The organism is Variovorax paradoxus (assembly GCF_040544635.1).
Taxonomy (GTDB): Bacteria; Pseudomonadota; Gammaproteobacteria; order Burkholderiales; family Burkholderiaceae_C; genus Variovorax; species Variovorax paradoxus_R.
In genome coordinates this window covers 57,672-112,578 of sequence record NZ_JBEPKJ010000002.1, presented here as the reverse complement: position 1 = coordinate 112,578, position 54,907 = coordinate 57,672, and the positions used below count along the sequence as shown (strand labels likewise).

Annotated in this window: 54 protein-coding genes and 1 riboswitch (2 of these 55 only partly in view); of the genes, 16 read left to right on the top strand and 38 right to left on the bottom strand. The window is 67.1% G+C overall.

All coding sequences use genetic code 11. The annotated features are described in order from the left end of the window. A protein-coding gene (locus ABIC94_RS04245; RefSeq protein WP_354371551.1) for a sensor histidine kinase crosses the window boundary here: on the top strand, window positions 1-423 show its end. The gene continues 987 nt to the left of window position 1, outside the view; 423 of the gene's 1,410 nt are visible here — the last part of the coding sequence; the start codon falls outside the window, past its left edge; it ends in the stop codon at window positions 421-423. A 17-nt stretch (window positions 424-440) separates the two neighbouring features. Here the strand turns inward: ABIC94_RS04245 and ispF are convergent, their stop codons facing one another. Both ispF and ispD read right to left on the bottom strand, forming a co-directional pair. Beyond that, a complete protein-coding gene (gene ispF, locus ABIC94_RS04240) occupies window positions 441-929 on the bottom strand; it encodes a 2-C-methyl-D-erythritol 2,4-cyclodiphosphate synthase (protein WP_354371549.1) in 489 nt (162 codons plus the stop codon). Continuing rightward, complete coding sequence (gene ispD / locus ABIC94_RS04235) at window positions 926-1,639, bottom strand: 2-C-methyl-D-erythritol 4-phosphate cytidylyltransferase (protein ID WP_354371548.1); 714 nt, start codon at window positions 1,637-1,639, stop codon at window positions 926-928. Before ispD ends, ispF begins: the two co-directional genes overlap by 4 nt. A gap of 381 nt (window positions 1,640-2,020) precedes the next feature. Here ispD and mfd point away from each other — a divergent pair, with 381 nt between their 5' ends. Genes mfd through ABIC94_RS04220 form a run of 3 tightly spaced genes read left to right on the top strand, consistent with a single transcriptional unit; the run spans window position 2,021 to window position 7,274 of the window. Next, entirely contained in the window at window positions 2,021-5,503 is a 3,483-nt protein-coding gene (mfd, locus tag ABIC94_RS04230) for a transcription-repair coupling factor (RefSeq protein ID WP_354371547.1), read from the top strand. Then, on the top strand, window positions 5,500-6,210 hold the full coding sequence (serB, locus tag ABIC94_RS04225) for a phosphoserine phosphatase SerB (protein WP_354371546.1): 711 nt from the start codon (window positions 5,500-5,502) through the stop codon (window positions 6,208-6,210). Before mfd ends, serB begins: the two co-directional genes overlap by 4 nt. Next, window positions 6,207-7,274 (top strand): Ldh family oxidoreductase, encoded by a 1,068-nt coding sequence (locus ABIC94_RS04220; RefSeq protein ID WP_354371544.1) that lies wholly within the window; start codon window positions 6,207-6,209, stop codon window positions 7,272-7,274. Before serB ends, ABIC94_RS04220 begins: the two co-directional genes overlap by 4 nt. A gap of 329 nt (window positions 7,275-7,603) precedes the next feature. On the opposite strand, the gene ABIC94_RS04215 is transcribed toward ABIC94_RS04220, so the two are convergent. Continuing rightward, window positions 7,604-7,927 (bottom strand): DUF6172 family protein, encoded by a 324-nt coding sequence (locus ABIC94_RS04215; RefSeq protein ID WP_354371542.1) that lies wholly within the window; start codon window positions 7,925-7,927, stop codon window positions 7,604-7,606. Between the two features lie 86 nt (window positions 7,928-8,013). On the opposite strand from ABIC94_RS04215, the gene ABIC94_RS04210 reads away from it, so the two are divergent. Continuing rightward, on the top strand, window positions 8,014-8,241 hold the full coding sequence (locus ABIC94_RS04210) for a hypothetical protein (RefSeq protein WP_354371541.1): 228 nt from the start codon (window positions 8,014-8,016) through the stop codon (window positions 8,239-8,241). A gap of 4 nt (window positions 8,242-8,245) precedes the next feature. On the opposite strand, the gene ABIC94_RS04205 is transcribed toward ABIC94_RS04210, so the two are convergent. Further along, a complete protein-coding gene (locus ABIC94_RS04205; RefSeq protein ID WP_354371539.1) occupies window positions 8,246-9,433 on the bottom strand; it encodes a PLP-dependent aminotransferase family protein in 1,188 nt (395 codons plus the stop codon). A 141-nt stretch (window positions 9,434-9,574) separates the two neighbouring features. On the opposite strand from ABIC94_RS04205, the gene nth reads away from it, so the two are divergent. Continuing rightward, complete coding sequence (gene nth, locus ABIC94_RS04200; protein ID WP_354371538.1) at window positions 9,575-10,216, top strand: endonuclease III; 642 nt, start codon at window positions 9,575-9,577, stop codon at window positions 10,214-10,216. 24 nt (window positions 10,217-10,240) lie between these two features. Here nth and ABIC94_RS04195 read toward each other — a convergent pair whose 3' ends face one another. From ABIC94_RS04195 to ABIC94_RS04150, 10 genes are all read right to left on the bottom strand, one after another. Then, window positions 10,241-11,137: an SDR family NAD(P)-dependent oxidoreductase gene (locus ABIC94_RS04195; RefSeq protein ID WP_354371537.1), complete on the bottom strand. Its 897-nt coding sequence runs from the start codon at window positions 11,135-11,137 to the stop codon at window positions 10,241-10,243. Window positions 11,138-11,183: 46 nt separating this feature from the next. Next, window positions 11,184-12,068: a helix-turn-helix domain-containing protein gene (locus ABIC94_RS04190; RefSeq protein WP_354371536.1), complete on the bottom strand. Its 885-nt coding sequence runs from the start codon at window positions 12,066-12,068 to the stop codon at window positions 11,184-11,186. Between the two features lie 42 nt (window positions 12,069-12,110). Further along, window positions 12,111-12,662 carry a histidine phosphatase family protein gene (locus tag ABIC94_RS04185; RefSeq protein ID WP_354371535.1) on the bottom strand — a complete coding sequence of 184 codons (552 nt, stop codon included), beginning with the start codon at window positions 12,660-12,662 and terminating at the stop codon, window positions 12,111-12,113. Beyond that, on the bottom strand, window positions 12,659-13,453 hold the full coding sequence (locus tag ABIC94_RS04180) for an adenosylcobinamide-GDP ribazoletransferase (RefSeq protein WP_354371533.1): 795 nt from the start codon (window positions 13,451-13,453) through the stop codon (window positions 12,659-12,661). The genes ABIC94_RS04185 and ABIC94_RS04180 overlap by 4 nt, the downstream gene beginning before the upstream one ends. Before the next feature lie 5 nt (window positions 13,454-13,458). Continuing rightward, complete coding sequence (gene cobT / locus ABIC94_RS04175) at window positions 13,459-14,505, bottom strand: nicotinate-nucleotide--dimethylbenzimidazole phosphoribosyltransferase (RefSeq protein WP_354371531.1); 1,047 nt, start codon at window positions 14,503-14,505, stop codon at window positions 13,459-13,461. Then, the gene (locus ABIC94_RS04170) at window positions 14,502-15,941 is read right to left on the bottom strand and encodes a cobyric acid synthase (protein WP_354371529.1); all 1,440 of its coding nucleotides are present in this window, start codon (window positions 15,939-15,941) and stop codon (window positions 14,502-14,504) included. Before ABIC94_RS04170 ends, cobT begins: the two co-directional genes overlap by 4 nt. 80 nt (window positions 15,942-16,021) lie before the next feature. Beyond that, window positions 16,022-17,512, bottom strand: a complete 1,491-nt coding sequence (locus ABIC94_RS04165) for an efflux transporter outer membrane subunit (protein WP_354371528.1) — start codon at window positions 17,510-17,512, stop codon at window positions 16,022-16,024. Between the two features lie 30 nt (window positions 17,513-17,542). Beyond that, window positions 17,543-20,815, bottom strand: a complete 3,273-nt coding sequence (locus tag ABIC94_RS04160) for an efflux RND transporter permease subunit (RefSeq protein ID WP_354371527.1) — start codon at window positions 20,813-20,815, stop codon at window positions 17,543-17,545. Between the two features lie 40 nt (window positions 20,816-20,855). Continuing rightward, window positions 20,856-22,106 carry an efflux RND transporter periplasmic adaptor subunit gene (locus ABIC94_RS04155; protein WP_354371526.1) on the bottom strand — a complete coding sequence of 417 codons (1,251 nt, stop codon included), beginning with the start codon at window positions 22,104-22,106 and terminating at the stop codon, window positions 20,856-20,858. Window positions 22,107-22,258: 152 nt separating this feature from the next. Next, entirely contained in the window at window positions 22,259-23,140 is an 882-nt protein-coding gene (locus ABIC94_RS04150) for an alpha/beta hydrolase (protein ID WP_354371524.1), read from the bottom strand. Window positions 23,141-23,322: 182 nt separating this feature from the next. Between ABIC94_RS04150 and ABIC94_RS04145 the strand changes: the two genes are divergently transcribed. Continuing rightward, window positions 23,323-24,237: a LysR family transcriptional regulator gene (locus tag ABIC94_RS04145; RefSeq protein WP_354371522.1), complete on the top strand. Its 915-nt coding sequence runs from the start codon at window positions 23,323-23,325 to the stop codon at window positions 24,235-24,237. Between the two features lie 19 nt (window positions 24,238-24,256). Here ABIC94_RS04145 and ABIC94_RS04140 read toward each other — a convergent pair whose 3' ends face one another. The 11 genes from ABIC94_RS04140 to ABIC94_RS04090 are packed head-to-tail and all read right to left on the bottom strand — an operon-like array spanning window position 24,257 to window position 33,685. Continuing rightward, window positions 24,257-24,733, bottom strand: coding sequence for an OsmC family protein (locus ABIC94_RS04140; RefSeq protein ID WP_354371521.1), 477 nt, complete (start codon window positions 24,731-24,733; stop codon window positions 24,257-24,259). 38 nt (window positions 24,734-24,771) lie between these two features. Beyond that, entirely contained in the window at window positions 24,772-25,503 is a 732-nt protein-coding gene (locus ABIC94_RS04135; RefSeq protein ID WP_354371519.1) for an LrgB family protein, read from the bottom strand. After that, on the bottom strand, window positions 25,500-25,853 hold the full coding sequence (locus tag ABIC94_RS04130; RefSeq protein ID WP_354371518.1) for a CidA/LrgA family protein: 354 nt from the start codon (window positions 25,851-25,853) through the stop codon (window positions 25,500-25,502). The genes ABIC94_RS04135 and ABIC94_RS04130 overlap by 4 nt, the downstream gene beginning before the upstream one ends. Window positions 25,854-25,881: 28 nt before the next feature. After that, on the bottom strand, window positions 25,882-26,907 hold the full coding sequence (locus ABIC94_RS04125) for an aminotransferase class I/II-fold pyridoxal phosphate-dependent enzyme (RefSeq protein WP_354371516.1): 1,026 nt from the start codon (window positions 26,905-26,907) through the stop codon (window positions 25,882-25,884). A 2-nt stretch (window positions 26,908-26,909) separates the two neighbouring features. Then, complete coding sequence (gene cbiB, locus ABIC94_RS04120; RefSeq protein WP_354371514.1) at window positions 26,910-27,845, bottom strand: adenosylcobinamide-phosphate synthase CbiB; 936 nt, start codon at window positions 27,843-27,845, stop codon at window positions 26,910-26,912. 4 nt (window positions 27,846-27,849) lie between these two features. Then, entirely contained in the window at window positions 27,850-28,419 is a 570-nt protein-coding gene (gene cobO, locus ABIC94_RS04115) for a cob(I)yrinic acid a,c-diamide adenosyltransferase (protein WP_354371513.1), read from the bottom strand. 24 nt (window positions 28,420-28,443) lie between these two features. Further along, complete coding sequence (locus ABIC94_RS04110) at window positions 28,444-29,226, bottom strand: ABC transporter ATP-binding protein (RefSeq protein ID WP_354371511.1); 783 nt, start codon at window positions 29,224-29,226, stop codon at window positions 28,444-28,446. Beyond that, window positions 29,223-30,233, bottom strand: coding sequence for a FecCD family ABC transporter permease (locus ABIC94_RS04105; RefSeq protein WP_354371509.1), 1,011 nt, complete (start codon window positions 30,231-30,233; stop codon window positions 29,223-29,225). The genes ABIC94_RS04110 and ABIC94_RS04105 overlap by 4 nt, the downstream gene beginning before the upstream one ends. A gap of 20 nt (window positions 30,234-30,253) precedes the next feature. Beyond that, window positions 30,254-31,123: an ABC transporter substrate-binding protein gene (locus ABIC94_RS04100; protein ID WP_354371507.1), complete on the bottom strand. Its 870-nt coding sequence runs from the start codon at window positions 31,121-31,123 to the stop codon at window positions 30,254-30,256. Beyond that, window positions 31,120-31,698, bottom strand: coding sequence for a bifunctional adenosylcobinamide kinase/adenosylcobinamide-phosphate guanylyltransferase (locus tag ABIC94_RS04095; RefSeq protein WP_354372021.1), 579 nt, complete (start codon window positions 31,696-31,698; stop codon window positions 31,120-31,122). Before ABIC94_RS04095 ends, ABIC94_RS04100 begins: the two co-directional genes overlap by 4 nt. Window positions 31,699-31,741: 43 nt before the next feature. Then, complete coding sequence (locus tag ABIC94_RS04090) at window positions 31,742-33,685, bottom strand: TonB-dependent receptor domain-containing protein (protein WP_354371506.1); 1,944 nt, start codon at window positions 33,683-33,685, stop codon at window positions 31,742-31,744. A 93-nt stretch (window positions 33,686-33,778) separates the two neighbouring features. Further along, window positions 33,779-34,025: riboswitch (cobalamin riboswitch) on the bottom strand. 161 nt (window positions 34,026-34,186) lie between these two features. On the opposite strand from ABIC94_RS04090, the gene ABIC94_RS04085 reads away from it, so the two are divergent. From ABIC94_RS04085 to ABIC94_RS04070, 4 genes are all read left to right on the top strand, one after another. Next, on the top strand, window positions 34,187-34,411 hold the full coding sequence (locus ABIC94_RS04085; protein WP_093023459.1) for a DUF904 domain-containing protein: 225 nt from the start codon (window positions 34,187-34,189) through the stop codon (window positions 34,409-34,411). Next, a complete protein-coding gene (locus ABIC94_RS04080) occupies window positions 34,408-34,755 on the top strand; it encodes a cell division protein ZapA (RefSeq protein ID WP_354371504.1) in 348 nt (115 codons plus the stop codon). Before ABIC94_RS04085 ends, ABIC94_RS04080 begins: the two co-directional genes overlap by 4 nt. Window positions 34,756-35,037: 282 nt before the next feature. Next, on the top strand, window positions 35,038-35,859 hold the full coding sequence (locus tag ABIC94_RS04075) for a sulfite exporter TauE/SafE family protein (protein ID WP_354371502.1): 822 nt from the start codon (window positions 35,038-35,040) through the stop codon (window positions 35,857-35,859). A gap of 104 nt (window positions 35,860-35,963) precedes the next feature. Beyond that, window positions 35,964-36,389, top strand: a complete 426-nt coding sequence (locus ABIC94_RS04070; RefSeq protein ID WP_354371501.1) for a universal stress protein — start codon at window positions 35,964-35,966, stop codon at window positions 36,387-36,389. A gap of 32 nt (window positions 36,390-36,421) precedes the next feature. Here the strand turns inward: ABIC94_RS04070 and ABIC94_RS04065 are convergent, their stop codons facing one another. After that, window positions 36,422-37,384, bottom strand: a complete 963-nt coding sequence (locus ABIC94_RS04065) for a helix-turn-helix domain-containing protein (RefSeq protein WP_354371500.1) — start codon at window positions 37,382-37,384, stop codon at window positions 36,422-36,424. 182 nt (window positions 37,385-37,566) lie between these two features. Here ABIC94_RS04065 and ABIC94_RS04060 point away from each other — a divergent pair, with 182 nt between their 5' ends. From ABIC94_RS04060 to ABIC94_RS04050, 3 genes are all read left to right on the top strand, one after another. Continuing rightward, on the top strand, window positions 37,567-38,616 hold the full coding sequence (locus ABIC94_RS04060) for a carbon-nitrogen hydrolase family protein (RefSeq protein ID WP_354371499.1): 1,050 nt from the start codon (window positions 37,567-37,569) through the stop codon (window positions 38,614-38,616). Between the two features lie 17 nt (window positions 38,617-38,633). After that, a complete protein-coding gene (locus ABIC94_RS04055) occupies window positions 38,634-39,695 on the top strand; it encodes a phenylacetaldoxime dehydratase family protein (protein WP_354371498.1) in 1,062 nt (353 codons plus the stop codon). Window positions 39,696-39,760: 65 nt separating this feature from the next. Then, on the top strand, window positions 39,761-41,473 hold the full coding sequence (locus ABIC94_RS04050) for a serine hydrolase (protein WP_354371496.1): 1,713 nt from the start codon (window positions 39,761-39,763) through the stop codon (window positions 41,471-41,473). Here ABIC94_RS04050 and ABIC94_RS04045 read toward each other — a convergent pair. The 8 genes from ABIC94_RS04045 to ABIC94_RS04010 all read right to left on the bottom strand — a co-directional run bounded on the left by ABIC94_RS04045 (window position 41,470) and on the right by ABIC94_RS04010 (window position 49,885). Then, window positions 41,470-43,005 carry a malonate--CoA ligase gene (locus ABIC94_RS04045; RefSeq protein ID WP_354371494.1) on the bottom strand — a complete coding sequence of 512 codons (1,536 nt, stop codon included), beginning with the start codon at window positions 43,003-43,005 and terminating at the stop codon, window positions 41,470-41,472. The two genes, ABIC94_RS04050 and ABIC94_RS04045, sit on opposite strands and share 4 nt — an antisense overlap. 11 nt (window positions 43,006-43,016) lie before the next feature. Then, entirely contained in the window at window positions 43,017-43,796 is a 780-nt protein-coding gene (locus ABIC94_RS04040) for an enoyl-CoA hydratase/isomerase family protein (protein WP_354371493.1), read from the bottom strand. Further along, window positions 43,796-44,785: a Bug family tripartite tricarboxylate transporter substrate binding protein gene (locus ABIC94_RS04035; protein WP_354371491.1), complete on the bottom strand. Its 990-nt coding sequence runs from the start codon at window positions 44,783-44,785 to the stop codon at window positions 43,796-43,798. Before ABIC94_RS04035 ends, ABIC94_RS04040 begins: the two co-directional genes overlap by 1 nt. A gap of 74 nt (window positions 44,786-44,859) precedes the next feature. Further along, entirely contained in the window at window positions 44,860-46,332 is a 1,473-nt protein-coding gene (locus tag ABIC94_RS04030) for a malonyl-CoA decarboxylase (protein ID WP_354371489.1), read from the bottom strand. 49 nt (window positions 46,333-46,381) lie between these two features. Continuing rightward, on the bottom strand, window positions 46,382-47,050 hold the full coding sequence (locus tag ABIC94_RS04025) for a GntR family transcriptional regulator (protein ID WP_354371487.1): 669 nt from the start codon (window positions 47,048-47,050) through the stop codon (window positions 46,382-46,384). 134 nt (window positions 47,051-47,184) lie between these two features. Further along, on the bottom strand, window positions 47,185-48,006 hold the full coding sequence (gene lgt / locus ABIC94_RS04020) for a prolipoprotein diacylglyceryl transferase (protein ID WP_354371485.1): 822 nt from the start codon (window positions 48,004-48,006) through the stop codon (window positions 47,185-47,187). Window positions 48,007-48,093: 87 nt separating this feature from the next. Continuing rightward, a complete protein-coding gene (gene lgt, locus ABIC94_RS04015; RefSeq protein ID WP_354371484.1) occupies window positions 48,094-48,918 on the bottom strand; it encodes a prolipoprotein diacylglyceryl transferase in 825 nt (274 codons plus the stop codon). Between the two features lie 28 nt (window positions 48,919-48,946). Next, window positions 48,947-49,885, bottom strand: a complete 939-nt coding sequence (locus ABIC94_RS04010) for a LysR family transcriptional regulator (RefSeq protein ID WP_354371483.1) — start codon at window positions 49,883-49,885, stop codon at window positions 48,947-48,949. Between the two features lie 107 nt (window positions 49,886-49,992). Between ABIC94_RS04010 and ilvD the strand changes: the two genes are divergently transcribed. Next, complete coding sequence (gene ilvD / locus ABIC94_RS04005) at window positions 49,993-51,687, top strand: dihydroxy-acid dehydratase (RefSeq protein ID WP_354371481.1); 1,695 nt, start codon at window positions 49,993-49,995, stop codon at window positions 51,685-51,687. Between the two features lie 7 nt (window positions 51,688-51,694). Here the strand turns inward: ilvD and ABIC94_RS04000 are convergent, their stop codons facing one another. Together ABIC94_RS04000 and ABIC94_RS03995 are read right to left on the bottom strand one after the other, a co-directional pair. Next, window positions 51,695-52,525, bottom strand: coding sequence for a DUF3592 domain-containing protein (locus ABIC94_RS04000; RefSeq protein ID WP_354371480.1), 831 nt, complete (start codon window positions 52,523-52,525; stop codon window positions 51,695-51,697). A 48-nt stretch (window positions 52,526-52,573) separates the two neighbouring features. Continuing rightward, entirely contained in the window at window positions 52,574-52,822 is a 249-nt protein-coding gene (locus ABIC94_RS03995; RefSeq protein WP_354371479.1) for a TIGR04438 family Trp-rich protein, read from the bottom strand. Window positions 52,823-52,928: 106 nt separating this feature from the next. On the opposite strand from ABIC94_RS03995, the gene ABIC94_RS03990 reads away from it, so the two are divergent. Further along, window positions 52,929-53,234 (top strand): c-type cytochrome, encoded by a 306-nt coding sequence (locus tag ABIC94_RS03990; protein WP_354371478.1) that lies wholly within the window; start codon window positions 52,929-52,931, stop codon window positions 53,232-53,234. A 55-nt stretch (window positions 53,235-53,289) separates the two neighbouring features. On the opposite strand, the gene ABIC94_RS03985 is transcribed toward ABIC94_RS03990, so the two are convergent. Both ABIC94_RS03985 and acs read right to left on the bottom strand, forming a co-directional pair. Then, window positions 53,290-53,790, bottom strand: a complete 501-nt coding sequence (locus ABIC94_RS03985; RefSeq protein ID WP_354371477.1) for a LapA family protein — start codon at window positions 53,788-53,790, stop codon at window positions 53,290-53,292. 141 nt (window positions 53,791-53,931) lie between these two features. After that, window positions 53,932-54,907 carry the 3' end of an acetate--CoA ligase gene (gene acs, locus ABIC94_RS03980; RefSeq protein WP_354371476.1) on the bottom strand. The gene runs 1,025 nt beyond the window's last position, so 976 of the gene's 2,001 nt are visible here — the last part of the coding sequence; its start codon lies off the right edge, out of view; the stop codon is at window positions 53,932-53,934.

Here is a 54,907-nt window from a genome sequence, read left to right as displayed (position 1 = left end):
CGGGTCGACGTGCCAACCGACCTGCGCGTGTTGGGCGACGAGGTCGAGCTCACGCGCGTCATTTCCAACCTGGTGGAGAACGCGCGCCGCTACGGCAAGACGCCTTCCACCGGGGTGGCCGACGTGGTGATCCAGGCCCAAGCGAACAACGACGCAGTGCTGATCAAGGTGCGGGACCACGGCGCGGGCGTCGAGCCCGCCCTGCTCTCGCAATTGACCAAGCCGTTCTTCCGTGGCGACGTGGCGCGTACCTCGGCGGCCGGCGCCGGCCTCGGCCTGTCGATCGTGGCCAAGAACATCGAGCGCATGGGCGGCACCTTTGCGCTCACCAGCACGCCGGGACGCGGTCTTGCGGCGCACATCCGCATGCCGCGCGCCATGCCGGTGCCAAAACCTGCGGAAGCGCCCGGTCGACGGGCGTGATTCACCAGCGCAGCGGTTCAGCGGTGAAGTAGCACCACCGCTCGGGCTTCCATCGCCCGGCCCTCGCCGACCGGGCCGAGCTTTTCGGCCGTCTTGGCCTTCACGTTGACCTGATCGGGCACGAGCCCCAGCGTCTCTGCAATACGTTGGCACATCGCCGGAATATGCGGCGCCAGCTTGGGCGCCTGCGCAATCACCGTGCTGTCGACATTGCCGATCTCCCAGCCCGCGGCGCGCACACGCCGTGCCGCTTCGCCCAGCAGCACGGCGGAATCCGCGCCGCGAAACTGCGCGTCGGTATCGGGGAAATGCCGGCCGATATCGCCCAGGCCCGCCGCGCCGAGCAACGCATCGGTAATGGCATGCAGCAGCACGTCGGCATCCGAATGCCCCAGCAGGCCGGTGGTGTGCGGCACCTCGACGCCGCCCAGAATCAGCTTGCGTCCCGCCACGAGCTGGTGAACATCCCAACCCTCGCCGACGCGAATATTGAACGGCGCTGTCATGCCGCGGCCTTCTTACGGCCGAGCAGAACCGCTTCGGCCAATGCAAAGTCTTCGGGAAAAGTCACCTTGAAATTCTGCGCGCTGCCCGGCACCAGCAGCGGCGAAAGGCCGACGGCCTCGATGGCGCCGGCTTCGTCCGTCACCGCATCGCCCGCGCGCTCCAGCGCATCGAGCAGCATGCCGATGCGAAACATTTGGGGCGTCTGGGCCAGCCACTTGTCGGCGCGCGGCAGCGTTTGCGAGACCCGGCTGTCGCCCGAAGATACTTTCAGCGTGTCTGCCAGCCGGTGCGCCAGCAGCCCGCCGACGGCATCGTGTTCGCAGGCTGCAATCAGCGCCTCGATCTGGCTCGACGTGACCAGGCAGCGCGCCGCATCGTGCACCAGCACCCAGTCGTGCGCCCCGGCGCCCCTCTGCCGCAGCGCCGCGAGACCATTGCGCACCGTGGCCGCGCGCGTCACGCCACCCACCTGCAGCAGGAATTCGCCCGTTGCCGGAAAGCGCGGCAGCGCCGCCTGCACGTCGCGGTCGTCCGGCGACACCACCACCGCCAGGCCGGCAAAGCGGCTCGCCAGTGCCCGGAAAGCCTCCACCGTGTGGGCCACCATCGATGTCCCCGCCAGCCGCTGGTATTGCTTGGGCTGCGCGCCACCCGCACGGTGGCCGAACCCGGCACAAGGAATCAGCACAAAAAGTCGGGAGGAAGACATGGGGTCCGGCAGCGGCCAGCGGCCGACGAGCGAATAAGGGGCCGCCATTCTAGAATCGACCGCTTCACACCCCTCGCCGCCCGGCGCGGGGTGTCGTGCATTTTTCAAGGGTCTGTTCACACTATGCAAGGGGTCGCGAAGCTCGCCACAGCCTGCCCATCAAGGCGCGTGACGCCGTGCGTGCGTCCGCACGCGCAAGGAGCGCAACGCCGAGGGGCGGGCTGTGGCGAGCTTCCCTCCGGGTTGCTCCGCCAAGGGGCCGTCTGCGGCGTTGCCCGCGCTTGCAAGGCGCGAGCCTTGCTGCGCCCGGGCGCCTTGCATCCAGCCCCTTGGCGAAGCAACGCGACCCCTTGCATAGTGTGAACAGACCCTAGGCGTTCCATGGACCTCCCCCACCTCACGGCGGGCAAGCGATTCACGCTGCCGCGTCCTCCTTTGTCGGCCGACGCCCTCCTGCTGGCGCAACTGGGCATGCGCGAGAAGGCCGCGGGCCGCGCCACCGCGGTGTTCACGGCAGACGCCAACGACGCCCAGCGCCTGATCGACGAGATGGCGTTCTTCGCGCCGGACCTGCGCTGCGCCCTCTTCCCCGATTGGGAAACGCTGCCCTACGACAGCTTTTCCCCGCACCAGGACCTGATCAGCGAGCGGCTCGCCACGCTCTGGCGCATCAGCCAGAAAGAGGCCGACGTGGTGCTGGTGCCCGCCACCACCGCGCTCTACCGGCTGGCGCCGCCCGGCTTCCTGGCCGGCTACACCTTTCACTTCAAGGCCAAGCAGAAGCTCGAGGAATCGAAGCTCAAGGCCCAGCTCACGCTGGCTGGCTACAGCCACGTGACGCAGGTGGTGAGCCCCGGCGAGTACGCGGTGCGCGGTGGCCTCATCGACCTGTTTCCCATGGGCTCGCCGGTGCCGTACCGCGTCGACCTGTTCGACGACGAAATCGATTCGATCCGCACCTTCGACCCCGACACCCAGCGCAGCCTCTACCCCGTGCCCGAGGTACGGCTGCTGCCGGGCCGCGAGTTCCCGATGGACGACGACGCCCGCGCGCGCTTTCGCAGCCGCTGGCGCGAACTGCTCGAGGGCGACCCGACCAAGAGCCGCATCTACAAGGACATGGGCAACGGCGTGGCCACCGCCGGCATCGAGTACTACCTGCCGCTGTTCTTCGACGAGACGGCCACGGTGTTCGATTACTTCGGTCCCGACGCCACCGTGGTGCTGCACGGCGATCTCGAACCCGCGTTCCAGCATTTCTGGCAAGACACCAATGAGCGCTTTCGCCTGGTGCGCGGCGACCCCGAGCGGCCGGCGCTGCCGCCCGAGGCGCTGTTCCTCAATGCCGAGCAGTTCTACCAGCGCGCCAAGCCGCATGCGCAGCTCGCCATTCGTGGCGACGTGGCCACCGAAACGCCTTACGCCGAGTTCGACAGGCTCCCGCCGTTCGCGGTGGTGCGCGGCGCCGAAGACCCGCTGGTCGGCCTCAAGGCCCACATCAAGGCAACCCCGCACCGGGTGCTGCTGATTGCCGAAAGCGAAGGCCGGCGCGAAAGCCTGCTCGACTTCCTGCGCGCCAGCGGCGTGAGCCCGCCGGCTTTCGACTCGCTGGCCGAGTTCGAAGCCTCGCCCGACGAAAAAATCGGCATCGCCACCGCCGCGCTGGCCTCGGGCTTTGCATGGCGCGAACAGGGCATCGACCTCGTCACCGAAACCGAGCTCTTCGCCACCGCGCCCACCACGCGCCGCCGCAACAAGAAGCAGGAACAGGTCAGCGACGTCGAAGCGCTGATCAAGGACCTTTCCGAGCTCAACGTGGGCGACCCGGTGGTCCACACCGCCCACGGCATCGGCCGCTACCGCGGCCTGATCCACATGGACCTGGGCCAGGGCGTCGATGCCGAAGGCAAGCCGCTGCTGCAGGAAATGCTGCACCTGGAGTACGCCGACAAGGCCACGCTCTACGTGCCCGTTTCGCAGTTGCACCAGATCAGCCGCTACACCGGCGTCAGCGCCGACGAGGCTCCGCTGCACAGGCTGGGCTCCGGCCAATGGGAAAAGGCCAAGCGCAAGGCCGCCGAACAGGTGCGCGACTCTGCCGCCGAACTGCTCAACATCTACGCGCGCCGCGCCGCAAGGCAGGGCCATGCGTTCCGCTATTCGGCCGCCGACTACGAGGTGTTCGCCAACGACTTCGGCTTCCAGGAAACGGCCGACCAGAAGGCCGCGATCCACGCCGTGGTGCAAGACATGATCTCGCCGCAGCCGATGGACCGGCTGGTCTGCGGCGACGTGGGTTTCGGCAAGACCGAAGTCGCCCTGCGCGCCGCGTTCATCGCGATCACCGGCGGCAAGCAGGTGGCGTTTCTCGCGCCCACCACGCTGCTGGCCGAGCAGCACTACCAGACGCTGGTCGACCGCTTCGCCAAGTGGCCGGTCAAGGTGGCGGAAATGAGCCGCTTCCGTTCGGCCAAGGAAATCACCGCGGCGGCCAAGGGCCTGGCCGAAGGCACGGTCGACATCGTGGTCGGCACGCACAAGCTGCTGTCGCCGTCGATCAAGTTCAAGAACCTGGGCCTGCTCATCATCGACGAAGAGCATCGCTTCGGCGTGCGCCACAAGGAAGCGATGAAGGCCATGCGTGCCGAGGTCGACGTGCTCACGCTCACGGCCACGCCCATTCCGCGCACGCTGGGCATGGCGCTCGAAGGCCTGCGCGACCTGAGCGTGATTGCGACCGCGCCGCAGCGGCGCCTGGCCATCAAGACCTTCGTGCGCAACGAGGGCACCGGCGTGATCCGCGAAGCCGTGCTGCGCGAGTTGAAGCGCGGCGGGCAGGTCTACTTCCTGCACAACGAGGTCGAGACCATCGAGAACCGGCGTCAGAAGCTCGAGGAGATTCTTCCGGAAGCGCGCATTGCCGTGGCCCACGGCCAGATGCCCGAGCGCGAGCTGGAACGCGTGATGCGCGACTTCGTGGCGCAACGCTACAACCTGCTTTTGTGCTCGACCATCATCGAGACCGGCATCGACGTGCCGACCGCCAACACCATCGTGATGAGCCGCGCCGACAAGTTCGGCCTCGCGCAGCTGCACCAGCTGCGCGGCCGCGTCGGACGTTCGCATCACCAGGCCTATGCCTACCTGATGGTGCCCGACACCGAGGGCCTGACCAAGCAGGCGGCGCAGCGGCTCGACGCCATCCAGCAGATGGAAGAACTGGGCTCCGGCTTCTACCTGGCCATGCACGACCTGGAAATTCGCGGCACCGGCGAAGTGCTGGGCGAGAACCAGAGCGGCAACATGATGGAGATCGGCTTCCAGCTCTACAACGAGATGCTGGGCGAGGCCGTGCGCGCGCTCAAGGCCGGGCAGGAGCCCGACCTGCTCGCGCCGCTCTCGGTCACGACCGAAATCAACCTGCATGCCCCCGCCCTGCTGCCCGACGACTACTGCGGCGACGTGCATCTGCGCCTGTCGTTCTACAAGAAGCTGGCCACTGCGAAGACACCCGAGCATATCGATACGCTGCTCGAGGAAATCGTCGACCGCTTCGGCAAGCTGCCGCCGCAGGCGCAGACGCTGATCGACACGCACCGGCTGCGCGTGCTGGCCCGGCCGTACGGCGTGGTCAAGGTCGATGCGGCGCCCGGCGTGATCCACATCACCTTCAAGAAAGACCCGCCGGTCGATTCGATGGCCATCATCCACCTGATCCAGAAGAACAAGCACATCAAGCTTGCCGGCAACGAAAAGCTGCGCATCGAGCGCGAACTGAAAGAGCCGAAGGACCGCGCGCAAATGGTGCGCGACGTGCTGCGCAGCCTCGGCCAACCCATCGTCAAGGAAACCACCCCCGCATGAGCGCTTCCGAAATTTCTCCCGGCTTGGTTATCCAGCGCGTGAAGCCGCCGCTGAAGCTCGCCGACTTCAAGCTGATCGCGTTCGACATGGATTCGACGCTGATCAACATCGAGTGCATCGACGAGATCGCCGATGCCGTGGGCAAGAAGGCCGAGGTGGCAGCGATTACCGAAGCCACGATGCGCGGCGAGATCAAGGACTTCAAGGAAAGCCTTCGCCGCCGCGTGGCGCTGCTGAAGGGCGTGCCGGTCGAGGCGCTGCAGCAGGTGTACGACGAACGGCTGAAGCTCAACCCGGGCGCGGCCGAGCTGGTGGCGGCATGCAAGGCAGCAGGCCTCAAGGTGTTGCTCGTCTCGGGTGGCTTCACGTTCTTTGCCAACCGCGTGAAAGATCGCCTGGGCATCGACTTCGCACGCTCCAACCTGCTCGACGAAGCCGATGGCCAACTCACGGGCCAGGTGGTGCAGCAAAGCTGGGGCGACATCTGCGACGGCGCCGAGAAGCGTCGCACGCTGCGCGAAGTCGCATCTCTGCTCGGCATCTCCCTTGCCGAAACCATTGCCGTGGGCGACGGCGCGAACGACTTGCCGATGATGGGCGAAGCCGGCCTCTCGGTGGCGTACCACGCCAAGCCCAAGGTGCGCGAACAAGCCATGGTGGCCATCAACGAAGGCGGCTTGGACAGAGTGCTGGAGATCCTGAAATGACTGACAACACCGCGCCGCTCTACAGCGCAGACGCACTCAGGGACTACGGCAGTGCCATGCTGCAAAAGGCCGGCCTCGCCGCATCGATGGCCGACAGCGTCGCCCGCACGCTGGTCGAAGGCGACCTGCTGGGCCACGACACGCACGGCCTCGCCCTGCTGGCCGGCTATGTGAAGGAAATCGAATCGGGCGGCATGACGCGCGACGGAGCCCCTGAGGTGCTGTCGGACCGCCCGGCCGCAGTGCTGTGGGACGGCAAGCGCTTGCCCGGCCCCTGGCTCATGGACCAGGGCCTGGACCTGCTGCTGCCGCGTGCGCGCGAGCTCGGCACCGCGTCGCTCGTGATCCGCCGCAGCCATCACATCGCCTGCCTGGCCGTCTACATGCTGCGCGCGCTGCAGGAAGACATGCTGATGCTGCTCGCCTGCTCCGACCCCAACACGGCCAGCGTTGCGCCCTTCGGCGGCACGCAGGCGGTGTTCACGCCCAATCCGCTGGCCATGGGCTTTCCGCTGTCGCAGGGTGGCGTGATGGTCGACATTTCGGCTTCCATCACCACCAACGGCATGAGCAACCGCAAGCGCGCGGCCGGCGAGACTTTTGCCGAAGAATGGCTGATCGACGCCACCGGCAAGCCGTCGAACAACCCGCAGGTGCTGTTCGACCAGCCGCCCGGCACGCTGCTGCCGGTCGGCGGACTGAGCCATGGCCACAAGGGTTATGGAATGGCGCTGCTGGTGGAAACGCTGACCGCCGGCCTCGCAGGCCATGGCCGGGCCGATCCGCCCGAGGGCTGGGGCGCAACGGTGCACATCACGCTGCACGACCTCCACGCCTTCGGCGGCAAGGAAGCCTTCTTGCGCCAGATGGACCATGTGGCGGCCCAGTGCCGCAACAACGCACCCATCGATCCGGTGAAACCGGTGCGCCTGCCGGGCGAAGGCGGTTTGAAGCGCCGTGAAACCCAATCGAAGAACGGGGTGCGGCTGCACCCGTCGATTGCGCGTGCGCTGCAGGATGCGGAGCGGCGCTACGGGCTGCAACTCGCGCAGGCACTGCTCTAGGAGGCAGTTTGCGATCTATTTGAAGTTGCGCTGTTCAGTTCAGGGCGGCGCACCCGCCGACGGGGTACCTTTCTCCGCGAATGTCCCCCGGCCTGCGGCCTCCTCCTTTATTTCGCTGCGCAAGGCACCCCGCCAGCGGGTGCGTTGCACGGAGCGGTCGTTGATCGGCGATACACCAGCAACGTGCCCCAGTGCACAGGGCATCGGGTGCTCCCCGCAGCGAAATAAAGGAGGAGGCGAAGCCGGGGGACATTCGCGGAGGGGAGTACCCGGTGGCCTTTGCACGCACCTTGGACTACGTGGCCCCGATCACGCGAGACACGCAGGAATCAGTCTTCTTCGGGCGGCTCTTCCGCCCGCTCCCCGGCCGGGCGCGGTGTGCGCTTGCCGGGCTTGGCCAGGATCTCGACGTAGAACTGCTTGCCGGCCTCCTTGACGACGCCGTCGATCAGGCCCGTGATGGCCGAAAGGTGCGCGACTTCCGCGGTTTCCGCCGAGGTGCCGAATTTGCAATCGAAGTCCCAGAAGTCGCTGCCCTCGGGCAGAACGCGCCGGCGCTCGCGCTTGATGTACTTGCGAATCTCGTGCTTGATGGCTTCGAGGAGGCGGTCGGGGTGCTTGCCCTCGACCTGAAGCTGAAAGGTTTTTCTCATGAGTGATGGTAACCAATGACCGGCAGCGGCCGGACACGCTGCCCGGCTGTGTACAGTCGGCGGTTCAATTGAAAGCAGGTGAAGACATGGCGCGCGCAAACGACTGGGCAAGCAAAGTAATGGCATTGGTCAACGGCGGCAACGCATCGGCGGCCATCGCGCAGATCAAGGTTGCGCCCTCGGTCAAGGACCTGAAGGCGCTTCAGACCATCATGACGCTATCGAAAATGAAAGGCCGCTATCCGAACGTGGATGCGGCCGTTGCAGACAACCTGGCGCTGCTGGCGGCGCCCCGCCTGCATCGCTCGCCCTGAAGATTTACAGGGCCTGGCCGAGGCGTTTCACGCCCTCTTCGATCTTCGCCACGTCAGCCGTCGCAAAGCTCAACCGCAGCGTCGCCATATCGGGCTTCTCCGCATAGAACGGCGCCCCGGGCACGAAGGCCACGAGCTGCTCGATGGCGCGCTTCGCCAGTTCGCTCGCATCGGCCAGCTTGCCGTTGGCCCCCGTAAGCCGGGCCCAGAAGAACAAGCCGCCCTGCGGCTGCGTGAAGCTCACCGCATCGCCCAGTTCGCGTTTCAGCGCCGCGCCCATGGCTTGCGCACGCTGGCCGTACACCTCGCGCACATGCGCGAGCGTGGCGGGCATGCGGCCGCTCTTGAGGTATTGCGCGGCGGTGGCCTGGGCAAAGGTGCTGGTGTGCGCATCGCTGAACTGCTTGCACATGGTGGCCTTGGCGAGCAGTTCGGCCGGCGCGATCATCCAGCCGATGCGCAGGCCCGGGCTCAGCACCTTGCTGAGGCTGCCGCAATGCGCCAGCAATTCGCGGCTGCCCGGCACGTCCTTGCTCAAAGCCAGGATCGAGGGCGGTGGCGCCTCGCCGAAGTAAAGGTCGCCGTAGGGGTCGTCTTCGACGATCAGCGTCTGGTACTTGACGGCCAGCTCGAGCACCTTCTTGCGGCGTTCCAGGCTCAGCATGGCGCCGCTCGGGTTGCCGAAGGTGGGAATCAGGTAGACGAACTTGGGTTTGTGCTCGGCAATGAGTTTTTCGAGCTCGTCGGTCTTCACGCCGTTGGCGTCGATGGGCGCGCTGATGAGCTGCGCGCCGTACAGCCGAAAGCACTGGATGGTGGCCAGGAAGGTCGGGCCTTCGACGATCACCTTGTCGCCGGGCGAGATCATGGTCTTGCCCAGCAGGTCGAGCGCCTGCTGGCTGCCGGTGGTGACGATGAGGCCGCTGGGGTCGACGTCGACGCCCTTGGTCTTCATGAAGGCAGAAAGCTGCGTGCGCAGCGGTTCGTAGCCTTCGGTGGCGCCGTATTGCAGTGCGCCGCCGGGTTCCTCGGTCAGCGCCTTCTGGCTCGCCTCCTTCAGGCCCTCGACGTCGAACATGGCACTGTCGGGGAACCCGCCTGCAAAGCTGATGATGCCGGGCTTGCCCAGCAGCTTGAAGAGTTCGCGGATGGCGGAGGTTTCGACGTTGTCGAGGCGGGAAGCGAATTGCATGGGGAGTCTCACTTTCTGTGGCGCTATTGTGGCGAAAGCCGCGGGCAATAAAGCTGCGTAAGGCCATCGCCTTTCAACGATATATTGCGTCTATCGCCGCCCTGCCTTGCATGGCAGGTGAGCGCCGCGTTTCCAGACCCCATGAAAAAAGACAACATTCCCCTCTTCTTCGCCACCCTGCAGGCGGCCAACCCCACCCCTGAAACCGAGCTCGAATACGCCACGCCGTTCGAGCTGCTGGCCGCCGTGCTGCTCTCGGCGCAGGCCACCGACGTGGGCGTGAACAAGGCCACGCGCAAGCTTTTTCCGGTGGCGAACACGCCGCAGGCGATCCTCCGGTTGGGCGTGGAGGGGCTGGAGGAATACATCAAGACCATCGGGCTCTACCGCAGCAAGGCCAAGCACCTGATCGAGACCTGCCGCATGCTGGTGGAGCTGCACGGCGGCGAAGTGCCGCGCACGCGCGCCGAACTCGAGGCGCTGCCGGGTGTCGGCCGCAAGACCGCCAACGTGGTGCTCAACGTGGCGTTCGGCGAAGCGACGATCGCGGTCGATACGCACATCTTTCGCGTCGGCAACCGCACCGGGCTTGCGCCGGGGAAAACACCGCTCGAAGTGGAGCTCAAGCTGGAGAAACGTGTTCCGTTCGAATTCCGGCTGCATGCGCACCACTGGCTGATCCTGCACGGGCGCTACATCTGCGTGGCGCGCAAGCCGCGCTGCTGGGAATGCGCCGTGCACCAGCTGTGCGACTACAAGCCCAAGACGCCGGCTCCCAAGTGAAGCCGGGCCGGCGCCTTTCGTCGCCTACATCTCGAACGCTTCGACCTGCCGGCCATCGATGTCGGTAAAACCGTATTCGCGGGCCAGATCGGCCACGCGGTGCGTGCCGCCGCTTTTCTCCATCACCCGCGAATCGCCGGCCAGCGCGGCAACCGCCCGGCCGAGATAGCGCGGCGACTCGGTTCGCGCCAGCGCCGGTCGCTCGTGCCAATGCGCCTCGTCGGTCTTGTGGCCGGCCAGCACGAACTCGGTCCGCATCCAGCCCGGCGATACGGCAAGCGAAGCAACGCCATGCGGGCGCAGCTCTTGCGCCATGCCGAAAGCCAGCCGGGTCATGGCGGATTTGGCCAGGTCATAGAACAGGTTTCCGCGCAGGTAGTTGCCGCGGTCCCAGAAGGTGGTGGCCACGATCAGCCCGCTCTTCTGCGCCACCATGAGCGGCGCCGCGCATCGGCCGGCCAGCAGGTGGTTGCGCACACCGCGGTCGAACATCGAATCCCAGTTGGAGAGCGGATGCTCCCAGAACGGCGCCTCGAACACGCCAGTGAAAGTCTCGTGGCCGCCCCAGGCGTTGTTCACGAGAAGGTCCAGCCGGCCCTGCTCGCCCCGCACCTGCGCGAAGAGCCGCATCACCTCGTCTTCTTGTGTGTGATCGCAGCGCACCGCAATGCCGCGTCCGCCCATGCGGGTGACTTCGTCGGCTGTCTCGTCGATGCTGCCGGGCAGAGCTTCGAGTTCCGAGAGCGCGAGCAACTGGCCGTAGGTGTCGGCCGGTTGCGCCCGCGTGCTTCGCCCGGTGACATACACGGTGGCGCCCGCGGCGCCCAGTTCTGTCGCGATGCCTCGGCCGGCGCCGCGGCTGGCGCCGGTGACCACGGCCACGCGGCCTTTCAACGGCTGGTCATTGTTTTCGGCATGCATTGGTTTTTTCCTTTCGTTCCGAGTTCGAAGCGACAGTAAGGCCGCTTCAGCCCGCCGTCTTGGAAGAACCCGAAATCGCGCGGCCCAGAAACTCCGTTGGCGTGAGGCCGCAAAGCGCCTGGAACTCGTTGACCAGGTGCGATTGGTCATAGAAACCCCCGTCCAACGCCAGGCTCGCCCAGGCGGGCGCGCGCTGCAGCCGCAAGGCGCGCAAGCAGGCATGCAGCCGCGCGAGCCGGCTCCAGGCCCGGGGCGACAACCCCACCTGCTGCTGAAAGACCTGCTGCAATCGCCGCTCGCCGAGTCCGACCGCAGCCGCCACCTCGCGCAACGGACGCCGCCCGCCCGACACCGCGATGAGCTGCGCCGCGCGCATCGCCGCTGGATGAACGATGGCATCGCCATCGGCCAGGCGTTGCTGCAGTGCGGCGCACAGCACCGACATCCGCGAGGCATCGTCCGGCTGCGTGGCCATCCGCTCCAGCAGTTCGGCACCGCGGCCGTGCCACAGCTCGTCCAGATGCACGGCGGTGCCCGCAATCTCGCCGGCCGGCATTCCCAGCAGGGCCGCGGCCGCGCCGGGGCGCAGGGTGACCGACAGCCCTTCCATCTTTCGGCGCAGGCGCACCAGGACCGGGGCTGCGGAAGCGCCCAAGGCCTCTACAGGTTGCCCGGCACTTTCACCCGCCGACGGTGCATCGCCCAGGTTGAAGACCAGCCGCACTGCCCCATCGGGCAGCACGCGCTCCAGGATCTCATGGCCTTCGGGAAAGCTTTCCCTGTAGAGAAGAATGTGCGCAACCTGCGCGCGCAGCGGCGCAGGCACGGGAAAGGCGTGCAGCGTGCCCGCGGGCATATCGGCCTCCGGCCCGTGCAATGGGTCGTCGTGGAGGCGTAGGTACAGGCGTTCGGTCGTGAGCGGTTTCGGCATCGCGGCAGTGACGGCAGCGGCAAGCTGTCTTGTCGCTTTCCATCAGCCGCATTCGATCAGCTGGCACGCCCCGTAGTCAATGGGCTCCGACGGCCATTGCGTGGCGTCGTCGATGCGCCGCACACCGCGGTGCAGCAACTCCACCGCGCGCATCACGCCCGCATGCGTGACCCACACCGCGTCTTGCCCCGACGCGCGCCACTCGTCGAAAGCAGCGCCCGTACGTTGCATGAAACAGGCTGTGCTTTCGCCGTGGCCGCCTGGCAGGCCTTCGGCGAAATTGCAGGTCCACGCGTCGAAGTCGGCACGCGCGATGGACGACCAAGGCCGGCCTTCCCAGGCGCCGAAATCCATCTCGGCCAGGCGCGCATCGGCCCGCACCACGAGGTCCGGGCGTAGCGTGCCGATGGCCAGTGCCAGCTCGGCACAACGCCGCAGGGGCGAGTGGGCCAGCGCGACGCCGGCCGGCAGGCGGGCCACCACCGCGTTCGCTACCGCCAGCGTCGCCTCGGCCGGCACGCCCACATCCGTCGCGCCATAGCAGAGCCCCGGCGCGGCGTTGGTCTGCGCATGGCGCACGAGCCACAGCTTCATGCCTGCCACGCCAACGCGAGATAGATCGCAAGCTCGCACACCTGCTGCGTCGCGCCGAGCCCGTCGCCGGTGAAGCCCTGCAGCCGACGCCGGAACATGCGCGCCATGACCAGCGCCGCAAGAGCGCATGCCACCGCCATGGCGATCGTTCTTCCGGGGCCCTGCGTCACCAGCACCAGCCCGAGGGCGGGAACCGACCAGAGCACGCCGACCAGCAAGGCACCGCCGCCGATCGCATCGGCCAACGGCTTGGCCTTGCTCGCACCGGCATCGCCCACGTAGGGCAGCCAGCGAATCAGGAACAGCGGCGCCAACCGCGAAAGCACATGCGCACCGACGATGGTGCCTGCCACCGCTTGCAAGCCCTGCCCCGCCATCGACGCGAGCAGCGCAGCCTTGAGGCCGAGCGCCAGCACCAGCGCGATGGCGCCGAAGGCACCGATGCGCGAGTCCTTCATGATCTCCAGCACGCGGTTTCGGTCGGACGCTCCGCCCAGCCCGTCGGCCACGTCGGCGAGCCCGTCTTCATGAAAGGCGCCGGTAAGCAGCACGGTCGCGACGATGCTCAGCAGCGCCGCCGCCAGTGCACCGGCGGCGCCCGGCAGGCCCTGCAGTGCCACAACGAAAACAGCCGCTCCCACGCCGCCAACGAGCCAGCCGACACCCGGAAAATGCGCCGCGCTCGCGCGCAGCATCTGCGGACTGAATCCGACCCATTCGGCGAGCCGGCCGGTCACCGGCACGCGCGTGAAGAACTGCAGGGCCAGCAGGTAGTGGCGAACACCGTTCATCAGGTTCAGCTGTCCTTGCGCGATACGCCCGCCGCCTCGAAGCTGGCCATCTCGCGCAGGATGCGGCAGGCCGATTCGAGCAGCGGCCAGGCCAGCGCGCCGCCCGAGCCTTCGCCAAGGCGCAAATCCAGATTCAGCAAGGGCTCCAGCCCGAGGTGCTTCAACAACAGCGCATGCCCGGGTTCCGCCGAGCTGTGCGCAGCCACGCAGCGCTGCACCACATGCGGCTGCAGCGCCTGTGCGACCAGCACCGCGGCACTCGCGATGAAGCCGTCGACCACGATCACGCGCCGCTCCTCGGCCGCCTGCAGCACCGCGCCGACCAGGGTCGCAATCTCGAAGCCGCCGAAAGCAGCCAGTGCGTCGAGCGGCGCCGCCGCCGATGCATGCAGCGCCAGCACTTCGCGCAGCACCTCTCGCTTGCGCGCCAGCCCCGCGGCGTCGAGGCCGGTACCGGAGCCGGTGCAGCCGTCGATGTCCAGCCCCGCGAGCCGTGCAAGCAGCAGTGCCGCTGCCGAGCTGTTGCCGATGCCCATCTCGCCGAGCAGCAAGGCGTTGCCGGGCAGCGCACGCACCACCTCGCGGCCATTGGCGATGGCTTGTGCGCATTGTTCCGCCGTCATGGCGGGGCCGGCCGAGGCATCGGCGGTGCCGGCGGCGATGCGGCGCGACACCAGCCCCGGGCGCACCTGGAAGTCGCGCCGCACGCCGCAGTCGACCACCGTGAGCGCCAAGCCGTGCTGGCGCGCCAGCACGCTCACGGCCGCCCCGCCCGCGAGGAAGTTCTCGACCATCTGCCAAGTCACATCGCTCGGAAACGCCGAAACACCGCGCGCCGCCAAGCCGTGGTCGCCCGCGCACACCAGCATCTGCGGTGCTTCGAGCACGGGCGTTTCGCTGCCCAGTATCAGGCCGATACGCAGGGCCAGGCTTTCGAGGCGGCCGAGCGCGCCGAGCGGCTTGGTCTTGTTGTCCAGCGCGCTTTGCAGGCGTGCCGCAAGCGCGTCGTCGTGAATGTCGGAGATGGAGGGAATGGTGTCGTTGTCGGTCATGCGATCAGGCCTTGCAGTACGCCGGCCTCGAAGTGGATGTCAATGAAATCGGCCAGGCCATCGAAGGTGGCGTCGAGCGTGGGGGCCGCGGCGCCGAAGAGCGCATGCAATGCGGCCGCGTCTTCGAACAAGCCGTGCAGGTAGAGGCCCAGCACGTTGCCGCGCGCGTTCTGCCAGGCCAGCCCCTCGGGCATCACGGCCTGGCCGTCCTGCGCCATCTGCGGATGTATCGCGGTGTGGCCGTGATGAATTTCGTAGCCGGTCACCGGCACGTTCGAAAGCGAAGCCCATGCGCCGCCCAGTTCACCGAAAACGGCAGCCCGATGGCGCACGGTTTTTTCGCGCTCGAACACGGTCACCAGCGGCAGCAGCCCGAGGCCGGGCGCATTGCCGTCGATGCCGTGCGGATCGACCAGCGCCTCGCCCAGCATCTGCAAGCCGCCGCAGACGCCCAGCACGGCGCCGCCGGCGGCCGCGTGCGCGGCAATGGCGCTGTCCAGCCCCTGCGCGCGCAGCCATGCCAAGTCGCCGCTGGTGTGCTTGGAGCCGGGCAGCACGATCCAGTCGGCGCCGGCCACATCCGCCGGCGTGCGCGCCCAGACCAGGCGCACGCCGGGCACGTTCTTGAGCGGTTGGAACTCGTCGAGATTGCTGATGCGCGGGTACGCCACAACGGCCACCGTGCGGGTCACGGCGCCGCTCGCATGGCTTCGGTCGTCGAACACGCCGTCTTCCTCCGGCAAGCCGTGCTGCCACCACATCGGCAGCGTCGCGACGGTGGCGATGCCGGTCAGCGCCTGCAGCTGCTGCGGCGCCGGGGCCAGCAGCGAGGCATCGCCGCGAAACTTGTTGAGCACAAAGCCGCGCAGCAACGCGCGGTCGCTCTCGGGCATCAATGCCCAGGTGCCGTAGAGATGCGCGAAGGCGCCGCCGCGGTCGATGTCTGTCACCAGCAGGCAGCGGGCTTCCGCATGGCGGGCCACGCGCAGGTTGACGATGTCGCTCGCCATCAGGTTGATCTCGGCCGGCGAGCCCGCCCCCTCGATCACCACCACGTCGTTCTCGGCACGCAGCGAATCGAATGCCTCTGCGATTTGCGGCCAGACGCGCTCGCTGCGCCCGCGCCAGGGCATGGCCGTCAGTTCGGCGCTCACCTGCCCCATCAGCACCACCTGGCTGTGGGTGTCGCGCTCGGGCTTGAGCAGCAGCGGGTTCATGCGCACGTCGGGCACCGCGCGTGCCGCCAGCGCCTGGAAATACTGCGCGCTGCCGATCTCGCCGCCATCCACCACACGGGCGTTGTTGCTCATGTTCTGCGCCTTGAAAGGCGCCACCTTGAGGCCCTGCCGCGCATACCAGCGGCACAGCGCCGTGACCAGCCAGCTCTTGCCGGCGCCACTGGTCGTGCCCAGAACCATCACGCATCGGGTTGTCATGCGGCTATTGTCGTTGTCGCCGCGCGCCATTCCGAAACCCGGAGCAGCAAAGAAAAAGGGGCTTGCGCCCCTTTGGTGTTTCAGCGTGCCGCGGTCTGCACCGCGCCGGCACCGCCGGGCTGAGGCTGGGCTTGCGCCGTGGCAGCCGGCACTTCCCACCCACCGCCAATGGCGCGGATCAGTCCCACGGCCGCCTGGTACTGCGCCGACTTCACCTGCAGCGCCTGGCGCCGGTTGCGCAGTTCGCTGCGGCGGGCGTCGAGCAGGTCGAGCTGGCTGATGTAGCCGTTGCGGTAGCGCGTGTCCGACAGGCTGGTCGCGCGCTGAGCCGAAGTGACGGCCTGCGCCTGCACGGTCGACTGCTCCTGCAGGATGCGAATGGCGGAGAGCTGGTCCTCCACTTCCTGGAACGCCACCAGCACCTGGTTGCGGTAGTTGGCCAGCGCGCCGTCCAGCTGGGCATTGGCGCTCTGCACGCCGGCTTCGCGGCGGCCGCCGTCGAAGATCGGCAGCGAGAGCAGCGCACCCACGCCCCACGAACGGGCCGACCACTTGAACAGGTCACCGATTTCCGGTGATGCATAGCCGGCGGCGCCGGTCAGCGAGATGTCCGGGAACCACGCGGCCTGCGCCACGCCCACGCGGGCCTGTGCCCCCAGCACCGCGTTCTGCGCGGCCGAGACGTCCGGGCGGCGCGTCAGCACCGTGGCCGGCACGCCGGGCGGAACGGACGGCAGCGCGGTGGCCCATTCGTCGGTGCGCAAGCCGAAGCTCGAGGCCGAGTCGCCCACCAGCACCGCGAGCGCATGCTCGACCTGTGCACGCTGGCGGTCGAGCGCGAGCGCGTCCGATTCGGTCGACGACACCTCGGTCTGCACGCGCGCCACGTCGAGCTCGGCGATGTCGCCGGCCTGCTGGCGGCGCTGCGTCAGGCGCAGCGTGTCGCGGTAGGCCTCGACCTGCTCGCGCACCAGGGCGCGCTCGGCGTCGAGTGCACGCAGCTGCAGATAGGTTTGGGCCACCTCGGCCTGCACCGCGAGGCGCGTGCTTTGCAGCAGCCCTTCGCGGCTTGCCGCGTCGAGCTTCGCCGCATTGCTTGCGCCCGAGAGCCGGCCGAACAGGTCGACCTCGTACGAGAACGTGGCACCGATGTTGGTCATGGTGGCCGGCCTTGTGCTGGCCGTGGCCTTGTCGAGGCCCGCGCCGCGGTTGGCACCGGCTCCCAGGCCGATCTGCGGCAGGCGGTCGGCCTGGGCGCTGCGCGCCAAGGCGCGAGCTTCCGCAAGCCGGGCCGCGGCGGCCTGGATGTTGTTGTTATTGACGTCGGCCTTCTCGACCAGCGCATTGAGCACCGGATCGTTGAACGCCAGCCACCAGGCGCCGCGCGCCTGCGCTTCGGAAGGCACGGCGCGCGTCCAGCCCGCGGGCGGGGCGGCGCCCTGCTCCTTGAACTGGGCGGTGGTCTGGATCTCCGGCACACCGGAGGGCACGGTCGCGCAGCCGGCCAGCGCCAGGGCTGCCACCAGCGGCAGCAAGGCGGTACGGACCAAAGGTTGAAATGCGAATGTCATGATGAACTTTCTTCTTGATCGATCACGCGATCAGTCATGCGACCCGTGCGAAGGACGCGGCGAGGCCGGCACCGGGTGCAGCCCGCCGCCACCGGAGCCGCCATGCGGCGATGCCGGATGGCCCGCGGAGACGAACTCCTCGCCGTGCGGCACTTCGCCATGCAGCTTGAGCGGCCGGTTGCCCGTGAGGCGGCGCAGCAGCACGTAGAACACCGGCGTGAGGAACAGGCCAAAGGCCGTCACGCCGATCATCCCGGCGAACACCGCCACGCCCATGGCCTTGCGCATCTCGGAGCCCGCGCCGGTCGACAGCACGAGGGGCAGCACACCCATCACGAAGGCCAGCGAGGTCATGAGAATCGGGCGCAGACGCAGCCGGCTGGCTTCGATCGCGGCCTGGATGGGCGTGCGTCCGGCAAACTCGAGCTCGCGTGCAAACTCCACGATCAGAATCGCGTTCTTCGCACTCAGCCCCACCAGCACGATCAGCCCGATCTGGGTGAAGACGTTGTTGTCACCTCCCGATATCCATACCCCGGTCATCGCAGCCAGGATGCCCATGGGCACGATCAGGATGATGGCAATCGGCAGCGTCAGGCTCTCGTACTGCGCGGCCAGCACCAGGAACACCAGCAAGATGGCCAGCGGGAACACCAGGAAGGCGGAGTTGCCGGCCAGGATTTCCTGGTACGTCAGCTCGGTCCACTCGAAGCTCACGCCCTTGGGCAGCGTCTCGGCCGCAATCTTGGTGATCGCGTCCTGCGCCTGGCCCGACGAATAGCCGGGGGCCGGGCCGCCGTTGATGTCGGCCGCAAGGTAGCCGTTGTAGCGCATGGCGCGTTCGGGCCCGAAGGTCGAATTCACCTTCATCAGCGCGGCCAGCGGCACCATCTCGCCGGTGGTCGAGCGCACCTTCAGCATGCCCACGTCTTCGGCGCGGGCGCGGTAAGGCGCATCGGCCTGCACACGCACGCTGTACGTGCGGCCGAACTTGTTGAAGTCGTTCGCGTACAGGCTGCCGAGGTAGATCTGCATGGTGTCGAAGATGTCCGTCACCGGCACGCCGAGCTGGCGCGCCTTGGTGCGGTCGATGTCGGCATACAACTGCGGCACGTTGACCTGCCAGCTCGTGAACATGCCCGTGAGCTCAGGCGCGGCTTGCGCCTTGGCCATGAAGGCCTTCACCGCCGCGTCCATCTGGTCGTAGCCGACCGATGCACGGTCTTCCAGCTGCAGCTTGAAGCCGCCCGTGGTGCCCAGGCCCGCCACCGGCGGCGGCGGGAACATCACGATGAATGCGTCCTGAATGCTGGCGAAGGCACCGTTGAGCTGCCCGGCCACGGCACCGCCGCTCTGGTCGGCGCGCTTGCGCTGGTCAAAGGGCTTGAGCGTGGCAAACACGATGCCCGAGTTCGAGCTGTTGGTGAAGCCGTTGATCGACAGGCCCGGGAAGGCGATGGCGTCTTCCACGTTCGGGTTCTTCTTCATGATCTCGCCCATGCGCTGGATCACTTCGTCGGTGCGGTCGAGCGTGGCGCCGTCGGGCAGCTGGGCAAAGCCGATCAGGTATTGCTTGTCCTGCGCCGGCACGAAGCCGCTGGGCACCGCCTTGAAGAGGCCGAAGGTCACGCCAACCAGCGCGAGGTAGATCACCAGCATCAGCGTCTTGCGCGAGATCACGCTCTTGACGCCGCCGCTGTAGGCTTCCGACCCGCGGCTGAAGAGCTTGTTGAAGCCGCGGAACAGCCAGCCGAAGACCTTGTCCATGCCGCGCGTCAGCGCGTCCTTCGGTTGGTCGTGGCCGCGCAGCAGCAGTGCGGCGAGCGCAGGCGACAGCGTGAGCGAGTTGATCGCCGAGATCACCGTCGAGATCGCGATGGTCACTGCGAACTGCTTGTAGAACTGGCCCGTGAGACCGCTGATGAAAGCCAGCGGCACGAACACGGCCACCAGCACCAGCGCGATCGCGATGATGGGCCCGGACACTTCGCGCATTGCGCGGTAGGTCGCTTCGCGCGGCGTCAGTCCCGCCTCGATGTTCCGCTCGACGTTCTCCACCACCACGATGGCGTCGTCCACCACAATGCCGATGGCCAGCACCAGCCCGAACAGGCTCAGCGCATTGATCGAGAAACCGAGGATGTGCAGCACCGCGAAGGTGCCGATCACCGACACCGGCACGGCCAGGAGCGGAATGATGGAAGCGCGCCAGGTCTGCAGGAACAGGATCACGACCAGCACCACCAGCAGGATGGCTTCGAGCAGCGTGTGGATCACCGATTCGATCGATGCGCGCACGAACTGCGTCGGGTCGTAGGCGATGCGGTATTCCAGGCCTTCCGGCATGTTTTTGTTGAGCTCTTCCATCGTCTTGCGCACGTTGGACGAGATGTCGAGCGCGTTGGAGCCCGGCGCCTGGAACACACCCATGCCGACGGCCGGGTCGTTGTTCAGCAGCGAGCGCAGCGAGTAGTCGGCAGCACCCATTTCGAGGCGGCCGATGTCGCGCAGCCGGGTCACGGCGCCGTCGGTGCCGCTCTTCACGATGATGTCGCCGAACTCTTCTTCACTCTGCAGGCGCCCTTGCGCATTGATCGAGAGCTGCATGTCCACGCCCGAGAGGCCCGGCGAAGCGCCGACCACGCCGGCCGCGGCCTGCACGTTCTGGCCGCGGATGGCAGCCACCACGTCGCTTGCCGAGAGGCCGCGCTGCGCGACCTTCTGCGGGTCGAGCCAGACGCGCATCGAGTAGTCGCCGCCGCCGAAGATCTGCACCTGGCCTACGCCTTCGATACGCGCGAGCGGGTCCTTCACGTTCAGCACCGCGTAGTTGCGCAGGTAGTTGATGTCGTAGCGGTTGTTCGGCGAAACGAGGTGAACCACCATCGTCAGGTCGGGCGCGCTCTTGACGGTCGTAATGCCGAGGCGGCGCACTTCCTCCGGCAGGCGCGGCTCGGCTTGCGAGACGCGGTTCTGCACCAGCTGCTGGGCCTTGTCGGGATCGGTGCCGAGGCGGAAGGTCACCGTCAGCGTCATCACGCCGTCGGTGGTCGCCTGGCTGCCCATGTAGAGCATGCCTTCGACGCCGTTGATCTGCTCTTCGAGCGGCGTGGCAACGGTTTCGGCAATCACCTTCGGGTTGGCACCCGGGTACTGCGCGCGCACCACCACCGAGGGCGGCGCGACTTCGGGGTATTCCGAAATCGGCAACCCGCGCAGCGCGATCAGGCCGGCTATCAGTATCAATAGCGACAGCACGCCGGCAAAGATCGGCCGGTCGATGAAGAATTTAGAGAGATTCATGTTGGTTCTCCGGCGAGCGCAAACGCGCTCCCCTCCGAGTTCAGGACTTCGCGGCTTCCGCGACGCGTTCCGGTTGTTGTTGCTTCGTGTCGGCCTTGGCGTCCATCGTCACGCTCTGCGGCACCACCAGCGCGCCGGGGCGAATGTGCTGCAAGCCGTTGACCACCACGCGTTCGCCGGCCTTCAGGCCCTTGCTCACGACACGCAGCCCGTTGATCGATGCGCCGAGCGTCACTTCGCGGTACATGGCCTTGTTGTCTTCGCCCACGACCATCACGAACTTCTTGTTCTGGTCGGTGCCGATGGCGCGTTCGCTCACCAGCAGCGCGGCGTCGTTGCGTGCCTGGCCCATGCGGATGCGGGCGAACTGGCCGGGAATGAGCGCGCCGTCCTTGTTGTCGAACGAGGCGCGCACGCGCACCGTGCCGCTGCGGGCGTCGACCTGGTTGTCGATCAGTTGCAGCTTGCCGGTGAAGGGCGTGCCCTCGAGGCCGGCGGTGCCCATCTGCACGGGAATGCTCTCGATCTGGCCGCGTGCGCTGGAGCCGCTCGGCAGGTCTTTCAGCGCCCGCGTGATCACTTGCTCATCGGCATCGAAGCTCGCGTAAATCGGGCTCACCGACACCAGCGTGGTCAGCACCGGCGCGCCGGGGCCTGCGGCCACCAGGTTGCCCACGGTCACCTCGAGCTTGCCGATGCGGCCCGACACGGGCGCACGCACCTGCGTATAGCCCAGGTTCAGGCGTGCCGACTGCAGCGACGCTTGCGCGGCACGCAGGTTGGCGTCGGCCTCGCGGCTGGCGTTCACACGCTCGTCATATTCGCGCTGGGCGATGGCCTGCTGGTCCCACAGCCGCTTGGCACGTTCCTGCTCGCTGCGGCTGAACGCCTGGCGGGCCTGGGCCGATGCCACCTGGGCTTCGGCGCGTTCCGCTTCGGCGGCGTACGGTGCGGGATCGATGGTGATCAGCAAGTCGCCCTGCTTCACCAGCGCACCTTCGCGGAAGTGCACCGCCAGCACGGCGCCCGCCACGCGGGAGCGCACGTCGACGCGCTGGACGGCTTCGAGCCGGCCCGAGAACTCGTCCCAGGCATTGATCTCGCTCGAAGCCACGGTCGCGACCGAGACCGGGGTGCCCTGTTGCGCCGCGGCGGGTGCCGTGGCCTCCGCCTTGAAGCTCTGCATGCCCAGCACCGCAGCGGCCACCGCCAGCAGCGCGGTGAGGCCGGTCACTGCGGGCCACAGGCCCTTGCGGGCGACGGAAGACAGGTTTTGCTTATTGTTCGACATGATGGTTCGTCCTTCTCGATGACTTTTTGGGATGCAACAGGCCACCCCGGCGCTTTTGGCACCAGGAGGCGGAATTCGAAAAATGACCGGATTTACCGGTGGGGCCGAGGGGCGGCGTCGCGTCGTCAGCCAGGCTGTCGCGACCGGCCCGCCTAGCTGGGCTTGGGTGCTACCGGAGGCGGCGTGGTGGCACTGAAAAACTCGCGGAAATGCTGCTGCACGCTGGCTTCGCACGCCTTGCAGCCCGAGGGCTCGGGGTCGTACAGCGCCTTGGGCCAGTTCGCGGCACCGGACAACACGGCGCTCGTCACGTCGATGCCGGCCGCGCGCAGGCGCCCGGCAAAGGTCAACGCCTCGTCGCGCATGGCATCGTCCTGCCCCACCAGCACCAGGGCGGGCGCCAGGGCCGACAGCCGGAGCGATCCGCTCGGCACCGCATAGGGATGCATCGCGTTCGAGGGGCAGCTCAGGTACTTTTCCCAGCCCGTGGCCCAGCGGCATTCGGCCGCGTCGTTGGTCGCCTTGCGCAGCGACGCGGTACCCGCGCACGGGTCGAGCATGGGCGACAGCAGGATCTGGCCGGCCACCGGCGGATGTGCGCGGTCGCGGGCGATCAGCGCCACCCCGGCGGCCAGGTTGCCGCCGGCTTCTTCGCCGGCCAGGTACACCTGGGCGCCCTTGCCGCCGAGCTTCACACGTTGCTTGTAGAGCCACTCGAGCGCGGCATAGCCCACCTCGATGGGCTCGGGGAACGGCGACGCGGGCGCCAGCGGATACGCCACCGACACCACCACCGCACCCGCGCCGGCCAGCAGCCGGGCCACGTTGCGCCCGTTGTCCAGGTTGCCGCAAATGAAGGTGCCGCCATGGAAATGCAGCACCAGCGGCACGGTTTCGCCCCGCGGGCGTTGCCCGTAGACCCGGGCGCCCACCGGCTCGCGGCCGGGCAGCTCGATCGAAAGATCGGCTTCCACGCCTTGCGCCGCGGCGAGAGCAGCGGCTTCGGCAGAGCGGGACGATGGACGGGGTGACATGGAGGCAACCTCAGAAGGATTGGCGATAGTCGAAATATAAGGCGACCAGTGCGGCGTTAAACAGGGAACATGCCCCTACTCTGTTTCCAAACGGTGAACAATCCGGGAAACGATAAGGGTTGTCACCTTGTGTGAGAATCCGCTCCCCCCGGCAATGGCCGGGTTCCCAGGAACAGTCATCAATGGATCAAATCCAGGCAATGCGGATCTTTGTCCGCGTGGTGGAAGCAGGCACGTTCACCCGAGCCGCGGATTCGCTCGGCCTGCCCAAGGGGACGGTCACCAAGCAGATCCAGGCGCTGGAATCGCGCCTTCGGGTGAAGCTGCTCAACCGCACCACGCGGCGCGTAACCGTGACGCCCGACGGCGCGGCCTACTACGAACGCGCGGCGCGCCTCTTGAACGACTTCGACGACATCGAAGCCGGCATGACCAACGCGCAAGCCAACCCCACGGGGCGGCTGCGCATCGACGTGGGGACCTCGGTGGCGCGGCTGGTCATCCTGCCCGCGCTGGCCAGCTTCTGCGATCGCTACCCCGAAATCCAGGTCGACCTGGGCGTGAGCGACCGCACGGTCGATCTCATCACCGACAACGTCGACTGCGTGATCCGCGCGGGCGAGCTGAGCGACCAGTCGCTCGTGGCCCGGCGCATCGGCACCCTGCACTTCGTGACCGTGGCGTCGCCGGCCTACGTCAAGCGCTACGGCGTTCCGCAGCACCCGAACGACATCGAGAAGCGCCACCACGTGGTGAGCTACTTTTCGGGCAGCACGCGGCGCGTCTACCCGCACGAGTTCAAGAAGGGCGACGAGACCATCGAACTCAACGGGCCGTACCGCGTGTCGGTCAACGAGAGCAACGCCCACATGGCGGCGGTACTCGGCGGCTTCGGCATTTCGCAGTGCATCACCTTCATGGCCGAGCCGCTCCTGGAAAGCGGCGAACTGATCGAGGTGCTGCCCGACTGGCAACGCGAGCCGCTGCCGATTCACGTGGTCTACCCGCCCAACCGCCACCTGAGCGCCAAGGTGCGGGCGTTCGTGGACTGGGCGGCCGAGCTGTTTGCGAAGAACCCGCGGTTGCAGCGGCGCTGATTCCTTCGCCGCCTGCTTCTCACTCGCCTGAAGCGAACACCGGCTCGCAGCGCACCTCGGTCTTCACCGAGTTGGCAATGAAGCATTCTTCATGCGCCCGGTGGTGCATGTGCTCGATCTGCTCGCGCGTGGGCAGGTTGGCGCCGGAGAACCTGACCTCCGGCCGAAGGGTGACCACCGTCATCGCGAGCTTGCCTTCGGCGTTCTTTTCCATGATGCCGCTAGCCGCGTCGAAGTAACGGTCGACGTTGAACTTGCGCTTCACCGCCATGGTGAGAAACCACAGCATGTGGCAGCTCGACAGCGAAGCGACGAAGGCCTCTTCCGGATCGACCGCCGCCGCGTCCGAAAACGGCAGCGGCACCACGTGCGGCGACGAAGATCCCGGTACCTCCGCACCGCCGTCGAAGCGCATCGAATGCCTTCTGCTGTAGGTGTTGCCGAGAAAGTCCTGGTCGCCTCGCTGCCAGAGGATTTCTGCCGTGTACTGGGCCATGCCGTGCGCTCCAACGTCTATGGGAGCGTCATTCTGCGTCAGAAAACGCCGAGCAGCTTGATCAGCAACGGCACCAGAAGCGCCGTTGCGATGCCGTTCAGCCCCAGGGCCAACGCGGAGAAAGCGCCCGCCGTTTCATTCACCTGGATGGCCCGTGCGGTGCCGATGCCGTGCGCCGCCATGCCCACCGCAAAGCCGCGAACCGCGGGTTCCTTGATGCGCAGCAGGTTCAGCAGGCCCGTGGCCATGATGGCGCCGGAAATGCCCGCAACGGCGGCGGCCACCGCGGCGAGCGAGGGCAACCCGCCGATCTTCTCGGCCACGCCCATCGCGATCGGCATGGTGGCCGACTTGGGTGCGAGGGACATCATCAGTTCGTGCGAGCCGCCGAGCACCCAGGCGATGCCGATGGCCGAGACGATGGCCGCCACCGAGCCCACCAGCAGCGCCACGCCAATCGGCAACCACAGGCGCCGCAGCCGCCCGAACTGGCCGTAGAGCGGCACAGCCAGCGCCACGGTGGCCGGCCCGATCAGAAAGTGCACGAACTTGGCGCCTTCGAAATACGTGTCGTAGGGCGTGCGCGTGACGAGCAGCACCGTCACGATGACGATCACCGATACCAGCACCGGATTGACCAGCGGCCTGCTGCCGCTGCGCTTGTGCAGCCACAGCGCGCCCAGGTAAGCCAGCAGCGTGAGCGACAGCCAGAGCAGCGGCGACTGCGCAAGAAAGACCCAGATCTCGGACAGCTTCGCAGGAGCGGTCATTCCGCCTCCTTGCCGGTGATGCGGATCATCCAGCGCAGCGTGAGCGCGGTCACGGTCATGGTGAAGGCCGCGCCCACGATGCCGGCCGCGAGGAACGGCAGCCATTCGCGCCCTACCCGCTCGAAATGCAGCATGACGCCGGTCACCGCCGGAATGAACAGCAGCATGAGGTTGCGCAGCAGATGGCCGGAGGTTTCGCTCAATGCCTCGGGCACGCCGCCGCGCACGAGGAGCCCGACAAACAGCAGCAGCATGCCGATCAGCGGACCGGGAATCGGCAGGGCCAACCACTGCACGAGCAACTCGCCGGCCAGTTGGCAAAGAAAGAGCGTGGTGATGGCGTAGAGCATGGGGATAGTGTCTTGCTTGTGCGTCCGCTCAATGTTCGGCGCTGAGGGCCGCCCGAGTCCAGGCCTCTTTCAGTGCCTCCTGGCTTTGCGGCTGCAGCACGCCCAGCCGCACGTGGCCCGGCAAGCCGAAGGATGCACAGTCGCGCAGTTTGATGCCTTCGGCGCGCAGCGCGGCGGACAGCTGCGGATACGGCGCATCGGTGCGCGCGCAGAAGAAGTTGGCGTCGCTCGGCAGGCACTGCCATCCCAGCGATTCGCAGACGGCGCGCTGCTGCGCCTTCCACGCTCGCAGGGTGTGCAGGCTTTGCGCGAGCCAGGCTTGTGCTTCGTCGCCGACCCAGGTCTCGAGCAGCGCCACGCCGTGAGTGCCCAACGGCCACGAGGGAGCCAGTTGCTCGAGGCCCTGCATCAGGGGCCCGGCTGCAGTGTCGTCGGGTGCGATGGCGTAGGCGGCGCGAATGCCGGTGAGACCCATCGCCTTGTTCGGCGTCCACAGTTGCCAGACGCGGTTGCGTTGCGCCATATCGAGCGACGCACGGCCTTCGAGGCGCAGCGGCTCGTAGGCCATGTCGAGCACGCAGGTGCTGCCTGCTTCCGCATGCAGCGCGAGACCGCCCTCGGCCTGGCCCAGCGGGCTCGACGGCTCGCAACACCAGCGCAGCGCTGCGCCCCCGCGCGGCTCGGAGTTTCGCAGCACCTGCAAGCCCCAAGCCGATGCCGCACGCTCGTAGTCGCCGTAGCTGTGTGCCGGCAGGCAGACCTCCAGTCCGTCGCCTTGCGCAAACGCAGCGCTGATGCGGTGAATGAACTCGCTCGCACTGGCCGCGATCACGATGCGTTCGGCAGCCACGCCATGAAAGACTGCCAGCGCGCGGCGCAGTGATGTGTAGCCCGGATCTGGATAGTGCGCCGCGTCGGCGGTACGCAGCGCGGCCAGAACGGCCGGGCACGAACCCGCCGCGTTGCCATTGGTCGAGAAATCGTGCCGGGCGGCGCCGGCCTCGTCGGGGCCGCCATGCAGCGCACTGGCCAAAGTCGTTCGTTCCCGTGTCATGTCTACCTCGCTACCGCGACGATAACCAATGATGCACACACAGCCAGTGCCAGCATTGCCCTGCCGCCCCACAGCGCCGAGCGCAGCGTATCGGCCGCTTCAGCCCTCCGCCCTTCGGCGTTCAACGCATACACGCCCGGCTTGGCGAGCCGCACGCCAAGCAGCAACGCCATCGCTGCCATCGGCCAGCCGCTGTTGGGTGAAGGCGTGCGGCGCGCCTCCAGCGCAAGGCCACGGGGCCATTGCCACGCCGCGAGTGCGAGCAGCAGCACGGTGAGCCGTGCCGGCAGCCACGAGAGCACATCGTCGGCGCGCGCGGCCCACTTGCCGAACCACGTCCAATCCCGGCCGTTGCGCTCGCCGCGGTAGCCCCACATAGCGTCGGCCGTGTTGGCGAATCGATAGACCGCCGCGCCCGGCAAGCCCAGCAGCACGAACCAGAACACCGGTGCCACGAGCGAATCGTTGAGGTTCTCGGCCAGCGACTCGATGGCGCTTTCGCGCACCTCACGCTCGCTGAGTGTGGAGACATCCCGGCTCACCAGCCGGGCCAGTTGTGCGCGGCCGGCCTCCAGCGACACCGCCAGCGCCGCCTCGACCGCAAGCACTTCGCCCCGCAGCATGCGCCATGCGAAGAGCGGCTTCAGCGCGAGAGCGAGCACCAGGGCTGTTGCCCAGCCGGGCAACCATCGCACCGCAATGGCCTGCACCGCCAGCGCCACAGTACCTGCCAACACCGCGCCAACGCACCACGCCAGCGCGCCCTTCAGGAACAGCGGCAGATCACGCGGCTTCGCATCGACCGCCTGCGGTGCAATGCGAGTACCGAACCAGCCGAGGTAGTGCCCCATCCACACCACGGGATGCCAGCGCGCCGCGGGCTCGCCCAGCCAGCGATCGATGGCCAACGCAAGCCACAAGGCGGCCGCGGCAGCCAATGGCTCAATCCTCGATGCCGCGCTGTGCGGGAATCCCGGCCTTGAAGGCGTGCTTGACCATGGTCATGTCGGTCACGGTGTCGGCCAGCTCGACGATCTCGGGCGGGCAACGGCGGCCGGTCAGCACCACGTGCACATGCTTCGGCCGCTCACGCAGTGTTTCGAGCACGCCGTCGAGCGGCAGCCAGCCGTAGATCAGCGGATAGGTGATCTCGTCGAGCACCACCAGAAAGAACTCGCCGGAAAGAATGGCCGCCCTGGCCTTTTCCCATCCGTCGCGCGCAAGCTGGCCCGAGCGCTCGAGGTCCTGGCTCTTCCAGCTGAAGCCGTCGCCCAGGCCTTCGATGGGAATGCCGATCTGCTCGAACATGCGGTGCTCGCCGAAACGCGCCGAGGGCACTTTCATGAACTGGTAGATCTTCACAGCCTTGCCGCGGCCGTGCGCGCGCAGCGCAAGGCCGAAGGCGGCGGTGCTCTTGCCCTTGCCGTCGCCGGTGTTGACGATGACGATGCCGCGGCGTTCGCCCTCGGGTTTGTCGTAGGGCTTGTCGCCGGGGGGAGTTTCGATCTGCATGATGTCGTGGGTGTCCTGATGTCGTTAATTCGGCAAGGCGATCCACTGGTCCGCCACGCGGTGCACACGAATGCGGTGGTCGAACACCTGTTCGAGCGCTGCATGGGTGGCCGCGTCGCTGCTGCCGCCGTGGTGCACCACGCGGCCATGGTTCATCACGACCAGCTCATCGGCCGCGAGCGCCATGGGCAGTTCGTGCAGCACGCTGACCACGGTGCGCCCTTCGGCCACCAGCGAGCGAGCAGTCTGCATCCAGTCGGCCTGGTGCGGCGGGTCGAGGTTGGCGAGCGGCTCGTCCATCAGCAGCAGCTCGGCCTCGACCGCGAGCGCGCGGGCCAGCAGCACGCGCTGGCGCTCGCCGCCCGAGAGCTGGCCCAGCGGCCGTTCGCGCCATTCCCAAGCCTGTGTGCTGCGCAATGCGCGCTCCACCGCCTGGCGGTCTTCCGCGCTCGGTGTTGCAAGCCAGCGCTGGTGTGGGAGGCGGCCGAGCATCGCAATGTCGTAGACCATCAGGTCGTCGGCGCTGCCCTCGCCCGCCGCGCCGCTCTGGCCCAGCCACGAAAGGCGCTGCGCGCGAACGCGGCCCGGCACTTTTGCCGCCGCTTCGCCGAACAGAAAAACCTCGCCGCGGTGCGGAAGCAGGCCAGCGAGCGCCTTGAGCAAGGTCGACTTGCCCGCGCCGTTCGGCCCCACGATGCTGGTCCACCGCGCGGCGCCGAGCTTCAGGTCGATGCCGTGCAGCACCTCGGTACTGCCGAGCGTGGCGCTCACGGCGCGCGCCTCGAGCGCCGGAATGTGGCCGCTCATGCCACACCGCCTCGCGCGCTGCGCCTGTGCATCAGCCACAGCAGGTAGCTGCCGCCGAGCACGGCCGTGAGCACGCCGACCGGCAGTTCCTGCGGGGCAATGAGCCAGCGTGCCGCGAGGTCGGCAGACATCAGCAGCAGTCCGCCCATGGCTGTCGACAGCACGATCAACCCGGCATGCGTGGTCTTGACCACGGAGCGCACGAGGTGCGGCGAGGCCAGGCCCACAAAGGCGATCAGGCCGGTTTGCGCCACGGCCGCACCGGTGGCCAGCGCGAGCACCACCACCAGCGCGGCGCGCATGGCGCCCAGCGGCAGGCCAAGGCTCCTTGCAGTCGCCTCGCCCAGCGAAAGGCTGTCGAGCACCGGCGCGAGCGCCCAGCCCAGCAGCAGGCACACCACGCCGGCAGCCGCCATCACGGCGCATGCGCTCCAGCCGACCAGGCCGGTGCTGCCGAGAATGAAGCCCTGGATGGCCTGCAGGACATCGGCCGAGGCGATGGTGATCAGGTCTTTGGCTGCGCCGAGCACCACGCCGACGATCACGCCCGCCAGCAGCAGCCGAAGCGTCTGCTGCACGCCGCGCGCGAGCACCAGCGTGAGCATCACCGCGAGCACCGCCCCCACGAAGGCCGCGCCGGTAAGGCCGAGGCGCAGTGCCCATTGCATGTTTGCAACCGAGCCGCCGAACAGCATGAGCGCCACCGCCACGCCGAGCGAAGCGCCCGATGCACTGCCGAGCAGATAGGGATCGGCCAGCGGATTGCGAAACAGGCCCTGCGCCACCGCGCCCGCGAGCCCGAGCAACGCGCCCGCGAGCCAGGCGCCGAGCGTGCGCGGCAGCCGGATGTCCCACACGATCTGCAGCGCCACCGGGTCGCGCCTTGCCGCCAGCAGGCTTTCGAAACCGGTGCTGCCGATGCCCAGGCCGAGCAGCGCGAACGCAATGCCCAGGCCAAGCAAGGCAATGCCGAAGAGCCAGACCCTGCGCTGATGGTGCGTGTGCATGATGAAGAATTCTTGCGGCTTTAACCGGACTTTTCCGCCAGGCAGCGCGCCATCAACCGTGCGGCCTCGTCCATGCGCGGGCCGGGGCGAACAAGCACGTCGGACTCGTCGGCGCTGAAGCGGCAGATGCGGCCTTCGCGCACCGCGCGAATGCCGCCCCACCCCGGGCGCTGCTCCAGGCCCTGTGCGCTGCGTACGCTGACCATGATGAGATCGGGGTTCGCGCGCACCACGTATTCGGGGTTGAGCTTGGGAAACGGACCGAGCGAAGCCGGCACGATGTTCTTCGCGCCCAGCCGCGCAAGCGTTTCGCCGATGAACGACGACTCGCCGGCCGCAAAAGGTGCGCTGTTGACCTCGAAGTACACGCGCAGGCCCTTCGCGCGGTCGGGCAGCGATTGGGCCGCGGCCGAGACGCTGGCATCGATCACGCGCCACACGTTCGGCGCCTCGCGGGTGCCAAGCACCTGGTCGAGTTTGTCGAGCACGCGCCGCACGTCGGCATGGCTCTTGGGTTCGAGCACCACCACCTTGAGGCCCAGCGCTTCGAGCCGCTGCGTCACGCGGGACGACTTGGCAAGCAGCACCACGTCGGGCCGCAGCGCCACGATGGCCTCGACGTTGGGGTCGATCCCTCCGCCCAGCTGCGGCAACGTGCGCACCGCGCCCGGCGAGTTGGAATAGTTGTCGACACCCACCAGCCGCGAGCAGGCCCCGAGTGCGCAGACCCCTTCGGTCAGTGAAGGCAGCAGCGTGACGATGCGCTGCGGCGGTTGCAGCAGGGTTACCGCAATGCCGCGCTCGTCAACCACCTCGAGAGCGTGCGCGGCCAGCGAAAAAACACCAAGGCCGAGAGCTGCCGAGAAAAATCGAATCCAGTACTTCATCATGCGGCAGGCGCCTTCAAGGTCAACGGCAGTCCGGCCGCCATCAGCGTGACACGGTGGCATGCGGCCGCCACGTCCTGGTTCATGCGGCCCAGCGTATCGACGAATGCTCGCGTTTCCCGGCCGAGCGGAATCACGCCCAGGCCGATCTCGTTGCCGACCAGCACCACCGGCCCGCGCGCCTCGCGCAGCGCGATGAGCAGCATGGCGACGTGGGCCGAAGGCGTTCGCGTGGCCGGCTTTGCGCCCTCCGAGCGCAGCGGCATCAGCAGGTTGGTGAGCCAGAGCGTGAGGCAGTCGACCACCACCAGCGTTTCGGGTGCGCTCTCGGAAACAATCGCGCGTGCCAGCTCGACCGGCTCTTCCACGGTGCGCATGGCCGGCACACGCCGCGCGCGGTCGGCCTGGTGGCGCGTGATGCGCTCGCGCATTTCTTCGTCGAAGGCCTGCGCGGTTGCTATCAGCACCGCACGCCGCGCCGTGGGCGCTTCGGCCATCCAGTCGATGGCACGCTGCTCGGCGCGGCGCGACTTGCCGCTTTTCTGGCCTCCGAGGATGAATTCATGCGCAATGGTCATGGGCATCTTTCTTCCTTTGCGGTTGCCTCGCGGCGAAGTCTACTTACTGCGGCGTCCACTTCAGGCCGATGTAGGCGTTGCGGCCGCCGGTGGCATAGCCGCGTGCCAGCGTGTAGTCCTTGTCGCCCACGTTGTCGACGCGCGCCACCAGCCCGATGTCGCGCGTGATCTGCGTGCTGGCCACGAGGTTTAGCACGGTATAGCCGCTCAGAGTGCGTGTGTTGGCGGCATCGTCGAAGCGCTTGCTCGACGATTGCACCTCGGCGCCCAGCGTCCAGCCGGCAATGCGCCAGTCGGCCCCCAGCGTGCCGTGGCGGCGCGCACGGCGTGCAAGCAGGTTGTCGGTTTCCAGGTCGCGCGGATCCTGGAAGTCCATCGATGCGCGCAGCGTCACGTCGCCGATGCGGTGGCCGCCCGACAGGGTGATGCCCCGGTAGCGCGCGCGCGCCGTGCTGGCGTAGCAGCCAAAGCCGGAATCGCAATTGGTGGCCCCACCGTCGAAAACGATCAGGTCCTTGACACGGTTCTGGTACACGACGATGCCTGCATGCGTGCCGCCGTCGGTGTACCGCAAGCCGAGCTCGACGTTGCGGCTCGACTCGGGCTTGAGGGTCGGCGTGCCGTATTCGCTGAAGCGCTGGTACAGCGTGGGTGCGCGGAACGCGGTTCCGGCCGACACGGTGGCGCGCAACTTCGGCGTGATGGCGTAGCCGTAGGCGGCGCTGCCGGTGGTCTTGCCGCCGAATTCGCTGTCGTCGTCATGCCGCACATGCAACTGGAGCGAATGCGCGCCCTGCACGAAACCGTAGCCCAGCGAAACCGCATCCTGCGAACGCTTGCGCGACAGCAGGCCGGTGAAGGTGGTCGGTGCGTTCTCGAGCGCGTCTTCACGGCGTTCGAGAGTGGCCGTCACCAGGTGCGGGCCAAAGCGGAATTCGTTCTGGAACAGGTAGCCGCGAAGATTCGTCTCGGTGCGGTAGAACGAAGGCTGCGTCTTGTAGACCGATTGCGAATCGGTAATCTGCACGCGCGTGCTGTAGATGTCGTTCCACTTGGCGGACCACGAAAGCCCCGCGGTGCGCAGCGTGTTCTGGGAAACGTCGTTGGCAAACCGGATCGGCGGCCGGGCCCTGGTGCTGACCGGCGAGTCGTAGCCCGCTTCGGTGTCGCTGTAGAGCAGCGTGGCCTCGAGCCGCTGGGCCGGGTTGATCTGGTAGCCGAGCCGCAGGTTGCCGGAGTCATTGCGGTATCCGTCGCGGTCGGGGTTCGTCAAGCCGTCCCTCGAAGGCGTGCGCTTTTCGATCGGCAGCGCGTTGAAACCCTTGCTCTCTTCATGCGCAACACCCAGCGAATAGTCGAACGCGCCCGACTTTCCGCTCACGCCCGCTTCCGCCTTGCGAAGGCCATGGCTGCCGAACCCGATGCCCGCATAGGGCGCCACGCCTTCTTCGCCGCGGCGGGTAAAGAGCTGAATCACGCCGCCCACGGCGTCGGAGCCGTACACCGCCGCAGCGGGGCCGCGCAGCACTTCGATGCGGTCGATCTGCGCGAGGGGAATGCCCTCCCAGCCGGCGCCGCCGGTCGATTGCGAATCGATGCGCACCCCGTCGATGTACACGGCGGTGAAGCGCGTGTCTGCACCGCGGATGAACAGGCTGGTGGTGCTGCCCAGGCCGCCGTTGCGCGTGATCTCTATGCCGGGCAGGCGCGCCAGCACGTCGGCCACGCCGACGGCGCCGCTGCGCTCGATGGTCTGGCGGTCGATGATGGACACGTCGCCCACCAGGTCCGACAGGGCTTGCGGCGTGCGGTTGGCCGTGACCACGGTCTCGCCGAGCGCGGGCGCTTCTTGCTGGGCATGCGCTGCCGAGGGCAACTGAATCAATGCCAGGCCGCCGAAAGCGGAGGCCAGCGCAAGCGGCAGGCAGGCAAGGCGGCGACGGCGCGCGGGAGCACGGCCGAGGGAAAGGGGAACGCAGGAAATCATGATGGACCGAACGAACGTCTATGCCCGTCGCCGGCCTCCCCGCCAGCGTTTGGGCGCAATGGCTGCCTCGTGCGTCGACAATCGATCGCGCATGCGGCAGCCGCCTCGTTGGCCGGTATCCGGGCTGGCAGTGCGACCTCACCGCCTTCCCAGGCGCCTGTTTCAGGGCGCCCAGTGGCTTGATGGATGAGGTTGACGCTTGCGGCGTCGACTGCTTGACCGTTGCGGGGGCAGCGCAGGCGGCTTCGGCCTTGTCCCGCTTCCGGGGGCGTTCACTCCTGCTTCCCGTTGAACCGCGGCGTGTGAACCACGACGCAGGCACCAACGGGCGGGATTCTAGGGCCTCTCGCCGGCGCAGTAAGCCAAAAGTTGCGCAGCTTGTTGTTCCGTTTGCTGCGGAAAGTTTGGAAAGGCATCGCGCAGGCCGCAGAATCCGTCCCGGTTCCTCGCCGCGCGCAGCGCCCCGGGGACCGCCTCCCCGGGAAACTACAATCGCCAACCATGCCCGCCTCCAGCCCTATCGACCAGATCGCCGAGCGTGTGGAACGCCTGCTCGTGCGTCATGAAGAGGTGCAGCGCACCAATGCGCTGCTGCAGGAGCAGGTCGAAGCGCTCACGCGCGAACGCGATGCGCTGAAGTCGCGGCTCGCCGCGGCGCGCACCCGCCTCGATGCCCTGCTCGAGCGGCTGCCGGCCGAACCACCTTCCGAAGACTCTCCCGCATGAAGCAGATTGAAGTTCAGATCATGGGCCAGAGCTATTTGCTCGGTTGTCCCGAGGGCGGCGAGGCGCAGTTGCGCGAAGCCGTCGACCGCGTGGACGCAGCCATGTGCAAGATCCGCGATGCGGGCAAGGTGAAGGCACGCGACCGTATCGCCGTGCTTGCCTCCCTGAACCTGGCTTTCGACCTGGCCGCGCAGCAGGCCGCCGCTGCGGCCGCGCCGGTTCCGGCAGCTACCACTACAGCTGCGGCATCTTCCGCGGGAGATGCCGGCGAAGCCGACGCCAAGGCCGCCCAACTCATTCAGAAACTCGATCAAGCCCTTGCGGGCGATGACCATTTACTCTGAGCAGAGACGCGCGGCCCGTCGGAGGCGTAAAATCCGAACTGTCTGCGGTGCGCGTCGGGCTTAATATTTCCTTGTTCCAATGCTCTCCGGAGCCGGGCTTGGTACATCGCTTGACGGGCGTGATCATCTCGCGTTAGATGAACCCGAAGTCTTGCTGCCCTCGCCCACCTGAACCCTGGTTCAGGATGCGGGTTCGGCGCCCACTTGCAGACACCTTTTTTCGTTCATACGGCCCCGGCACGCGCTGCACGGGGCCGTTGCTTTTTTTCAAGGCCCCGCTGCGTGAACTCCCTGCTCGACCCCCTCCTGATCGCCGAATTGGCCGCACTCGGCCTGGGCACCGGTTTTCTGGCGGGGCTGCTCGGCATCGGCGGCGGGATGCTCATGGTGCCGTTCATCACGATCATCATGGGGCACCGCGGAGTCGCTTCCGATCTTGCCGTGAAGATGGCCATTGCCACTTCGATGGCGACGATCATCTTCACCTCGGTGTCGAGCGTGCGCGCGCACCACAAGCGCGGCGCGGTGCGCTGGGACATCGTGCGGCGCCTGGCGCCCGGCATCGTCATCGGCAGCCTGCTGGGCAGCCTGGGCGTGTTCTCGCTGCTCAAGGGCACGGTGCTGGCCATCGTGTTCGCGTTGTTCGTGGGCTTCTCCGCAACGCAGATGTTTCTCGACCGTAAGCCCAAGCCCACGCGCCAGATGCCGGGCACGGCGGGCCAGCTCTCGGCGGGCGGCGCCATCGGCTTCATTTCGGGCCTGGTCGGCGCAGGCGGCGGCTTTGTCAGCGTGCCGTTCATGACCTGGTGCAATATTTCTATCCACAACGCCGTGGCCACCAGCGCCGCGCTCGGCTTCCCGATTGCGGTGGCCAACGTGCTGGGCTACGTGGTGAGCGGACAGTCGGTGCAAGGCCTCCCGGAAGGTTCCTTCGGCTACATCTGGCTGCCCGCGCTCGCGGTCATTGCGGTGTGCAGCGTGCTCACCGCGCCGCTGGGCGCGAGGGCGGCGCACAACCTGCCGGTGAAGAAGCTCAAGCGCGTGTTCGCGAGCATCCTGTACCTGCTGGCCGCCTACATGCTCTGGAAGGGGCTGCAGGGCTGAGCCATCGCGCAGCTTCGCACACTGCGCGGCTCTTCGAGCGAAAGCCCCTTGGGTCTCGGGTGAGACCCGTTGCGGCAGGCAAGCGCGGGCCGTATAACGGCCTCATGAAAATCCTCATCGCAGTCGACGGCAGCGCCTATACGCAAAAGGCGCTCAACTACTTGCTCGCCAACCGCGCCATGTTCGTGGACGGGCATGAGCTGGTCATCGTGCATGTGTGCACCGGCATCTCGGGCCACGTGGCGCGCCACCTCAGCAAAGAGGTGGTCGACGAGTACTACGCCGAAGAGAGCGCCAAGGTGCTCGACCCCGTGAAGGCATTGTTCGCACAGAACAACCTGAGCAACTTCACCATCGACAAGCGCCACGGCCATGCGGCCGAGGAAATTCTCAAGTCGGCAACTGCGGCGCATGCCCAGCTGATCGTGCTCGGCACCCACGGCCACGGCATTTTTGGCCGTGCGCTGATGGGCTCGGTGGCCACCAAGGTCATTTCCGAGACCGACACTTCGGTGCTGCTGGTGCAGTAACCCGGCGAAGGCCGCGCCTTCTTTTTTTATTGTTATTGAACGCGCTGCTGCCGCCACTCGCGCGGCGAGCAGCCGAAGCGTTCGCGGAATGCGCGGCTGAAGTGCGCCGCATCGTTGAAGCCGCGGCTGTAGGCAACGTCGGCCACCGGCCGGCCGGCAAGGCGCGGCTCGAGCAGGTCGCGGCTGCAGGCTTCGAGCCGGCGCTCCCAGATGTACTGCGAAGGCGTGAGCGGCTCGCTCTTGAAGATGCGGTGAATGTGGCTGGCTGAAACGCCCAGCTCCGCCGCGAGGCTTCCCACCGAGAGAGACGGATCCGCCAGCTGCTCGTCGATGCGCCGCTTCACGCGGGCCAGGTGATACGCCGTGAGATTGCTGACACCCGGCGCGCGCGCCGCGGGCAGCGTCTGCAGCCCTGCCACCAGAATGCTCTGCACCCCGTTGGCCACCGCGAGTGCCGACGCAGGCTGCAAGGTGTCGATATCTTCGCGCAGCGTGCGGATCATGCCGAGCAGCAGGTGCCCCGCGCCTTCGCGGCCCGACACGGTGGTGGCCGTCAATGCCTCGGTGTCGTGCAGTTCGCTGCGCAGGCGTTCGCCGGGCAGCTTGAGCACGATTTGCTCGAACGCGTTGTCGAACAGCAATTCGTAGGGCCGGGTGCTGTCGTACAGCGCAAAGTCGCCCGCCGCCAGCACGGCGTCGCGCCCGTCCTGCCGCACCACGCCCTGGCCGCGCGCCTGGATGCTGACCAGGAAGTAATCGTCGCCCGAACGCGAGATGTGTCCCGGCGTGCGCATGACCTTCTGCGGACCCGACTTGACCACCGACACGTCGAGGCTCGGCAGCGTGTGCTGGCGGATGCTGCCTTCGAAGTTGCCCATGTCGTCTTCGCGCACCGCGTCGCACCCTAGCTGCACGTAGACGTTGCAGATCATGTCGGTCCAGTAGGCGAGCCGCTGGTTGCGAGGGACGGCATCGGTGCTGAGCAACTGGTTCATCGGGGCTCCTCGGATTCCTGGGAAAGTCGGCATGCAACGCTGGAACAAGAACGCCGCAAGTTCAGGTCAAGGCGTTCCGCGGCGGCGAATCTACGCTTGAAGCAACCCGCATGCCACCACGCAAACCCGGTGCAAGGTGTGCGAAGTTGTTTCTTTCACCACCCCGCTTCTGGAGACCCGCCATGCCCGCCACCGTTCATCCCAAACTCCGCGTTGCCGCCGTGCAGGCCGCGCCTGTGTTCCTCGACCTCGACGGCACCATCGACAAGACCATCGACCTCATGGCCCAGGCCGCCGGCCAGGGCGTGAAGCTCATTGCCTTTCCCGAAACCTGGGTGCCCGGCTACCCGTGGTGGATCTGGCTCGACTCACCCGCCTGGGGCATGCAGTTCGTTCAGCGCTACCACGACAACGCACTGGTCGTCGGCTCGGGCGAGTTCGACCGCATCAGGGATGCCGCGCGCAAGCACAAGATCTGGGTTTCGCTCGGCTACAGCGAAAAGGCCGCGGGCAGCCTCTACATTGCGCAGGCGCTGATCGACGACCAGGGCAACACCGTGCAGACGCGCCGCAAGCTCAAGCCCACGCACGTGGAGCGCACCGTGTTCGGTGAAGGCGACGGCTCCGACCTGGCCGTGGTCGAAACACCCATCGGCAACATCGGGTCGCTCTCGTGCTGGGAGCACCTGCAGCCGCTCAGCAAATACGCGATGTATGCGCAGAACGAGCAGATCCACTGCGGCGCCTGGCCCAGTTTTTCGCTCTACCGCGGTGCGGCCTACGCACTCGGCCCCGAGCTCAACAATGCCGCGAGCCAGGTGTACGCGGCGGAGGGCCAGTGCTTCGTCATTGCGCCGTGCGCCACCGTTTCGCAGGCGATGAGCGACCTGATGTGCACCGATGCGGGCAAGCGGCAGATGCTGGGCGTCGGCGGCGGCTTTGCCCGCATCTACGCACCCGATGGCTCGCCGCTCGGCACGCCGCTGGCCGAAGACCAGGAAGGGCTGGTGATCGCCGATATCGACCTGGGAATGATCGCGCTCTCCAAGGCGGCGGCCGACCCGAGCGGCCACTATTCGCGGCCTGACGTGACGCAGCTGCTGTTGAACAAGACGCGCCGCGAGCCCGTGGTGCTGCAGCGCGCGCCCGAAGTCGAAGGCGGCGCGTTCGAAGCCATCGTCGCCACGCCCGAGCCGGCAGCGGTGCCGCGCCAGCAGCCGCTGGCCGCCTGAAGCACCGGAGCCACGCCATGGAATCCGCCATTGCCGAGCACCTGAAATGTCCCCGCACGCGCCATCGCCGCGTGGAGGACGACTATGCGCCGCCCTACCCCGTCTGGTCGGCGCGCGCGCCGGCCGCGGTCAGGCAGGTCGTGATGGGCTATTTCGGCGTGCAGTCGCGCGGCGCCGGAATGCAGGGCCGCGCATGTGCGGCGCTGATGAAGATCGCGAGCGGCTTTGCCCTGCCCGACGGCCCCGGCCACCACGACTTCGCACACCAAGTCGACGCCGACGGCTACGACAACATGATGGCCATCGCCTACTGGGACGACCCTGCCGCCCATGCGCGCTGGTGCGCGACGCCCGAGATCGATGCATGGTGGCGGTCCGAAGAACGGTTGGCGGACGGCCTCGGCTACTTTCGCGAAGTGGTGTCGCCACGCGCCGAGCATTTCGAGACCATGTTCAACACGCCGGACCGCCTCGAAGGCGTGGGCGTGGTGATGGGCGGCGTGAGCGGCGAGTTGCAGGAACACGGCTACTGGGGTTCGATGCGCGACCGCATTCCGTTGTCGCAGACCGATGCCATGGCACCTTCGGGCACGCGCACCATCATTGCGGGCGCTCCCATGCCGGGGCAGCGCGTGCGCGTCGCGGGCCACGAGCACATCGCGATGATCCGCTCCGGCCAGGAGTGGGCCGACACCAACGGCCAGGAACGCACGCTCTACCTCGAAGAGATGGAACCCGTGCTGCGCGAGGGCATGGACTTCCTGCGCGACCAGGGCCTGGGCATCGGCTGCTACAGCAACCGCTACATGAGCCACCTCGACGCCAAGGGCTCGCCGCTGGAGAAATCGTTCGGCCTGAGCTTCTGGCGCTCGCTCGCCGACATGGAGCGCTGGGCCGAGTCGCATCCCACGCACGTTGCCATCTTCGGCAGCTTCATGCGCTACGTGCAGGCGCTGAACTTCCAGCTGCAGCTGCGCGTGTACCACGAGGTGTCGGTGCTGAAGGCCGACGAGCAGAGCTACGAGTACATCAACTGCCACGCCCGCAGCGGGCTCATGAACGGGTTGGGCACAACGTAGAAAAAGCGCCCGCTCGGCGATTGCTTTAGGATGCGCGGCCCTATCCAAAAGGCAAGGACCCGACCATGTGGAGCGATCTCGACAGCCTCGTCGAAGCCTCGATGCAGGAATGGAAAGTACCCGGGCTCGCGCTGGCCGTCATCCAGGACGGCGAGATCGCCGTGCTCAAGGGCTACGGCGTGCGCGACACCGACACGGGCCTGCCCGTGACGATAGACACGCAGTTCCTGCTGTGCTCGATCACCAAGTCGTTCACCGCGGCCGGGCTCGGCCTGCTGGTCGACGAGCGCAAGCTCGACTGGGCCCGGCCGGTGCGCGACGTGATCCCCGAATTTCGCCTGCACGACCCCGTGGCAACCGAACGGCTGACCGTGCGCGATCTGCTGTGCCACCACAGCGGGCTGCCGCGGCACGACTGGATCCACATGCCCGGCGACCTGAGCAACGCGCAGATGCTGGCTGCGCTCAGGCACCTTGCACCGAACAAGGACCTGCGCGACACCTTCCAGTATTCGAACCTCGGCTACCTGGTCGCCGGAATGATCACCGAGCGCATCAGCGGCCAGAGCTACCAAGACTTCACCACCGAGCGCCTGATGACGCCCCTAGATTTCAACCACTTCGGGTTCTCCATCGAAGCGCTCGGCGCAGCCGAAGACGCCGCCCGTCCGCATGCGATGGATGGCGACGAACGCCACCGCACACCGCTGTCGCCCATTCGCGCCGTGCCTGCCGGCGGCATCAACGCCTCGGTTGCCGACCTGGCGAAATGGGCTCGCTTCCTGCTCGACGGCAAGGTGGACGGCCGCCAGCTGCTGTCGGCCCAGGCGCTGCGCGAAATGACGACGCCCCGCGTGCACATGGGCCGTTCCGAGTTCACCGAGATCGGCGACTCGCACTACGGCCTTGGGCTCTTCTGCGAGCAATACCGCGGCGAGCGCACCATTGCGCACTCGGGCTCCTGGACCGGCTGGAGCACGCTCATGACGATGCAGCCCGACCGCCGCGCGGGCGTGGTGGTGCTGACCAACCGCACGCCGGGCAGCACCACCGCCATCCTCACCTACGCAGTGCTCGACCGCATCTGCGGCCGCGAGCCGGTCGACTGGTTCGGCCGGTTGGTGCCGCGGCGCAAACAGGCACTGGAGCAGCTGGTCATCGACAAGAAAGCCAAGGCGGAAGTCCGCCGAAGCGGAACCCGGCCGAGCCACGCGCTCGAAGACTATGCCGGCGGCTACGAACACCCCGCCTACGGACGGATCCGCATCGACCGGGAAGCCGATGGGCTTGCGTGGCGCTGGCGCGGCGTCGAAGAACCGCTCGAGCACCGCCACTACGACGTGTTCATCACCCCCGACAGGCCGACGGTACTGCACCCCAGCAACCGGACACTCACCTTCCGCTACGACCGGCAAGGGCGCATCGATCACGTCGAGATTCCTCTCGAGGAGATGGTGGACGACATCGTGTTCCGCCGTGTCGCGGCCGGCGACGTGCTGGACCCGGCGTTTCGCCGGCTGTGCGCCGGCGACTATCTGCACAGCGGCCGCATCATCGAGATCAGGCTCGACGCCCAGGGCGAACTCGGCATGACCATTCCGGGCCAGCCGACCTACCGGCTGCTTCCGGCCGATGGACGCAGCTTCAACGTCGACACGCTCGAAGGCTACGGCGTGGAGTTCCGCCGGCCTGCACCCGATGCGGTGGACGCGATGATCTTTCACGAACCGCGCACCACCGCCCTTGCACCACGGGCGGCGAAGGCGGCGAAAACCTAGGCGAACAACCCCTTGTGCTGCTCGCGCAGCAGCGCCTTCTGCACCTTGCCCATGGTGTTGCGCGGCAACTCGTTCACGACAAAGCAGCGCTTCGGTATCTTGAAGTTCGCGAGCTTCGACTTGAGTTCCGCCACGATGGCCTCGGCATCCAGCGCCCCGCCGGCCTTGGCAATGACGATGGCCACGCCCACCTCGCCGAAGTCGGGGTGCGGCACGCCGACCACCGCGCTCTCGGCCACGCCGGGCAGCTCGTTGATGTAGCCCTCGATCTCGGCCGGATAGACGTTGTAGCCGCCGCTGATGATCAAGTCCTTGCTGCGCCCGACGATGGTGATGTAGCCCCGGCCGTCGATCTTGCCGACGTCGCCGGTCTTGAAGAAACCGTCGACGGTGAATTCTTCTTTCGTTTTCTCCGGCATGCGCCAGTAGCCCGCGAACACGTTCGGGCCGCTGACTTCGATGTTGCCGATCTCGTCGGTGGTGCAGTCACGGCCGCCGTCGTCGCGTACGCGCAGCTGCACGCCCGGCAGCGCAAAGCCGACCGTGCCGCCCCGGCGCTCGCCCTGGGCCGGGGTGTAGGGGTTGGAGGCGAGCATCACGGTCTCGCTCATGCCGTAGCGCTCGAGAATGGTGTGGCCCGTGCGCTCACGCCATTCGTCGAAGGTTTCGATGAGCAGCGGCGCGGAGCCCGCGACGAACAGCCGCATGTTGCGCACCGCTTCGCGCGTGAGCCCCGGCTCGGCCAGGAGCCGCACGTAGAGCGTGGGCACGCCCATGAACACGGTGGCTTCGGGCAGCTTCTCGACCACGCGCTTGGGGTCGAATTTCGAGAACCAGATCATCTTGCTGCCGTTGAGCAGCGCACCATGCAACGCAACGAAAAGGCCATGCACGTGGAAGATGGGCAGCGCGTGGATCAGCACGTCGCCCTGGGTCCAGCCCCAGTAGTCCTTGAGCACCTCGGCGTTCGACAGCAGGTTGCCATGCGTGAGCATGGCGCCCTTGCTCCGGCCGGTGGTGCCGCTGGTGTAAAGGATGGCGGCCAGGTCGTCCGCTTTTTTGTGGGCCACCGCATGCCGGTCGCTGCATTGGGCGGCAACCTCCAGCAGCGTGCCAGTGCGGTTGTCGTCCAGCGTGAACACGTGCCGGGTACCGGCCGCATTGGCGATGGGCCCGACCCACGAGGCGTTGCGGCTGGTGCAGACCACCACCGCGGGCTCGGCATTGCCGATGAAGTATTCGATCTCGGCGCTTTGGTAGGCGGTGTTGAGCGGCAGGAACACATAGCCGGCACGCAGCGTGGCGAGATACAGGATCATCGCCTCGACCGACTTCTCGACCTGCACCGCGATGCGGGCGCCCTCTTCCAGGCCCAGCGCGCCGAGCAGGTTGGCGATCATCGCGCTGGCGCGGTCGAGATCTCGCCACGAATAGAACAGGCCGTTGTCGGTTTCGACGGCAATGCTGTCGAGATCGGCGGGAAAGGCCGCACGCAGGGCGGCAAACAGGTTGGGGTTGGCTTTCGTCTTCATCGGGCGGGTCTTCAGAAATTCGGTGTGCGCTTGGCAAGAAAGGCGGCAATGCCTTCGCGGTGCTCGGCGGAGTCGGCATATCCGTAGGCCGTTGCGAGCAGGTCTTGTGTCGACTGCGCGCCGGCTTTCAGCATCGCGAAGGTGCGCTTGTGAAGCTTCGCGGTTTGCGGTGCCAGTGCGGCGATGCGCGACGCGTGCGCCTGCGCGGCGGCAGCCACTTCGCTGTCGGGCAGCACGTGCAGCAGAAAGCCGGCGTCATACAGGCGCTGGGCGCCATGCGCGCCGGCGGCCAGCAGCATGTCGCGCGCGAGCACGTCGCCAATGGCGCCTTGAACCAGTGCGGCCTCTCGCGGCGCCATGGGAAAGCCGAGCCTGGCGATGGGCGCGCCGAACTTCGCGGAGGCGCCCGCCAGCCGGATGTCGCAGCAGCTCGCAATCTCGATGCCGGCGCCCATGCACGCGCCTTCGATCTGCGCGACCACGGGCAGCGGGCAATCGAGCATGGCCTGCAGCGCAGCCCAGACTTCGTTCTCGTGAAATTCACGCAAGCTGGCTTCGTCGAAGCGGAACGACGGGTATTCGGAAATGTCGCCGCCCGCGCAGAAGGCTCCGGCCTCGCCGCTAACGACCACGCATCGAAGCCCGGCGCCGTCCGGTTGGCCGATGCCATCGAACACTGCCCGCAGCTCGCGCCACATGGCGCGCGTCATGGCATTGAGGCGCCCCGCGTTCGACAAGGTGACGAACGCAACGGCGCCCTCGCGGCGCAACGAAACCGTGCTCTGGCTCATTACTCGAGCTTGGCGCCCGAGGCCTTCACCACCGCGGCCCAGCGCTTGATCTCGGAGCTGACGAAGCCGCCGTACGAGGCCATGGTGAGGCTCGGAATCTCGGAACCGTTCTGGGCCCAGATGGCCTTCAGCTCGTCGGTCGCAAGGGCCTTCTTCATTTCGTCGACGATGCGCGCCTGCATGTCGGCCGGTGTGCCCTTGGGCGCCCACAGGCCGTACCACGTGGTGACCGTGTAATCGGGCAGGCCCACTTCGGCGGCGCACGGCACATCGGGGAACGCGGGGTTGCGCTTGCTGCCGGCCACCATCAGCGCCTTGATGCGGCCGCCCTTGATGTGCTGCGCGGAGGAGCCCAGGCCGTCGAACATCAGGTCGACGTTGCCCGCAATCAGGTCGGACAGCGCCGGACCCGCGCCGCGGTACGGAATGTGCGTGATGAAGGTGCCGGTCTGCAGCTTGAACAGTTCGCCCGCCAGGTGGTGCGAAGTGCCCGAACCTGCGGAGCCGTAGTTGAGCTTGCCGGGGTTGCGCTTGGCAGCCGCAACGAACTCCTGGAGCGTGTTGGCGGTAACGCGCTTCGGGTTGACCACCACCACCTGCGGCACGTTGGCCAGCAGCATCAGCGGCACGAAGTCTTTCTCGATGTCGTAGTCGAGCTTGGGGTAGATCGACGGTGCGATGGCGTGGTGCACCGCGCCCATGAAGAGCGTGTAGCCATCGGCCTGCGCCTTGGAGGCGATGCTCGCGCCCACGGTGCCGCCGGCGCCGCCGCGGTTGTCGATGACCAGTGTTTGCCCGGTGACCTTGGAGAACTGAGCCGAGAGTGGGCGCGCGAAGGCATCGGTGCCGCCGCCGGCCGGGAACGGCACGACCATGTTCACCGGCCGCGTCGGCCAGTTCCCCCCCTGCGCGCCTGCACCGCCACACAAAACGGCAGCACCGGCTGCGGCAAGGCGCAGCACGTCGCGTCGTTGAAAACTCTGAGTCATCTGTCATCTCCTGTCGTTGTAGATTGCCGCACCATGCGGGCCGGTGCATCACGCGCCGGACTTTATTTCAGAACTCAGCCTTTTTTGAAGAACAGGCTTTCGACATCTCCCGAAACCGCCACCTTGCCCTCGGCCAGCCATGCGCGATGCTTGTCGAGCCGCTTGAGATCGTAGAGGTAATTGACCATGAGGCCATACGACTGCTTCTGTCCCTTGGGCGACGGATCGCCGGCCCAGTTGAGCCGCTCCACGCGCGCGCCGTTGCCCAGGTGAAAGCGCGCCACCGGATCGACCGGCGTGCCGTCGACCAGCGTGTGGCCCAGATATTCGGCGGCTGCCTGCAAGAGCCATTGGCGCAGCGGCGACTTCGCATCGAGCGCGGTGGCGCCGTCCGCCGCGGCGAGCAGGCGGTCGGCGGTGGGCGGCAGCGAGCCGACGAGGCGGCCGAGCTCGGCCTCGCGCTTTTCGTCCAGGCGCGGCAGCAGGTCCGCGGCATTCTTGGCGAGCCAGGTGCGAAAGCCCGGAATCGGCGAGAGCGTGGCAAAGACCTTCAGGCGCGGCAGCTCGTCCTGCAGCGTCTCGACCACGCGCTTGATGAGCGAATCGCCGAAGCTCACGCCGCGCAAGCCGGTCTGGGTGTTGCTGATCGAATAGAAGATGGCCGTGGTGGCCTTGGCCGGCAGGATCGGCACGGCGGTCTCGTCGAGCAGCGGCGTGATGCCGTCGCTGATGTGGTCGACCAGCGCCACCTCGACGAAGATCAGCGGCTCGTTGGGCAGCCTCGGATGGAAGAAGCCGTAGCAGCGGCGGTCGCTGTCGTCGAGCCGGTTCTTCACGTCGGTCCAGCTCTTGATGTCGTGCACGGCTTCGTAGCGGATCAGCTTCTCGATCAGCGAGGCCGGCGAATTCCAGTCGATGCGGCGGAGTTCGAGGAATGCGACGTCGAACCAGGTGGAGAACAAGTGCTCCAGTTCGGCGTCGAGCGCGATCAGCCGCTTGTCGGACTTCAGGCAAGGCAGCAGTCCGGCGCGCAGGTCGACCAGGAAGCGCATGCCCTCCGGCTCGACCGCAAAGCGCTGCAGCAGGCGCATGCGGGGCGACACCAGCGCGCGCCGCAGCTTCAGTTCGGCCTGGCCTTCGTCGGGGGTTCCGACAGCGGCCTGATGCTGGTCGCGCGCCGACTTGAGCTTGTGCGGATCGGCCGCGAAATGCTCGCTCATCAGCGCCCAATAGTCGCGGCGCTCCTCCGGCGTGGCGGCAGCGTATTCGCGCGCAATGGCATGCGCCCGGCGCCCGCCCTCGACCTCGCTCACGCGCGGATCGATGACGGACTGCAAGGCGGTGAGCACGCGGCGCAAGGCACGCGGCGACAGCGCCTCGTCCGCCTTGCGCAGGGTGGCCTGCAGGCGCTCGGCGGTCGAGCGCGCGCTGGGCCTTGCGGCGGTCTTGGGCGCGCTGCGGGCGGCACCCTCGGGTGCCAGGGGTACCTTGTTGTCGGACTTGTCGCCAGAGCGCAGTCGCGCCTGGAACCATTCGGTCGCACTCATCGACAAACTCCAATTCTGGCGGGTTGGGAGATGCCCTTTTCCGTGCCGTTCATGACATCACCCTGGATTTCTGTTGTCGCGCCACTTCGCGCAGCGCCTCGCGCTGGCGCGTCAGGTGCGTGCGCATGGCGGCATCCGCGCCTTCGCTGTCGCGCGCCTTGAGCGCCGCGAACACCGCCAGATGCTCCGACAGGCTCTGCTCGAGCCGACCCGGCGCATGCAGTTGCTGAAGCCGCGCGAGCTTGAGAATTTTGCGCAGATCGCCGATCACCTGCGCCAGCCACCGGTTATCGGCCAGCTGGATGATCGCCTCGTGGATGAGGTGATTGGTGGCGTAGTAGTCGTTGATGCGCCGCGCCTTGGCGTGGCGCACCAGCCGCTCGTGCAGCGCGTCGAGCTCGTGCAGCTCGGAATCGCTCGCGTTGCGCGCGGCCTCGTAGGCGCAGCGGCCTTCGAGCAGTGCAATGACAGGAAAGATCTCGTCGAGGTCGCGCTCGGTGACCTCGCGCACGAAGCAGCCGCGCCGCGGCTCGTGCCGCAGCAGGCCCTCGGCCGTCAGCACCTTGAGCGCTTCGCGCAAGGGCGTACGCGAAATCGAGAGGTTCTCGCACAGCGCCGCCTCGTCCAGGAAACTGCCCGGCGCCAGCTCGCCCACGAAGATCTGCTCTCGCAGTGTCGCGGCGACTTCGTCGTGCAGGGAATTGGGGACAAGGCGCATGGTGGAGTGCTCTGGGCCAAAGCCGGGGAACTCGTAATTTTCTGTAATTACGCATAATTGTGAGCCCGGGGTCCAGGCGGCGCAAGGCCGCGCATGAAAACGCGCGGCCCGGACTTACCCTGAGAGCCTGCCGCTCAGGCGGTTGCCGGCTGGGGGCGCCTCGCGGCCCAGATCCACAGGCCGATGCCGAAGATCACCATGGGCACACTGAGCCATTGCCCCTGGCTCAGGTTCAGCGCACGCAGGCCGAGGAAGTCGTCAGGCTCGCGGAAGTATTCGGCAATGAAGCGCAGCGCGCCATAGCCGATCAGGAAGACCGCGGCCACCTGCCCCTGCTTTCGTTCCTTGCGTGCATACAGCCACATGATGACGAACAGCAGAAGACCTTCGAGCAGGAATTGATAAATCTGCGACGGATGGCGCGGCAGCATCGAGCCGCTCTGCGGAAACACCATGCCCCAGGGCAGGTCGGGGCTGCTGAAGCGGCCCCAGAGTTCGCCGTTGATGAAGTTGCCGACCCGGCCTGCCGCAAGGCCGGTGGGCACGCAGGGCGAAACGAAGTCCATCACCTGCCAGAACGGCCGGGCGCGCGAATGCGCAAACCAGATCATGGCGCCGATCACGCCCAGCAGGCCGCCATGAAAGCTCATGCCGCCCTGCCACACATAGAGAATTTCGAGCGGATGCGCGAGATAGAACTCGGGCTTGTAGAACAGGCAATAGCCCAGCCGCCCGCCCACGATGACACCCACCACGCCGAGAAAGAGAATGTCCTCGACGTCCTTGCGCTGCCAGGCGCCCGCGCCGACGAGGGAGCGATACGGTTCGTGGCGCAGGCGGCGCGTGCCGAGAAAGTAGAACAGCGCGAACGCGGCCAGGTAGGTCAGGCCGTACCAGTGAATGGCGACGGGCCCAAGCTGCAGGGCGACAGGATTGATCTGCGGATACATGAGCATCCGCGGATTGTGCCCGGAGCAAATGACTCGCCCCAAAAGTGCTGCGCATGACATGCGCGACCCGGCATTACCCTGAGAACTTTCGGCTCAGGCGCGTGCAGTGGCCGTATTTGCGCGGCCGAACCAGAACCACAGCGCGAGGCCGACGGTCACCATCGGCACGCTGAGCCACTGCCCCTGGCTCAGGCTCAGGGAGCGCAGGCCGAGGAAGTCGTCGGGCTCGCGGAAGTACTCGGCAAAGAAGCGCAGCGCGCCATAGCCGATCAGGAAGACCGCGGCCACCTGCCCCTGCTTTCGTTCCTTGCGTGCATACAGCCACATGATGACGAACAGCAGAAGACCTTCGAGCAGGAATTGATAAATCTGCGACGGATGGCGCGGCAGCATCGAGCCGCTCTGCGGAAACACCATGCCCCAGGGCAGATCGGGGCTGCTGAAGCGGCCCCAGAGTTCGCCGTTGATGAAGTTGCCGACCCGGCCTGCCGCAAGGCCGGTGGGCACGCAGGGCGAAACGAAGTCCATCACCTGCCAGAACGGCCGGGCGCGCGAATGCGCAAACCAGATCATGGCGCCGATCACGCCCAGCAGGCCGCCATGAAAGCTCATGCCGCGCTTCCACACGTACAGGATCTCGAGCGGGTGCGTAAGGTAGAACTCCGGCTTGTAGAAGAGGCAATAGCCCAGCCGCCCGCCCACGATGACACCCACCACGCCGAGAAAAAGAATGTCCTCGATGTCCTTGCGCTGCCAGGCGCCGGCGCGGACCAGCGAACGGTACGGCTCGTGGTGCAGCCGGCGCGTGCCGAGAAAGTAGAACAGCGCAAAGGCCGCCAGGTAGCTCAGGCCGTACCAGTGGATGGCAACGGGCCCGAGCTGCAGGGCGACAGGATTGATCTGCGGATACATGAGCATCCGCGGATTGTGCCCGGAGCAAGTGACTCTACTTCGCCCGCGCCGTACGCTCCCGCACGAACTCCACGAAGCGGGCCAGTGCCGGGTGCGCCGCCTGCGCAGGCCACACCAGACTGGTCTCGCAAGCCGGCAGCGCCACGCGGCGCCGCCCCACGCCCTTGAACTCGCCGGCCTGCCGGTAGACCACGCCCGCGCGCCGGAACTGCATCACGCTGTGCGGCACCCAGGCCACGCCGATGCCGCCCGAGACGAGATTGACGATGGTCTGCATCTGGATCGCCTCCTGTGCGACCTGCGGCGTGCGGCCGGCGGCGTGATAGAGGTCGAAGACAGCGTCATGCAGCGAAGGCACGATGCGGCGCGGAAAGATCACCAGCGGTTCGGCCAGCACCTCTGCCAGCGGCACGGGCCGCGTGCGTGCGAGCCGGTGCTGCGCCGGCAGGGCCAGCACCAGCGCCTCCTCCTCCACCGGCAGCCGCGCGAGCCCCGGCGGCGCGGCGCCGGGCGAATGCAGCATCAGCCCGGCATCGATCTCGCCGCGCGCAAAGGCTTCGAGCTGGACGTCGCCCGTGGCCTCGACCAGTTCGAGCGCCACCTCGGGGCAAAGCACGCGGAACTCGCGCACCCAGGCCGGCAACTGCTCGAAACCGACGGTGGAGACGAAGGCGATGCGCACCCGCCCCACCTGCCCCGCCGCTGCAGCGCGGGCTCTCTCCGGAAGAGCCTGCGCACGCGCCAGCAGCTCGCGCACGTCGGGCAGCAAGGCTTCGCCGGCGGGCGTGAGCGCAACGCGCCGGCGCGTCCGGTCGAACAGCACCACACCCAATGTCTTTTCGAGCTGGGCAATGGCCTGCGTGACGGGCGGCTGCGTCATGTGCAGGCGCTCGGCGGCGCGGCCGAAATGCAGCTCTTCGGCCACGGCCACGAACTGGCGCCAGGCACGCAGGTCGATCAAGGCTTCTTTCATATGCCAAGCATATCAATCTGCGCACAAAAACGGATTGGAATGAATCAATGAGAAGTCCGATACTTGGGCTTCCCCGAGAATTTCCCCACGAGAAGAGACACCCCACCATGGACACGAAGCCAATCCAGATCAACCGCCGCAGCGCGAACATCGTCGAAGGCAAGAGCCGCGCGCCCAACCGCTCGATGTTCTATGCCATGGGCTACCAAGAGAGCGACTTCAAGAAGCCGATGGTCGGCGTCGCCAACGGCCACAGCACCATCACGCCCTGCAACTCGGGCCTGCAGAAGCTGGCCGACGCGGCCATCGAAGGCATCGAGGAAGCCGGCGGCAACGCGCAGGTGTTCGGCACGCCCACCATCTCCGACGGCATGGCCATGGGCACCGAAGGCATGAAGTACTCGCTGGTGAGCCGCGAAGTGATTTCGGATTGCATCGAGACCTGCGTCGGCGGCCAGTGGATGGACGGCGTGCTGGTGGTCGGCGGCTGCGACAAGAACATGCCCGGGGGCCTCATGGGCATGCTGCGCGCGAACGTGCCGGCCATCTACGTCTACGGCGGCACCATTCTGCCGGGCCGCTACAAGGGGCAAGACCTCAACATCGTGAGCGTGTTCGAAGCCGTGGGCCAGAACGCCGCCGGCAACATGAGCGACGAAGACCTGCGGGAAATCGAGATGCGCGCCATTCCCGGCAGCGGCTCGTGCGGCGGCATGTACACGGCCAACACCATGTCCAGCGCGTTCGAGGCACTCGGCATCTCGCTGCCCTACTCGTCCACCATGGCCAACCCGCACGACGAAAAGGCCAACTCGGCCAAGGAATCGGCCAAGGTCCTGATCGAGGCAATCAAGAAAGACCTGAAGCCGCGCGACATCGTGACCAAGAAGGCCATCGAGAACGCGGTGGCCGTGATCATGGCCACGGGCGGCTCGACCAATGCCGTGCTGCACTTCCTGGCCATTGCGCATGCCGCCGAGGTCGAGTGGTCCATCGACGACTTCGAGCGCATCCGCAAGAGGGTGCCGGTGCTGTGCGACCTGAAGCCCTCGGGCAAGTACCTGGCGGTCGACCTGCACCAGGCCGGCGGCATTCCGCAAGTGATGAAGGTGCTGCTGAACGCAGGCCTGCTGCATGGCGACTGCATCACCATCACCGGCCAGACCATTGCCGAAGTGCTGAAGGACGTGCCCGACGTGCCGCGCGCCGACCAGGACGTGATCCGCCCGATCGGCAAGCCGATGTACGACGAAGGCCACCTGGCCATCCTCAAGGGCAACCTGTCGCCCGAAGGCGCGGTCGCCAAGATCACCGGCCTGAAGAACCCCGTCATCACCGGCCCGGCGCGCGTGTTCGACGACGAGCAGTCGGCGCTCAAGGCCATTCTCGACGGCAAGATCGTCGCCGGCGACGTGATGGTGCTGCGCTACCTGGGCCCCAAGGGCGGCCCGGGCATGCCGGAAATGCTGGCCCCCACGGGCGCGCTGATCGGCGCCGGCCTGGGCGAAAGCGTGGGCCTGATCACCGACGGCCGTTTCTCGGGCGGCACCTGGGGCATGGTGGTCGGCCACGTCGCGCCCGAAGCGGCGGCGGGCGGCACCATCGCGTTCGTGAACGAAGGCGATTCGATCACCATCGACGCGCACAAGCTGGTGCTCGAGCTCAACGTGCCCGAAGCCGAGCTTGCCAAGCGCCGCGAAGGCTGGAAGCCACCGGCGCCGCGCTACACGCGCGGCGTGCAGGCCAAGTTCGCGTTCAACGCCTCCAGCGCAAGCTCGGGCGCGGTGCTCGACAAGTTCTGAGGAAGCATCACGCCAGCATCATCCACGCGCCGTAGCCGAAGGCCAGAAACCCGAGGCCCACGATCGCGAGGATGCTGCGGAATTCGAACTCCATGGCCGGAGGGAAACTCTGCACGACGAAGTGCAGCAAGGCGCCGGTGCCGATGGTCATGAAGCCCGCGCCGAGCGCCTTTCCCAGGCTCTCGCCCGGATAGAGAAAGCACACGGCGAAGCCGGCCAGGAAGACGAGGTTGGCAAGCACGGTACCGCGCGTGCGCCAGCGTTGCTGTGCGAGCGTCGCACTGCTCTCCACGGGCGACCTGGATTTGCCGGCAGGCCGGCCTTCCTTGATCGCCATGCCGGTAAAGAACAGGCCGAACATCGTCGGGAACAGCCCGAAGAGGCCGAGCCCCCAGACAGCGCCCCACATGTTCTGGAAATCGGCCACCAAGGCCTGCGCGGGGTCGGCCACGCTGTAGCGCACCTCGACCGGGTCGCCCCATTCCTTGTCCGACAGCCCGCCGCCGAGCCCCTTGACGCGGCGCGTCTGGCCGTCGGCGGCAACGTACTCGACAACCGGTGCGCGCGAGACCGTCGTGCGGCCTTTGCTGTCTTTGCTGCGCTCTTCGACGAACTCGACCAGGCTGCCCTGCACGCTGGCCGTGCCCGCAATCGATTGGTAGCGTTGCCAGCCGATCGTTGCCGCGGCATACAAGCCGGCGCAGCCGATCAAAAGGGCCCCGACGCCCACGCCCCAGAACAAGTTCTTCAGCCATCCGGCCAATCCACCGACGGCTGGCCCGACCAGCAGCGAGAGCCCGAAAACCAGCATCGCATGCTGGATTGTTTCTTCGTCCATGGCGCGGGCCGCGGTGCATGCAGCGTGTGGTGCCGCCCGGTTCGGGTGTCAGCGCTTCGGGCGCTTGTTGGGCGGCAAGCCCATGTTGTTGCGCTGGCGGTCGATGCGCGCCTGTTTGCGCCGCTCTTCGCGCTCGATGACCTTGCGCTTCGTGTAGCCCGACGAATCGGCCCAGGCCCACCACGCCACGGCCAGCGCGAACGGCGACAGCACGATCCACCAGCTCCAGCCGGCAACCATGCCCACTTCGAAGTATTTGAGGCCTATGCCCAGCAGGCCCAACAGCAGAAAAAGCATCGCGAATCCCTCGGGTTTTGTTGGAAACGCTTCCGGGCGCCGGTGCACGGCGCTACCTACAATCGCGTTACATCGAATGTAACTCAGCCATTACGAACAGACCCCCATGAAAAGACTCTTGTCGTTCGCGCTTTTGGGCCTTGGCCTGGCTGCGCCCGCCTTTGCCGACCTGGCCCTGGCCACGTCGAAAAACTGCATGAGCTGTCACGCGGTCGACCGCAAGGTGCTCGGCCCCGCCTTCAAGGACATTGCCGCCAAGTACAAGGGCAACGCCGGTGCGGTCGACATGCTCGCGACGAAGATCATCAAGGGTGGTTCGGGCGTGTGGGGCCCGGTGCCGATGCCGGCCAACAATCAGGTCAGCGAAGCCGACGCCAAGAAGCTCGCGGCCTGGGTGCTGCTGGCGCGCTGATGACGCACTGATGCGCCTCGGGCCGGCGCTCGGCCAGGCCCGCATTCAACACGATTCAAACCCGCGGATCGATGTCCGTGGGCAGCGGCCGGCGCTCGATGCGGTCTTCGAGCTGGCCGATGTGTGCGGCCACGGTGTTGTCCGATTGCTCCGAACGCTGGCGGACCACGGTCTCGACCTGCCCCAGCCGCGTCAGCAATGCGGCATGCCGCTCGGCGTTTTGCGCCATGTGCTTGTTTTCCTGTGCTTCCAGGAAGTTGCGCAGCTCGGTAAAGCGTGAAGCCTCGGCCTTGTCGGCAAGGTCGCGCTGGACTTGCATTTCCTTGTTGTGGCGCTTGGCGTCCAGCAGCACCGAGCTGTGCAGGTACAGCACGTAAACCAGAAAGAACACGCCGAGGGCGACCGTGAGCCCCAGCATCATCAGGCCCAGCGGCGCGGAAACGGTCATGAAGCCCAGCGAGACCGGCACGGGCGTCGACAGCGTGCCCCAGTTGAGCGCGGCAAGGGCCGCGATCAGCAGCAGAATGGCAAACAGGAAAGCAGATCTCACGCCCATGGGGGGCCTCCTTCGGAAGGATCGAACACAACGGATTCCGCCATGCGCATCGAGGCGCATGGCAACTCCGCCGGTTGTACCTCAGGCCGCGAGCCGCAACGGCCCCTGCTTCCCACTAACGGCCATGTCCTACAGATCGAATCAATTGGTCTGTGACAACTGTTCCAGAATTGCAGGATTTTCGAGCGTGGACGTGTCCTGCGTGATGGCTTCGCCCTTGGCGATGCTGCGCAGCAGGCGGCGCATGATCTTGCCGCTGCGCGTCTTGGGCAGGTTGTCGCCAAAGCGGATGTCCTTCGGCTTTGCGATGGGCCCGATTTCCTTGGCGACCCAGGCGCGCAGCTCGTTGGCGATCTGCTTGGCCTCCTCCCCGGTCGGGCGGCTGCGCTTGAGCACGACAAAAGCGCAAATCGCCTCGCCCGTCACGTCGTCGGGCCGGCCGACCACGGCGGCTTCGGCCACGAGGTCGGTCTTGGAGACCAGCGCCGATTCGATTTCCATCGTGCCGAGGCGGTGGCCCGACACGTTGAGCACGTCGTCGATGCGCCCGGTGATGCGGAAATAACCGCGGTCTGCGCTGCGCACGGCACCGTCTCCCGCGAGGTAAATGGTGCCGCCCATCTCTTCGGGAAAGTAGCTCTTCTTGAAGCGCTCGGGGTCATTCCAGATGGTGCGGATCATCGAGGGCCACGGCCGCTTGATGACGAGCATGCCGCCCGCGCCGTTGGGCAGGTCCTTGCCGGTTTCGTCGACGATGGCGGCCATGATGCCCGGCAGCGGCAAGGTGCACGAGCCCGGCACCAGCGGCGTTGCGCCCGGCAGCGGCGTGATGACGTGGCCGCCGGTTTCGGTCTGCCAGAAGGTGTCGACGATCGGGCAACGCTCGCCGCCGATATTGCGGTGGTACCACATCCAGGCTTCGGGATTGATGGGCTCGCCCACGGAGCCGAGGATGCGCAGGCTCGTCAAGTCCCAGTTCTTCGGGTGCACCTTCTCGTCGCCTTCGGCTGCCTTGATGAGCGAGCGGATGGCGGTGGGCGCGGTGTAGAACACCGACACCTTGTGCTTCTCGATCATCTGCCAGAAGCGGCCCGCATGCGGGAACGTGGGAATGCCC

Excerpts from the sequence above, each read along its gene's own strand:
- ispF (WP_354371549.1), bottom strand. The coding sequence starts at position 929 with ATGACAGCGCCGTTCAATATTCGCGTCGGCGAGGGTTGGGATGTTCAC.
- ispD (WP_354371548.1), bottom strand. The coding sequence starts at position 1,639 with ATGTCTTCCTCCCGACTTTTTGTGCTGATTCCTTGTGCCGGGTTCGGC.
- mfd (WP_354371547.1), top strand. The coding sequence starts at position 2,021 with ATGGACCTCCCCCACCTCACGGCGGGCAAGCGATTCACGCTGCCGCGT.
- serB (WP_354371546.1), top strand. The coding sequence starts at position 5,500 with ATGAGCGCTTCCGAAATTTCTCCCGGCTTGGTTATCCAGCGCGTGAAG.
- ABIC94_RS04220 (WP_354371544.1), top strand. The coding sequence starts at position 6,207 with ATGACTGACAACACCGCGCCGCTCTACAGCGCAGACGCACTCAGGGAC.
- ABIC94_RS04215 (WP_354371542.1), bottom strand. The coding sequence starts at position 7,927 with ATGAGAAAAACCTTTCAGCTTCAGGTCGAGGGCAAGCACCCCGACCGC.
- ABIC94_RS04210 (WP_354371541.1), top strand. The coding sequence starts at position 8,014 with ATGGCGCGCGCAAACGACTGGGCAAGCAAAGTAATGGCATTGGTCAAC.
- ABIC94_RS04205 (WP_354371539.1), bottom strand. The coding sequence starts at position 9,433 with ATGCAATTCGCTTCCCGCCTCGACAACGTCGAAACCTCCGCCATCCGC.
- nth (WP_354371538.1), top strand. The coding sequence starts at position 9,575 with ATGAAAAAAGACAACATTCCCCTCTTCTTCGCCACCCTGCAGGCGGCC.
- ABIC94_RS04195 (WP_354371537.1), bottom strand. The coding sequence starts at position 11,137 with ATGCATGCCGAAAACAATGACCAGCCGTTGAAAGGCCGCGTGGCCGTG.
- ABIC94_RS04190 (WP_354371536.1), bottom strand. The coding sequence starts at position 12,068 with ATGCCGAAACCGCTCACGACCGAACGCCTGTACCTACGCCTCCACGAC.
- ABIC94_RS04185 (WP_354371535.1), bottom strand. The coding sequence starts at position 12,662 with ATGAAGCTGTGGCTCGTGCGCCATGCGCAGACCAACGCCGCGCCGGGG.
- ABIC94_RS04180 (WP_354371533.1), bottom strand. The coding sequence starts at position 13,453 with ATGAACGGTGTTCGCCACTACCTGCTGGCCCTGCAGTTCTTCACGCGC.
- cobT (WP_354371531.1), bottom strand. The coding sequence starts at position 14,505 with ATGACCGACAACGACACCATTCCCTCCATCTCCGACATTCACGACGAC.
- ABIC94_RS04170 (WP_354371529.1), bottom strand. The coding sequence starts at position 15,941 with ATGACAACCCGATGCGTGATGGTTCTGGGCACGACCAGTGGCGCCGGC.
- ABIC94_RS04165 (WP_354371528.1), bottom strand. The coding sequence starts at position 17,512 with ATGACATTCGCATTTCAACCTTTGGTCCGTACCGCCTTGCTGCCGCTG.
- ABIC94_RS04160 (WP_354371527.1), bottom strand. The coding sequence starts at position 20,815 with ATGAATCTCTCTAAATTCTTCATCGACCGGCCGATCTTTGCCGGCGTG.
- ABIC94_RS04155 (WP_354371526.1), bottom strand. The coding sequence starts at position 22,106 with ATGTCGAACAATAAGCAAAACCTGTCTTCCGTCGCCCGCAAGGGCCTG.
- ABIC94_RS04150 (WP_354371524.1), bottom strand. The coding sequence starts at position 23,140 with ATGTCACCCCGTCCATCGTCCCGCTCTGCCGAAGCCGCTGCTCTCGCC.
- ABIC94_RS04145 (WP_354371522.1), top strand. The coding sequence starts at position 23,323 with ATGGATCAAATCCAGGCAATGCGGATCTTTGTCCGCGTGGTGGAAGCA.
- ABIC94_RS04140 (WP_354371521.1), bottom strand. The coding sequence starts at position 24,733 with ATGGCCCAGTACACGGCAGAAATCCTCTGGCAGCGAGGCGACCAGGAC.
- ABIC94_RS04135 (WP_354371519.1), bottom strand. The coding sequence starts at position 25,503 with ATGACCGCTCCTGCGAAGCTGTCCGAGATCTGGGTCTTTCTTGCGCAG.
- ABIC94_RS04130 (WP_354371518.1), bottom strand. The coding sequence starts at position 25,853 with ATGCTCTACGCCATCACCACGCTCTTTCTTTGCCAACTGGCCGGCGAG.
- ABIC94_RS04125 (WP_354371516.1), bottom strand. The coding sequence starts at position 26,907 with ATGACACGGGAACGAACGACTTTGGCCAGTGCGCTGCATGGCGGCCCC.
- cobO (WP_354371513.1), bottom strand. The coding sequence starts at position 28,419 with ATGCAGATCGAAACTCCCCCCGGCGACAAGCCCTACGACAAACCCGAG.
- ABIC94_RS04110 (WP_354371511.1), bottom strand. The coding sequence starts at position 29,226 with ATGAGCGGCCACATTCCGGCGCTCGAGGCGCGCGCCGTGAGCGCCACG.
- ABIC94_RS04105 (WP_354371509.1), bottom strand. The coding sequence starts at position 30,233 with ATGCACACGCACCATCAGCGCAGGGTCTGGCTCTTCGGCATTGCCTTG.
- ABIC94_RS04100 (WP_354371507.1), bottom strand. The coding sequence starts at position 31,123 with ATGATGAAGTACTGGATTCGATTTTTCTCGGCAGCTCTCGGCCTTGGT.
- ABIC94_RS04095 (WP_354372021.1), bottom strand. The coding sequence starts at position 31,698 with ATGACCATTGCGCATGAATTCATCCTCGGAGGCCAGAAAAGCGGCAAG.
- ABIC94_RS04090 (WP_354371506.1), bottom strand. The coding sequence starts at position 33,685 with ATGATTTCCTGCGTTCCCCTTTCCCTCGGCCGTGCTCCCGCGCGCCGT.
- ABIC94_RS04085 (WP_093023459.1), top strand. The coding sequence starts at position 34,187 with ATGCCCGCCTCCAGCCCTATCGACCAGATCGCCGAGCGTGTGGAACGC.
- ABIC94_RS04080 (WP_354371504.1), top strand. The coding sequence starts at position 34,408 with ATGAAGCAGATTGAAGTTCAGATCATGGGCCAGAGCTATTTGCTCGGT.
- ABIC94_RS04070 (WP_354371501.1), top strand. The coding sequence starts at position 35,964 with ATGAAAATCCTCATCGCAGTCGACGGCAGCGCCTATACGCAAAAGGCG.
- ABIC94_RS04065 (WP_354371500.1), bottom strand. The coding sequence starts at position 37,384 with ATGAACCAGTTGCTCAGCACCGATGCCGTCCCTCGCAACCAGCGGCTC.
- ABIC94_RS04060 (WP_354371499.1), top strand. The coding sequence starts at position 37,567 with ATGCCCGCCACCGTTCATCCCAAACTCCGCGTTGCCGCCGTGCAGGCC.
- ABIC94_RS04055 (WP_354371498.1), top strand. The coding sequence starts at position 38,634 with ATGGAATCCGCCATTGCCGAGCACCTGAAATGTCCCCGCACGCGCCAT.
- ABIC94_RS04050 (WP_354371496.1), top strand. The coding sequence starts at position 39,761 with ATGTGGAGCGATCTCGACAGCCTCGTCGAAGCCTCGATGCAGGAATGG.
- ABIC94_RS04045 (WP_354371494.1), bottom strand. The coding sequence starts at position 43,005 with ATGAAGACGAAAGCCAACCCCAACCTGTTTGCCGCCCTGCGTGCGGCC.
- ABIC94_RS04040 (WP_354371493.1), bottom strand. The coding sequence starts at position 43,796 with ATGAGCCAGAGCACGGTTTCGTTGCGCCGCGAGGGCGCCGTTGCGTTC.
- ABIC94_RS04035 (WP_354371491.1), bottom strand. The coding sequence starts at position 44,785 with ATGACTCAGAGTTTTCAACGACGCGACGTGCTGCGCCTTGCCGCAGCC.
- ABIC94_RS04030 (WP_354371489.1), bottom strand. The coding sequence starts at position 46,332 with ATGAGTGCGACCGAATGGTTCCAGGCGCGACTGCGCTCTGGCGACAAG.
- ABIC94_RS04025 (WP_354371487.1), bottom strand. The coding sequence starts at position 47,050 with ATGCGCCTTGTCCCCAATTCCCTGCACGACGAAGTCGCCGCGACACTG.
- lgt (WP_354371485.1), bottom strand. The coding sequence starts at position 48,006 with ATGCTCATGTATCCGCAGATCAATCCTGTCGCCCTGCAGCTTGGGCCC.
- lgt (WP_354371484.1), bottom strand. The coding sequence starts at position 48,918 with ATGCTCATGTATCCGCAGATCAATCCTGTCGCCCTGCAGCTCGGGCCC.
- ABIC94_RS04010 (WP_354371483.1), bottom strand. The coding sequence starts at position 49,885 with ATGAAAGAAGCCTTGATCGACCTGCGTGCCTGGCGCCAGTTCGTGGCC.
- ilvD (WP_354371481.1), top strand. The coding sequence starts at position 49,993 with ATGGACACGAAGCCAATCCAGATCAACCGCCGCAGCGCGAACATCGTC.
- ABIC94_RS04000 (WP_354371480.1), bottom strand. The coding sequence starts at position 52,525 with ATGGACGAAGAAACAATCCAGCATGCGATGCTGGTTTTCGGGCTCTCG.
- ABIC94_RS03995 (WP_354371479.1), bottom strand. The coding sequence starts at position 52,822 with ATGCTTTTTCTGCTGTTGGGCCTGCTGGGCATAGGCCTCAAATACTTC.
- ABIC94_RS03990 (WP_354371478.1), top strand. The coding sequence starts at position 52,929 with ATGAAAAGACTCTTGTCGTTCGCGCTTTTGGGCCTTGGCCTGGCTGCG.
- ABIC94_RS03985 (WP_354371477.1), bottom strand. The coding sequence starts at position 53,790 with ATGGGCGTGAGATCTGCTTTCCTGTTTGCCATTCTGCTGCTGATCGCG.